This window comes from Bradyrhizobium sp. USDA 3364 (genome assembly GCF_054056355.1).
This window is the reverse complement of sequence record NZ_JBSRYG010000002.1, coordinates 675749-731790: the sequence shown is the minus strand read 5'-3', so window position 1 is coordinate 731790 and position 56042 is coordinate 675749. Positions and strand designations below refer to the sequence as shown.

Annotated in this window: 57 protein-coding genes, 1 tRNA gene and 2 pseudogenes (1 of these 60 cut by a window edge); 37 read left to right on the top strand and 23 right to left on the bottom strand. The window is 62.8% G+C overall.

What is annotated here, in order from left to right:
* Together ACVILL_RS03730 and ACVILL_RS03725 are read left to right on the top strand one after the other, a co-directional pair.
* On the top strand, positions 1–222 hold the 3' end of the coding sequence (locus tag ACVILL_RS03730) for a hypothetical protein (RefSeq protein WP_456727910.1). Its footprint begins 381 nt before the window's first position; 222 of the gene's 603 nt are visible here — the last part of the coding sequence; the start codon falls outside the window, past its left edge; it ends in the stop codon at positions 220–222.
* A gap of 113 nt (positions 223–335) precedes the next feature.
* A complete protein-coding gene (locus ACVILL_RS03725; RefSeq protein ID WP_456727909.1) occupies positions 336–1205 on the top strand; it encodes a hypothetical protein in 870 nt (289 codons plus the stop codon).
* 45 nt (positions 1206–1250) lie between these two features.
* On the opposite strand, the pseudogene ACVILL_RS03720 reads toward ACVILL_RS03725, so the two are convergent.
* The 3 genes and pseudogenes from ACVILL_RS03720 to ACVILL_RS03710 all read right to left on the bottom strand — a co-directional run bounded on the left by ACVILL_RS03720 (position 1251) and on the right by ACVILL_RS03710 (position 3207).
* Positions 1251–2485 (bottom strand): annotated as a pseudogene (locus ACVILL_RS03720) (type II toxin-antitoxin system HipA family toxin).
* Positions 2478–2813 (bottom strand): helix-turn-helix domain-containing protein, encoded by a 336-nt coding sequence (locus ACVILL_RS03715; RefSeq protein WP_456727908.1) that lies wholly within the window; start codon positions 2811–2813, stop codon positions 2478–2480. Before ACVILL_RS03715 ends, ACVILL_RS03720 begins: the two are co-directional and overlap by 8 nt.
* 166 nt (positions 2814–2979) lie before the next feature.
* A complete protein-coding gene (locus ACVILL_RS03710) occupies positions 2980–3207 on the bottom strand; it encodes a hypothetical protein (protein WP_456727907.1) in 228 nt (75 codons plus the stop codon).
* A 513-nt stretch (positions 3208–3720) separates the two neighbouring features.
* Here ACVILL_RS03710 and ACVILL_RS03705 point away from each other — a divergent pair.
* From ACVILL_RS03705 to ACVILL_RS03690, 4 genes are all read left to right on the top strand, one after another.
* On the top strand, positions 3721–3999 hold the full coding sequence (locus ACVILL_RS03705; RefSeq protein WP_083992262.1) for a helix-turn-helix transcriptional regulator: 279 nt from the start codon (positions 3721–3723) through the stop codon (positions 3997–3999).
* Positions 4000–4589: 590 nt separating this feature from the next.
* Positions 4590–5054 (top strand): DUF2840 domain-containing protein, encoded by a 465-nt coding sequence (locus ACVILL_RS03700; protein ID WP_456727906.1) that lies wholly within the window; start codon positions 4590–4592, stop codon positions 5052–5054.
* Positions 5051–5563, top strand: a complete 513-nt coding sequence (locus tag ACVILL_RS03695; RefSeq protein ID WP_456727905.1) for a S26 family signal peptidase — start codon at positions 5051–5053, stop codon at positions 5561–5563. Before ACVILL_RS03700 ends, ACVILL_RS03695 begins: the two co-directional genes overlap by 4 nt.
* 345 nt (positions 5564–5908) lie before the next feature.
* Positions 5909–6436 carry a lytic transglycosylase domain-containing protein gene (locus ACVILL_RS03690; RefSeq protein ID WP_456727904.1) on the top strand — a complete coding sequence of 176 codons (528 nt, stop codon included), beginning with the start codon at positions 5909–5911 and terminating at the stop codon, positions 6434–6436.
* Positions 6437–6580: 144 nt separating this feature from the next.
* On the opposite strand, the gene ACVILL_RS03685 is transcribed toward ACVILL_RS03690, so the two are convergent.
* A complete protein-coding gene (locus tag ACVILL_RS03685; protein WP_456727903.1) occupies positions 6581–6805 on the bottom strand; it encodes a hypothetical protein in 225 nt (74 codons plus the stop codon).
* Positions 6806–7013: 208 nt separating this feature from the next.
* Between ACVILL_RS03685 and ACVILL_RS03680 the strand changes: the two genes are divergently transcribed.
* From ACVILL_RS03680 to ACVILL_RS03605, 16 genes and pseudogenes are all read left to right on the top strand, one after another.
* Entirely contained in the window at positions 7014–7811 is a 798-nt protein-coding gene (locus ACVILL_RS03680) for an IS110 family transposase (protein ID WP_456727902.1), read from the top strand.
* 793 nt (positions 7812–8604) lie between these two features.
* Positions 8605–10369: pseudogene (locus ACVILL_RS03675) on the top strand (relaxase/mobilization nuclease domain-containing protein).
* Positions 10370–10406: 37 nt separating this feature from the next.
* Positions 10407–12395, top strand: coding sequence for a conjugal transfer protein TraG (locus ACVILL_RS03670; protein WP_456727901.1), 1989 nt, complete (start codon positions 10407–10409; stop codon positions 12393–12395).
* A 6-nt stretch (positions 12396–12401) separates the two neighbouring features.
* Entirely contained in the window at positions 12402–12827 is a 426-nt protein-coding gene (locus tag ACVILL_RS03665) for a CopG family transcriptional regulator (protein WP_456727900.1), read from the top strand.
* Positions 12828–12959: 132 nt separating this feature from the next.
* Complete coding sequence (locus tag ACVILL_RS03660; protein WP_456727899.1) at positions 12960–14288, top strand: MFS transporter; 1329 nt, start codon at positions 12960–12962, stop codon at positions 14286–14288.
* Positions 14289–14503: 215 nt separating this feature from the next.
* Positions 14504–15418, top strand: coding sequence for a P-type conjugative transfer ATPase TrbB (trbB, locus tag ACVILL_RS03655; protein WP_456734155.1), 915 nt, complete (start codon positions 14504–14506; stop codon positions 15416–15418).
* Positions 15419–15473: 55 nt separating this feature from the next.
* Positions 15474–15746, top strand: coding sequence for a TrbC/VirB2 family protein (locus ACVILL_RS03650; protein ID WP_244486413.1), 273 nt, complete (start codon positions 15474–15476; stop codon positions 15744–15746).
* On the top strand, positions 15746–16009 hold the full coding sequence (locus tag ACVILL_RS03645) for a VirB3 family type IV secretion system protein (protein ID WP_456727898.1): 264 nt from the start codon (positions 15746–15748) through the stop codon (positions 16007–16009). Before ACVILL_RS03650 ends, ACVILL_RS03645 begins: the two co-directional genes overlap by 1 nt.
* A 10-nt stretch (positions 16010–16019) precedes the next feature.
* A complete protein-coding gene (trbE, locus tag ACVILL_RS03640; protein WP_456727897.1) occupies positions 16020–18461 on the top strand; it encodes a conjugal transfer protein TrbE in 2442 nt (813 codons plus the stop codon).
* Positions 18458–19186 carry a P-type conjugative transfer protein TrbJ gene (trbJ, locus tag ACVILL_RS03635; protein WP_456727896.1) on the top strand — a complete coding sequence of 243 codons (729 nt, stop codon included), beginning with the start codon at positions 18458–18460 and terminating at the stop codon, positions 19184–19186. Before trbE ends, trbJ begins: the two co-directional genes overlap by 4 nt.
* Positions 19186–19554 (top strand): putative entry exclusion protein TrbK-alt, encoded by a 369-nt coding sequence (gene trbK-alt, locus ACVILL_RS03630; protein WP_456727895.1) that lies wholly within the window; start codon positions 19186–19188, stop codon positions 19552–19554. Before trbJ ends, trbK-alt begins: the two co-directional genes overlap by 1 nt.
* Complete coding sequence (gene trbL, locus ACVILL_RS03625; RefSeq protein WP_456727894.1) at positions 19551–20780, top strand: P-type conjugative transfer protein TrbL; 1230 nt, start codon at positions 19551–19553, stop codon at positions 20778–20780. Before trbK-alt ends, trbL begins: the two co-directional genes overlap by 4 nt.
* Before the next feature lie 92 nt (positions 20781–20872).
* Complete coding sequence (trbF, locus tag ACVILL_RS03620; protein ID WP_456727893.1) at positions 20873–21556, top strand: conjugal transfer protein TrbF; 684 nt, start codon at positions 20873–20875, stop codon at positions 21554–21556.
* Entirely contained in the window at positions 21553–22587 is a 1035-nt protein-coding gene (gene trbG, locus ACVILL_RS03615) for a P-type conjugative transfer protein TrbG (protein WP_456727892.1), read from the top strand. Before trbF ends, trbG begins: the two co-directional genes overlap by 4 nt.
* A complete protein-coding gene (locus ACVILL_RS03610) occupies positions 22584–23789 on the top strand; it encodes a TrbI/VirB10 family protein (protein ID WP_456727891.1) in 1206 nt (401 codons plus the stop codon). The genes trbG and ACVILL_RS03610 overlap by 4 nt, the downstream gene beginning before the upstream one ends.
* 4 nt (positions 23790–23793) lie before the next feature.
* On the top strand, positions 23794–24030 hold the full coding sequence (locus ACVILL_RS03605; protein ID WP_050421574.1) for a DUF2274 domain-containing protein: 237 nt from the start codon (positions 23794–23796) through the stop codon (positions 24028–24030).
* Between the two features lie 195 nt (positions 24031–24225).
* On the opposite strand, the gene ACVILL_RS03600 is transcribed toward ACVILL_RS03605, so the two are convergent.
* From ACVILL_RS03600 to ACVILL_RS03590, 3 genes are all read right to left on the bottom strand, one after another.
* Positions 24226–25134, bottom strand: a complete 909-nt coding sequence (locus ACVILL_RS03600; RefSeq protein ID WP_456724630.1) for a TauD/TfdA dioxygenase family protein — start codon at positions 25132–25134, stop codon at positions 24226–24228.
* Positions 25135–25380: 246 nt separating this feature from the next.
* Positions 25381–26061 (bottom strand): HAD family hydrolase, encoded by a 681-nt coding sequence (locus ACVILL_RS03595; protein WP_456727890.1) that lies wholly within the window; start codon positions 26059–26061, stop codon positions 25381–25383.
* A gap of 667 nt (positions 26062–26728) precedes the next feature.
* The gene (locus tag ACVILL_RS03590) at positions 26729–27358 is read right to left on the bottom strand and encodes an FMN-binding negative transcriptional regulator (RefSeq protein ID WP_456727889.1); all 630 of its coding nucleotides are present in this window, start codon (positions 27356–27358) and stop codon (positions 26729–26731) included.
* A 125-nt stretch (positions 27359–27483) separates the two neighbouring features.
* On the opposite strand from ACVILL_RS03590, the gene ACVILL_RS03585 reads away from it, so the two are divergent.
* Together ACVILL_RS03585 and ACVILL_RS03580 are read left to right on the top strand one after the other, a co-directional pair.
* The gene (locus ACVILL_RS03585; RefSeq protein WP_456727888.1) at positions 27484–27990 is read left to right on the top strand and encodes a hypothetical protein; all 507 of its coding nucleotides are present in this window, start codon (positions 27484–27486) and stop codon (positions 27988–27990) included.
* 468 nt (positions 27991–28458) lie between these two features.
* Positions 28459–28731, top strand: coding sequence for a hypothetical protein (locus tag ACVILL_RS03580; RefSeq protein WP_456727887.1), 273 nt, complete (start codon positions 28459–28461; stop codon positions 28729–28731).
* 783 nt (positions 28732–29514) lie between these two features.
* Here the strand turns inward: ACVILL_RS03580 and ACVILL_RS03575 are convergent.
* The 3 genes from ACVILL_RS03575 to ACVILL_RS03565 all read right to left on the bottom strand — a co-directional run bounded on the left by ACVILL_RS03575 (position 29515) and on the right by ACVILL_RS03565 (position 31794).
* A tRNA-Val gene (locus ACVILL_RS03575) sits at positions 29515–29589 on the bottom strand.
* Positions 29590–29747: 158 nt separating this feature from the next.
* Positions 29748–31043, bottom strand: a complete 1296-nt coding sequence (locus tag ACVILL_RS03570) for a hypothetical protein (protein ID WP_456727886.1) — start codon at positions 31041–31043, stop codon at positions 29748–29750.
* A gap of 145 nt (positions 31044–31188) precedes the next feature.
* Positions 31189–31794 carry a DUF1134 domain-containing protein gene (locus ACVILL_RS03565; protein WP_456727885.1) on the bottom strand — a complete coding sequence of 202 codons (606 nt, stop codon included), beginning with the start codon at positions 31792–31794 and terminating at the stop codon, positions 31189–31191.
* A gap of 153 nt (positions 31795–31947) precedes the next feature.
* Here ACVILL_RS03565 and ACVILL_RS03560 point away from each other — a divergent pair, with 153 nt between their 5' ends.
* The gene (locus ACVILL_RS03560; protein ID WP_456727884.1) at positions 31948–32412 is read left to right on the top strand and encodes a YHS domain-containing (seleno)protein; all 465 of its coding nucleotides are present in this window, start codon (positions 31948–31950) and stop codon (positions 32410–32412) included.
* Here ACVILL_RS03560 and cysQ read toward each other — a convergent pair whose 3' ends face one another.
* A complete protein-coding gene (gene cysQ / locus ACVILL_RS03555; protein WP_456727883.1) occupies positions 32413–33240 on the bottom strand; it encodes a 3'(2'),5'-bisphosphate nucleotidase CysQ in 828 nt (275 codons plus the stop codon).
* A 242-nt stretch (positions 33241–33482) separates the two neighbouring features.
* Here cysQ and chpT point away from each other — a divergent pair, with 242 nt between their 5' ends.
* From chpT to ACVILL_RS03525, 6 genes are all read left to right on the top strand, one after another.
* Positions 33483–34130, top strand: coding sequence for a histidine phosphotransferase ChpT (chpT, locus tag ACVILL_RS03550; RefSeq protein ID WP_456727882.1), 648 nt, complete (start codon positions 33483–33485; stop codon positions 34128–34130).
* A gap of 193 nt (positions 34131–34323) precedes the next feature.
* A complete protein-coding gene (locus ACVILL_RS03545; RefSeq protein WP_456727881.1) occupies positions 34324–37062 on the top strand; it encodes a hybrid sensor histidine kinase/response regulator in 2739 nt (912 codons plus the stop codon).
* A 23-nt stretch (positions 37063–37085) separates the two neighbouring features.
* Positions 37086–37556: a chemotaxis protein CheW gene (locus tag ACVILL_RS03540; RefSeq protein ID WP_456727880.1), complete on the top strand. Its 471-nt coding sequence runs from the start codon at positions 37086–37088 to the stop codon at positions 37554–37556.
* Between the two features lie 63 nt (positions 37557–37619).
* A complete protein-coding gene (locus ACVILL_RS03535; RefSeq protein WP_021081912.1) occupies positions 37620–37985 on the top strand; it encodes a response regulator in 366 nt (121 codons plus the stop codon).
* A gap of 75 nt (positions 37986–38060) precedes the next feature.
* Complete coding sequence (locus ACVILL_RS03530; protein WP_456727879.1) at positions 38061–39227, top strand: protein-glutamate methylesterase/protein-glutamine glutaminase; 1167 nt, start codon at positions 38061–38063, stop codon at positions 39225–39227.
* Positions 39224–40096, top strand: coding sequence for a CheR family methyltransferase (locus ACVILL_RS03525; protein ID WP_456727878.1), 873 nt, complete (start codon positions 39224–39226; stop codon positions 40094–40096). The genes ACVILL_RS03530 and ACVILL_RS03525 overlap by 4 nt, the downstream gene beginning before the upstream one ends.
* A 180-nt stretch (positions 40097–40276) precedes the next feature.
* Here ACVILL_RS03525 and ACVILL_RS03520 read toward each other — a convergent pair whose 3' ends face one another.
* The 5 genes from ACVILL_RS03520 to ctrA form a co-directional block, all read right to left on the bottom strand.
* Entirely contained in the window at positions 40277–41434 is a 1158-nt protein-coding gene (locus ACVILL_RS03520; protein ID WP_456727877.1) for a glutathionylspermidine synthase family protein, read from the bottom strand.
* 41 nt (positions 41435–41475) lie between these two features.
* On the bottom strand, positions 41476–41694 hold the full coding sequence (locus ACVILL_RS03515; protein ID WP_456727876.1) for a hypothetical protein: 219 nt from the start codon (positions 41692–41694) through the stop codon (positions 41476–41478).
* 111 nt (positions 41695–41805) lie between these two features.
* Positions 41806–42237 carry a hypothetical protein gene (locus ACVILL_RS03510; RefSeq protein WP_456727875.1) on the bottom strand — a complete coding sequence of 144 codons (432 nt, stop codon included), beginning with the start codon at positions 42235–42237 and terminating at the stop codon, positions 41806–41808.
* A 16-nt stretch (positions 42238–42253) separates the two neighbouring features.
* Entirely contained in the window at positions 42254–42658 is a 405-nt protein-coding gene (locus ACVILL_RS03505) for a DUF350 domain-containing protein (RefSeq protein WP_021081906.1), read from the bottom strand.
* Positions 42659–42803: 145 nt separating this feature from the next.
* On the bottom strand, positions 42804–43505 hold the full coding sequence (ctrA, locus tag ACVILL_RS03500) for a response regulator transcription factor CtrA (protein ID WP_016848562.1): 702 nt from the start codon (positions 43503–43505) through the stop codon (positions 42804–42806).
* Positions 43506–43872: 367 nt separating this feature from the next.
* On the opposite strand from ctrA, the gene fliI reads away from it, so the two are divergent.
* From fliI to ACVILL_RS03480, 4 genes are all read left to right on the top strand, one after another.
* Positions 43873–45198 (top strand): flagellar protein export ATPase FliI, encoded by a 1326-nt coding sequence (fliI, locus tag ACVILL_RS03495; RefSeq protein ID WP_456727874.1) that lies wholly within the window; start codon positions 43873–43875, stop codon positions 45196–45198.
* A gap of 108 nt (positions 45199–45306) precedes the next feature.
* Positions 45307–45726 carry a flagellar export protein FliJ gene (gene fliJ, locus ACVILL_RS03490; protein WP_016848565.1) on the top strand — a complete coding sequence of 140 codons (420 nt, stop codon included), beginning with the start codon at positions 45307–45309 and terminating at the stop codon, positions 45724–45726.
* A gap of 194 nt (positions 45727–45920) precedes the next feature.
* Entirely contained in the window at positions 45921–46466 is a 546-nt protein-coding gene (locus ACVILL_RS03485; protein ID WP_456727873.1) for a sigma-70 family RNA polymerase sigma factor, read from the top strand.
* A gap of 3 nt (positions 46467–46469) precedes the next feature.
* Positions 46470–47441 carry an anti-sigma factor gene (locus tag ACVILL_RS03480; RefSeq protein ID WP_456727872.1) on the top strand — a complete coding sequence of 324 codons (972 nt, stop codon included), beginning with the start codon at positions 46470–46472 and terminating at the stop codon, positions 47439–47441.
* Between the two features lie 308 nt (positions 47442–47749).
* On the opposite strand, the gene ACVILL_RS03475 is transcribed toward ACVILL_RS03480, so the two are convergent.
* The 4 genes from ACVILL_RS03475 to ACVILL_RS03460 all read right to left on the bottom strand — a co-directional run bounded on the left by ACVILL_RS03475 (position 47750) and on the right by ACVILL_RS03460 (position 51313).
* Positions 47750–47950, bottom strand: a complete 201-nt coding sequence (locus ACVILL_RS03475) for a hypothetical protein (protein WP_456727871.1) — start codon at positions 47948–47950, stop codon at positions 47750–47752.
* Positions 47951–48271: 321 nt separating this feature from the next.
* Positions 48272–50404, bottom strand: coding sequence for a flagellar biosynthesis protein FlhA (flhA, locus tag ACVILL_RS03470; RefSeq protein WP_456727870.1), 2133 nt, complete (start codon positions 50402–50404; stop codon positions 48272–48274).
* Positions 50405–50704: 300 nt separating this feature from the next.
* Positions 50705–51001 carry a hypothetical protein gene (locus ACVILL_RS03465; RefSeq protein WP_456727869.1) on the bottom strand — a complete coding sequence of 99 codons (297 nt, stop codon included), beginning with the start codon at positions 50999–51001 and terminating at the stop codon, positions 50705–50707.
* 102 nt (positions 51002–51103) lie between these two features.
* Entirely contained in the window at positions 51104–51313 is a 210-nt protein-coding gene (locus ACVILL_RS03460) for a hypothetical protein (RefSeq protein WP_456727868.1), read from the bottom strand.
* A gap of 244 nt (positions 51314–51557) precedes the next feature.
* Here ACVILL_RS03460 and ACVILL_RS03455 point away from each other — a divergent pair, with 244 nt between their 5' ends.
* Both ACVILL_RS03455 and ACVILL_RS03450 read left to right on the top strand, forming a co-directional pair.
* Positions 51558–52004 (top strand): hypothetical protein, encoded by a 447-nt coding sequence (locus tag ACVILL_RS03455; protein WP_456727867.1) that lies wholly within the window; start codon positions 51558–51560, stop codon positions 52002–52004.
* Positions 52005–52112: 108 nt separating this feature from the next.
* Complete coding sequence (locus tag ACVILL_RS03450) at positions 52113–53348, top strand: MFS transporter (protein ID WP_456727866.1); 1236 nt, start codon at positions 52113–52115, stop codon at positions 53346–53348.
* Positions 53349–53355: 7 nt separating this feature from the next.
* Here the strand turns inward: ACVILL_RS03450 and ACVILL_RS03445 are convergent, their stop codons facing one another.
* From ACVILL_RS03445 to ACVILL_RS03435, 3 genes are all read right to left on the bottom strand, one after another.
* The gene (locus ACVILL_RS03445) at positions 53356–53760 is read right to left on the bottom strand and encodes a DUF4864 domain-containing protein (RefSeq protein WP_456727865.1); all 405 of its coding nucleotides are present in this window, start codon (positions 53758–53760) and stop codon (positions 53356–53358) included.
* Positions 53761–53859: 99 nt separating this feature from the next.
* Positions 53860–55398, bottom strand: a complete 1539-nt coding sequence (locus tag ACVILL_RS03440) for a lysozyme inhibitor LprI family protein (protein ID WP_456727864.1) — start codon at positions 55396–55398, stop codon at positions 53860–53862.
* A gap of 66 nt (positions 55399–55464) precedes the next feature.
* Positions 55465–56013, bottom strand: coding sequence for a cupin domain-containing protein (locus ACVILL_RS03435; RefSeq protein WP_456727863.1), 549 nt, complete (start codon positions 56011–56013; stop codon positions 55465–55467).
* Positions 56014–56042: the final 29 nt, after the last annotated feature.

Sequence of the window (56042 nt, the reverse complement as noted above, 5' to 3'; positions counted from 1 at the left end):
GTGGTACTGAACATCAAGCGCCTCACGCCCGAACTATTCGTGGCGACAAAGTTGGAAGCATATCTCGGCCGCGGCAACGATGATCTCTTAGGCAGCCGTGACATCGAGGACATCCTTCTCGTCGTTGACGGTCGAGAGGAACTCGTGGCTGAAATCCAAAACGCAGACGATGATATTCGTTGCTACATTGCAGAGAAGGTTCAAAGCGCTCTTAGGTCATGAGGATTTTGATCATTTTCTCGATGGCAATATCAAGGGACCTGAAGGCCGGGTCGATATTGTGCGAGAGCGGTTTGTCGCCATAAGCCAGAGCGATGCTGGCGAGCGAGAGGGGAATGGAGATCAACTTGCGCAGTGAGCAAGGAAAGAGGACGCGCGATAACCGGGATTGCCGAGGAGTCGGAGTGCGCGCCGATGCCGTGTTATGTCTCCTTCTCGACAGTTCAACCTCTGGCCCAACAAGCGGTGACCTTGCTCGCCAGATTATCCGCGATGTCGTAGACTGGTACGTCGCAACAAACCAAGCCGCAACGGCAGAATGCCTCAACGCGCAATTGCACCGCACTCATCTCAGTTTATCTCGGCGATTTCCGCGGGACAGCGCGTGCTACGTGCTCGCCCATATACCGAACACAGGGACGGCGCTCGTTCTGCACGCTGACGATTGCTTGTTAGGAAGCCGCGAGCAAAACGGCGCGGTCCATTGGTTCACCAAGCCCCATACGCTGGCCAATCCGATAGGTGACGTTCCGTTTGACGAAATCGTCAGGAGTCCTGCCCGGAACCGACTGCCACGAAGCTTCCCAGGGAGGGAATTCATTCCGGCTGAGGTAAACAAAATCACAGCAGAGTCAGGCAAATCATTTGTTGCCGCAATCGACGGGTTTTGGGCGGAGTTGTCGGCGGGAGAGCAAGCCATGTTCTTGCAAGGGACGATGTGGCGATCGCAGCTGAAGGCGATGATCGAAGCACCCTTCAGATCGGATATACGAGCAGCCAGCGACTGCATTTGTCGAGAGGCGCTCACCCGGCGCCAGCACGTTGACATGAGACAGGCTGCGAAGGGCGCCGAGGCGAGGGATGGCGTGGCCGGCTTCCGGGTCCCTGACATGGCTCGCCTCGAACGAGGCGGTCGCCGCATCGCCCTTGCAGGTCGCGACGAGCGCTTGATGTCGGCTGCCTCGAGCTTTGTCTGCCGCCGGTGATGGGGCTCGCTGTCGCTGGCTCGAAGCTGTGAAGGAACGTTCTCGTCATTGCGCCAGCGCCCGTTTTAGATCCTCGCGCTCGAAGGCGCTGGCCATGCGGTTGATTTCGGCCGTGCGGGCGCCGACCGTCTTAGCGGTTTCGCGCCAGGTTGCTGTCACGACGGCGACGTCTTTGATAATCCCGCGGGCCTGCGGCAGCGTGAGCGCGAAGAACTCCGATGCGGCCTCCAGCAGATCGAGCGAGCAGGTGCCCTCGTCGAGATCGATGTTCGTCGATAACACCCGGGCCTTGAGATCAGTTGGAACGGGATTGAGGTCGTATGCCGGCGAGAGAGACCATCCTGCCTTTGCCAGCCACAAGAAACCGTGGTTGCGGAGGTGATCGTCGACATTGGAGATCAGCACGTTGAAGACGACACGCCGATAAAGGCCATGGGCATCCGTTTTCCCTTGTGCGCCGTGTTGAGCAAGGGCATCGACGATCTCCGGATAGCTGCCGCGCTCACCGTCCTTGGCGCTCATCATGGCCATCGCCGACAGGAACGGGATGCGGATCGCACCGTCGCGATCGAAGCGCCGCGACAGCATGACCGGCTTGCCGGCGACGTCGATCAGTTCGTGTTGCGGAGTGGCGATACCTGCCTGTCCAGCCAGCCGCAGTGCGATCTCTTCCCAGGTCTCCATGCTATAGTCGTCGGTCCCCTTCGGGAATTTGGCGATGGAGAGGCGACCATGTTGGTCAATGACTGAGGCCTTCGGGCGCCCGCCGCCGAGGGAAGAGCCGGGGGCAAAGATGAGTTGGAGATCCTCATCTGTTTCTTCATCCCGGAGAATCCGCTCGGTGATTTGGAGTAGCCGGCCGAGTTCGATCAGGGCAGGAACGCTGGCCCGGGTCGGTGCCCGGAAAACGTCGTCGCCGATCCAGCGGAAACGGAGCGCGCCTAGCCGGCTCTCGTCGGCGACGCCCAGCAGATAGTCGCTTTCCGCGAGGGTGCGAACAGCACGGCCCTCGTGTTCGGCGAGGCGGCGCTCGGCGCGCTGCATGAGACGGCGGCCCCAGGTGTCCGGCGCCGAGTCGCCGATGGAGCCAAAGATGGCCAATCGGGCAGAAGGAGCGAATGCGCCGCGTGTCAGCGCAAGCGCCGGCTCCAGCGAGAAGCGGTCCGGATCCTCAAGCCATGCAGCGTCGTACTCGAAGAGGATGGTCTCCGCGCCTCTGACGCGAACCCTATCGGGCGCGTGCGGCCGTCCAGATCGATGTGCACCTCGAACTCAGCCATCGTGGGATGGCCCGGTTAGCCGCTTGAGGTGGACGCGCTTGGGAAGATGCGCGCTGGCGAGGGCCTGGCCGACGCTGTCGTTGCTGACGTCGGCGACCTGACCCAGGCCGTCGAGCAGGCCGAGTGCCTGCAGCACGCCTGCGTAGATGCCGATGCTGACGCTGGTGTCACCGGCTTCGACCCTTTGCAGTGTCGACCGGGACGTGAATGCGCGCTCGGCCACGACCGCCATCGGCAGCCGTCGGCGTCGACGGGCGTCGTGGATGTCCGCCCCAAGCTTGCGTAGCGCGCGTCGTACCGCAGCGGGAGGATTGTGGGGAGTAGGCATTGTTGACGTCATCATGCTTCAAATTCGGGAAATATGTAGTACGAAGGCTCCAAATTTCCTATGCGGTAGGCCCACGAGCCGACGATAGATAGTATTATTTTACCCCCAATTCACGCCGGTGTCGGCCTGGAGTTTCGGACCTGGGCAGCCGCCCGCGCTCTGGCTTTCACACCGGCAGACTCGCTGAAGTGTCTGTCAATCTGAGTGAAGGGCCATCTGCTTCCGTCAGGATTCGATCGATTGGCAAGTCGATGCCAGGGCACGGGGGTCGATCCAGGCGGATCATTTCAATTTTGAGCAAGAAATAGCAGCCGAGCGTCACCGCACGCGGAGCCTCACTCTTGATTCCGAGCATGACCGTGCCACGGACCAGCGGAAGATATTGCTCGATCATCTCAGGCACCGCCGGAGCGCTTCTGTGGACCGCGAGAATTTCGCTCCAGCTTCTGCGCATCGCATCAAGGATGCTGCGGAACGCAAGCTTTCGGATATCCAGCGATTATGGAAGCGTGACCGACGTCTAGGCCCACTTCGCGACATAGCGTGTCAGATAGCCGACGCTCCCATAGCGGCAGCTCGCCCTCCGCAACGAGTTGCGGATGTCCGAGCGCCCGCCGCGCATTGCTGCCGATGGCGTCTATCGAATCATCGCCGGAGCGCTGCTCGGCAAAAAATGCATTCCGACCGCGCTTAGAAGACACCGGCCCTCGCAATTGAACGATCCGAGGGGACGGAGCGTCGCTCTGATAGATCGGCGGCTATTGTTCCGCGGCGAGCGCCTTCGATGGGGGTATCGAAAATCACCGCATCATCTTCGGCATCCCCCTTAGCACCTCTACTCCGCGATCGTGGCAGTCGACGCGCGGCGAACCTCGTACGCGCTCCAAAGGAGCTCGGAGCTTTTCAAATGTCCGATCCGAACACGGATAAGCCGCCGCGTTACTTACGCACGTCCGAAGCCGCGCGCTTCTTGAGTTTGTCCGGCCGCACGTTGGAGAAACACCGAACCTACGGAACCGGTCCCGAGTATCACAAGATTGGCGGGCGTGTGGTCTATTCAGTAGCTGACCTGACAGCATGGGCCAAACTCGGCAAGAAGAAGTCGACCTCGGATCCTGGTGTCGGCACCGTACTGCCCGCAAAGCGGCGTGCGCCAATTCCCTATGCGGGCAAAGAGCGGCGCTAGGCCATGTCCGTTAGCAAATCCTCAGCGTACCGCCGCCGGTGTCGCGGCGCACTTCAGACCCTTTTTCCCGGCGAGCTAAGGGCCCCCGAGACGCGGCTTGAAATTGTCGGGAATGCTCGACAGGATCGTGATGGCCGACTTGTGCGGCATCGCCCGCGTCAGTTCGTCGCCGCATTTGGTGGTGCTCCCGATGCGACCGGTTTGCCCGGATTTATGGCGCCGTGGCGCCAATCCGAAATCGGCCCGGACGTTGGTCGATTTCCCAGATCGTCTCGGATCCAGCGACACGTCGAACCCTGCGTGCAAGTCCATCCTTCGACTTCGTCGCCGACGGCTGGAATGCGCGGCGCGCCTCAGCCGCGAATCGTTGCGCGGCAACGTCGCCGTAGCGTGGCATGCAAGGGGGCACCACCCAGTACTGCTGCTAGCCATAAATACTTGGGCTTCTTCCTGGCGGACCAGGCCTCAATATTCATGGGAACTGACTGGCAACGTCAGGCCGCCAGGCCTGCTCACCTTCAGAAGAGGCACACGCGCTTCGCTCAGCCCAAAGCAAACCGTTCCCGATTCGAGCGTCAGGGGGCGGCGGCATGAACGATCTCACGGAAGTGGAAGTCTTGTGGCTCGAGAAGCGTATCGAAAACCGCATTCGGTTCGGTCGTATTGTCAAGGAACGAAAGCTTGATCGTCACCGGCGTGTCCTATCATTTGCACCGGGCAGCATCTTTGCCTTCGTCCGTTGGACATCCAACGACTTTGGCACGATCATCTCGCGGATTGACATCTTGCGCGCGGTCGCACCGGGACAGCGCTGCTCGACCGTCCCCTATGTGAGGCCCGGCGGAGAGATCGTGCTGCGGCTCTCTGGCTGGCCGAAGGTCGAGCGCGTGTTGCAGATAATCGATGCCGTCGAGGCGCTTGGAATCGATCCGGCTGACGTCGCACCAGATCATTGGCATCACGTTCATAACCGTCTGTCCGTCAACGAAAACCCGCGTCCATACACCAAAACACGCCACCAGGCCTGGCTCCATCGTCGCAGAGTGATGCGATGACGAGCCGCCTGATGACGCTGACCACGACGTTTGCGGTGGCTGCCGCGCTCATCGCGACGATCGTCCTTGAGCCGCTTCCACTCTACATTTGGAATGCATCGGCAAGCGTGCCAATCGGTCTCTACAGCTTACGACCCACGAAGCGCTTCCATGTCACCGAGCTGGTCGCCGTTCAACCGCCGGAGCCGCTTGCGACCTTCCTCGATTTGAACGGCTATCTGCCGGTCGGCGTCCCCATGCTTAAGCGGATCTTGGCACTGCCCGGGCAGACGGTCTGCAGAAGCGGGCGGACGATTTTGGTGGATGATGTTGCGGTGGGCGAGACGAAAGATCGCGACGGACGCCGCCGGCCGCTGCCCAAATGGCAGGGCTGCCGCGTCGTCGGCAACGGCGAGCTTTTTCTCATGAATTGGCAGTCGGACGACTCCATGGACGGCCGATATTTTGGATTTCTTCCGGCGTCGGCGGTGATTGGCTGTGCGCTCCCGGTCTGGACCTGGGAGGAGTGACCGTGCGTGTTCTACGTGTTCACCCCCGGCTGGATCGGTTGCGGGACCATTCCTCCGACCCAGCCAACACTCGCAAGCCTGGCGCACCCGGCGGTGGTCCAAATGGCCGGCGCGAAGCGGCTTTACCCTGGACGGGCGCGAGCACGACAGCAGACTTGGCTCGGTCAGGTGTGTCTGTTGTCGTGTCGCTGCTGCTTGCTCTGACCGCATCGGACACTACCGCTCTGGCCCAAAAACGGGTCCGCTGCGCTCCCAGCGATCTGTCGAACCACCCACACGCTTTCGGCCTCCATCGAAGAAGCCTCACAACGCTTTGCGATCCCGGCGCGGTGGATATGCTCGGTTTTGAGCATCGAAACTGCTGGAGATATGCACGCCAAGTCGCCCAAGGGCGCGATGGGACTGATGCAGATCATGCCGGCGACCTGGGCGGAACTGCGCCAACGCTATGATCTAGGGAATGATCCGTACGATCCGCGTGACAACATTCTGGCCGGCACGGCGTATCTCCGTGAATTGCTCGACCGCTACGGTTCGCGTGGCGCTTTTGCTGCGTACAACGCGGGACCAACTCGCTACGAAGAACATCTCGCGGGAGCACCTTTACCTGACGAGACGCGAGCATACGTGGCAAAGCTTGCAAATTTGCTTGGCATTCAACTGCCGCCGACGTGTACCGCGAGCTGGAGGTCATCAGCAGCCGCGACGCTGTTCGTTGAACGAGCTGAGCTGATGGAAATCCGCGGTAGGCCGACATCGTTCGCGCTCTCGCGCTGCGCGACGATTGCAATCTCGTCGCCCGATGTCTCGCAGTTGGCCCCCAGGCGTACTGGCGTTTTTGTAGCTCGATCGGGCTCGAGGGTGCTGCGATGATCTGCAATGGCGTGCTTCAGCAAGCAATCAGCGGAGGAGCGAGAGCAGTGGGCAGGCACGACGCATGCGTCCGGGGCTGCAGATGACGTCATGTCTTGACGAGACTAGCGGCCTCGGCCGGCATTGCATCGACTCGGCGAGCTCCTACTCTGTGCGGGGCCCTGCCATGGCAGATGCCGCTTTCGCGATCACTGCTTCGGCGCGCTCGATCGCGGCGCGGAAGTCCTCGCTCTTCCAAGTATCAACCGAATGGCCGTCATCGTACGACTCGTCTGCGGCGTCTCGCGCGCGTGAGACCATCTCGCGAAGCACCGCAATGGCTTCGGAGAGCAGGTTGGCATTCAACTCATCGCGGGAAGACCGCGTCACCTCTTTAGACTCACCGCATCGCAATTGTGAACCTTCAGGCAACGTCAGCGCAATAAATGACTATTGCGATTGCCTACGGAACTTGATGGCAGAGCGGCCCTTCAAATCGGGCTTCGATAAACCGGTGCACAGGGATAGCCGCTGCGTGGGCGAATCCGGTAGCCCGGTGCAACGACTTAGCTGGTCGTTGCCACATAGGAGAGCTCCGATGCGGCTTTTCGTTGGGTCTGGCATCGGTCTTGAGGAGACCAGTCTTTGCATCGTCGATGGCGAGGGTCTCGCCGTTCGCGAGGTCAACATTATGATCGAGGCAGCTGCGATCTCTTCCGCAGTAGAGGGTTGCGCGGATCGCCTAGAGAGAGCGGGGGGCGAGGCGTCATCGCTTGGCACCTGGCTGCATCGCGAACTGCAGACAGCGGGGCTCCCGATCATTGTCGTCGAAGCGCGTCACATGTGCGTTTCGCTGTCGACAATGCGTAACAAGACCGACCAGAATGACGCGCGTGGCATCGGGCGGATGATGCGGTTGGGCTGGTATCGCGCCGTTCATGTCAAGAACATCGACATGCAGAAGATGTGTACGCTGCTCACCAGCCGAAGGCTGCTCAAGCGCAAACTAATCGACCTCGAGAACCACATTCGTGGTGCGCTGCGGGCCTATGCTGTGCTCGTTCGAACGATCGCCCGTGGCGCCTTTGAGGCCCGCGTCAGCGAGCTTTTCGAGCGCAGCGATCCGATCTTCGTAATGGCCATCGGGACCATGTTGGATGTGCGTCGCGCCATCCTGGAGGGGGACGACTGGCTGCACCGTGTGCTGCTCCAGGTCGTCCAGTGTGATGATGTGTGGCGGCGCCTGATGACGGTTTCTGGCGTCGGTCCCGTCGCGGCCGCCCTGTCGTTCAAGGTCGGCGTCGATGATCCCTGGCGCTTTGCCAGATCGGGAACGGTAGGCGAGCATTTTTGGTTCGGCGCCGCGGCGGCAACGGTCCGGCATGTCGATCGATAACGAAGGGCGCATCAGCTCGCCGTGGGCGAGGCGGCCGCAAGCCTGCTGCTGCCGGTCAGGAAATGGTCGGTACCGCGAGCGTGGCGCCTGCGGATCGCCAAACGGTCGAGCATGCTGTGCGCGATCATTGCCGTCGCGTGCAAGCTCGCAAGCATTCTGTACCGAATGTGGGTCAGCGAGTCCGGTTTCCACGTTGGTTTTGGCGCCAAAGTCACCCAGCGGCTGCGGTGGAAACCTGCACGTTAACCGCGGTGCAGGCGACAATGGATTAGCGCTGAGTTTGCGCCCGGCATATTGAGGAGAAACGAAATTAGAGATCCGCGCGCGCGGTGAGCGTCGCCTGGCGGGGCCGCGAAACGGGGAATGTCCGCTATCTCTTGCCTGCTCGCGCCCTTAGGGGACGAGAGCGCAAAACTGCCTGGGCAGCCCTCTTTACGAACCTGGTGAAGAGCATGCGACGGCCGAGGTGCTGAACGCAAAGGAACGCATGGACCCGCCTGGTGAATGCCATTGCAACGCGGTGTGTGGTGACGTTTGCGTGTTGTCGATGCAGGGAGTCTGTCATGGCCGAAGTGCGAAGAGTCGAAGAAAAGCGTAGGAATGAGTTGACTTTGCCCGCCCGATTAGGAAGGCGAGATAAAAGGGGCTCGCCGGTCGAACCACAAGCCATTGACATGGCTTGGGTTCCGGCGTGCCGGTCGGTCGGGGCGCGTGCCGCGCCAAAGACTTTTCCCAGGACATTCAAACAAGTTTTCGGCACCGTAGGTTTCGCTGCGTTCTTCGAGGCCTGGTCATGACGGCAGGCGATAGCAACCTGCGAATTCGGCCTGGGCGCATCCGCGGTACACGCGCGCCGAAGCCCAAGAGCTTCATCAACCAGGTGCTGCGGGCGGCGAAGAAAGCCGGACACACCTCGGGTCACACCGTAGCCGGCAGGCGTTCGCCGGCCCATGGACGCTCGACGTTTGGCCGTGGTCGGTTCGCCTTTAGCCGCGCCAGATTGTTCAGCTCGACGAGGCGCGTTGTGCTGAAAGCGCGCGTGGTCCGGCACAAAGGGCGAGCCTTCCGTTCAGCACCACTGACCGCCCACCTCTCGTATCTGAAGCGCGACGGCGTGACCCGGAGTGGTGAGTGGGCCGAGATGTTTGATGCTGGCAGCGACCGTGCTGATGGCCTGGCTTTCGCAGAACGGTGCACGGACGACCGGCATCATTTCCGCTTCATCGTCTCGCCAGAGGATGCCGGCGACATGACCGACCTGAAGGCCTTTGTTCGCGATCTCGTTAGGCAGATGGAGACCGATCTCGGCACGCGGCTCGATTGGGTTGCTATCGATCATTGGAACACCGACAACCCTCACGTCCACCTTCTCGTTCGGGGAGTAGATGTGGAGGGGGCGGATCTCGTGATCTCCCGCGACTACATCAGCCAAGGCCTGCGCTCCCGCGCCGAGGAACTGGTCGCCTGCGAATTGGGTCCAAAATCGGAGCACGAGATCCGCAATTCGCTAGAGAGGGAAGTCACAGCGGAACGATGGACGCGGCTCGATCGGGAGATCCGGCTGGCGGCCGATGAGACCGGCACTATCGATCTTCGCCCGGAGAATTCCGGCAAGTCCGATCCCGAGATCCGGCGCCTGATGGTCGGTCGCCTTCAACACCTGGAGAAGATGGGTCTTGCTGCACCCGCCTCGCCGGGGGAGTGGATGGTCGGGCTCGAGGCCGAGCGCAATCTTCGCGACCTCGGCATGCGTGGTGATATCATCAAGACCATGCACCGCGCCTTTACCAACCGCGGGGAAGCGCGCGGCGTTGCCGACTACGTCATCGAAGGCGAACAGCCGACGTCCCAGCTTGTCGGACGCCTGGTCGACCGGGGACTGCATGACGAACTGACCGGCGAGGCCTATGCCCTGATCGATGGAATAGACGGACGCGCGCATCACGTGCGCTTCCGAGGACTCGAAGCTTTCGACCACGCACCCCCCGATCGGCGGAATCGTCGAAGTCCGACGCTTCGGTCAAGCCGACGACCCGCGTCCCACCCTGGTGCTCGCGACCCGTTCAGATCTCGATCTTGGTGAGCAGGTCACCGCGAAGGGGGCAACCTGGCTCGACTACCGGCTGGTCGAGCGCGACCCCATGCCGCTCGCCATGGGAGGATTTGGGCGTGAGACCCGCGACGCCATGGAAGCCCGTACCGAGCATCTGATCCAGGAGGGCCTAGCGCGGCGGCAGGGTCAACGCATTATCTTGCAGCGCGACCTCCTGAACACGTTGCGCCGGCGCGAACTGGACGAGGCTGCCGCAAAAGTCTCGGCCGACATCCGCCTACCACAAGTAAAGGCTGACTCCGGGGAGCATGTGGCGGGCACGTATCGCCAGCGGCTGACGCTAGCCTCGGGACGCTTCGCCATGATCGATAATGGGTTGGGCTTTCAGCTGGTGCCCTGGTCGCGCGAACTCGAAAAGAAGCTTGGCCAACACGTCACCGGCGTCGTGAAGGACGGTGGGGGCATCGAATGGGGCTTTGGTCGGAAGCGTGACCTCGGTCTCTAGCAATCTCTCCAATCAAGTTGCGGAAGGGACGTTCGGAATGTCCGGAACCAAAATCCTCTGGGGACAGGTGATCGTTGTCGGCCTGATCGTTCTGCTGGCCATCTGGGGAGCAACAGAGTGGACGGCTTGGCGGCTCGCCTATCAACCGGAGCTTGGCCGGCCCTGGTTCGAACTGTTGGGCCTCAAGATCTATTACCCACCGATCTTCTTTTGGTGGTGGTTCGTCTACGATGCTTATGCGCCTCAGGTCTTTGTCGAGGGAGCCTTCATCGCCGCGTCCGGGACCTTCGTTTCGATCGCGGCGGCGATCGGCATGTCCGTGTGGCGTGCGCGTGAAGCCAAGAACGTCGAGACCTATGGCTCGGCGCGCTGGGCTGATGCGGAAGAGGTTCGAGCGGCGGGACTTCTTGGTCCGGACGGTGTGGTGCTCGGCGAACTCGACCGCGACTACCTCCGTCATGACGGACCGGAGCACGTGCTATGTTTCGCGCCCACCCGGTCCGGCAAAGGCGTTGGTCTCGTCGTTCCCTCTCTTCTTGCATGGCCGGGTTCGGCCATCGTGCACGACATCAAGGGCGAGAACTGGCAACTGACCGCCGGCTTCCGCTCGCGGCATGGCCGCGTCCTGTTGTTCGACCCCACCAACCCAAAGTCATCAGCTTACAATCCGCTCCTCGAAGTCCGACGCGGGGAATGGGAGGTTCGAGACGTCCAGAATGTGGCCGACGTCCTGGTCGACCCCGAAGGCTCGCTCGACAAGCGGAACCACTGGGAGAAGACCAGTCATTCGCTCCTGGTCGGCGCCATACTCCATGTTCTCTATGCTGAGGCAGACAAGACCTTGGCCGGCGTCGCAGCTTTCCTATCCGATCCGAAGCGGCCGATCGAGGCCACGTTAAAGGCGATGATGACCAGCCGGCACCTTGGCGAGCATGGTGCCCATCCCGTGGTCGCCTCAACTGCGCGCGAACTCCTCAACAAATCCGAGAACGAACGTTCAGGCGTCCTGTCCACCGCGATGTCGTTCCTCGGCCTTTACCGCGATCCCGTCGTGGCCCAGGTGACCTGTCGCTGCGACTGGCGGATTGCCGATCTGATCGCAGATAGCCGACCGGCGACGCTTTACCTTGTGGTGCCACCTTCCGATATCTCGCGAACCAAACCATTGATTCGTCTGGTGCTGAATCAGATCGGCCGGCGCCTAACTGAGGACTTACACGCCCGCGATCGCCGGCATCGCGTTCTGATGATGCTCGACGAGTTCCCGGCACTCGGACGGCTTGATTTCTTCGAGTCCGCGCTGGCCTTCATGGCGGGATACGGCATCAAGAGTTTCTTGATCGCGCAATCGCTCAATCAGATCGAGAAGGCCTACGGCCCCAACAACGCCATTCTCGACAATTGTCACGTCCGCGTCAGCTTCGCGACCAACGACGAGCGGACGGCCAAAAGGGTGTCCGACGCGCTGGGTACGGCGACCGAGATGCGGGCGATGAAGAATTACGCCGGGCACAGGTTGAACCCATGGCTGGGGCACCTCATGGTCTCGCGCCAGGAGACGGCGAGGCCGCTATTGACCCCCGGCGAAGTCATGCAGCTTCCACCGATGGACGAGATCGTCATGGTGGCGGGCACGCCGCCGATCCGGGCGAAGAAGGTCCGCTACTACGAGGATCAGCGATTTACCGAGCGTGTCTTACCACCGCCCGATCCGGCGGCATCAGGTCAGTCATCGCGAATGGATGGATGGTCAACACTTGGAACTCTGAAGCCGACGCGAGGTCCAACTGACAAAGCCGCGGAGGCCGAGGAAGATGCAGCGAACAGCGGGCTCCGTCGTGAGCCCGAACTCCCCGATCACGTCGCGATCGCTAAGGAGACGACTGAACCGACGCCGGCAGAGGAATTTGCGGCCGTTCTTGACGACGACGAGGATGCCATCCGTCAGTCCCGGTTCATACGCCAGCAGATGCGCGGTGTCGCCCGTCAAGTCGCCATGGACCCGAATGACGGTATGGAGCTCTGAGGTAATATGCGCGACCGGATGAACGTCTACTTCCCACCGGAGATTCTGAAACAGATCTCGGAGCTCGCCGATCGCAAGAAGCTTTGCCGGTCTGCGATCGTAGAGGCGGCGGTTGCTTCGTTTCTATCGCCGGACGGCGCGGACAGGCGGGAGGCAGCATTTACCCGTCGGCTGGATCGACTGTCGCGTCAGATGCAGAGACTGGAGCGCGACGTTGGTTTGACAGCCGAGACCTTGGCCCTCTTCATTCGCTTCTGGCTGACGATCACGCCGCCGCTACCTAACGACGCGCAGGCGGCCGCGCAGGCAAAGGGTCGGGAGCGCTTTGAAGGATTTGTCGAGGCGCTCGGGCGCCGTTTGCAGAAGGGGCAAAACTTTCTGCGCGAGATTCCAGAAGATATTCGCCGACAGGAACCCGCCGAAGAAACCTGATTGAACCATGTAGAAAGATCATTTCGCCGGTCCTTCTTTTTCTACCCCAGCCTACGACCGCAGCGATTTAGCCGAACTGATAAAAGCTGGATGCGCTATCGGCTCGAGCGAGCGGAGAGCAGAGGGGCCAGCATGCAAATCTCAACAGCATGGCGTCGAATCGCGCGCGTTTTTCTCCCCTTTGCTGCTGGGTACTATCTCTCGTATCTGTTTCGAACGATCAACGCTCTGATCGCAAGCCCTCTCAGCTCGGATACCGGGGTTGGGGCTGCCGATCTCGGGTTGCTTACGTCAGTCTATTTTCTTGTTTTCGCAGCGGCTCAGATCCCCATCGGTATTCTATTGGACCGCTTTGGTCCGCGTCGCGTCCAGAGCGTTTTGCTGTTGCTCGCAGCAGTCGGCGCCGGACTATTCGCGGTATCGACCGGCTTCCTATCCCTTTTGATCGCGCGCGCAATGATCGGGCTTGGTGTCGCGGCGTCGCTCACGGCAGGACTGAAGTCGATCGTCCTTTGGTTCCCGAGGGAGCGAGTTGCCTTGCTTAACGGCTACATGGTCATGCTGGGCTCGCTAGGAGCGGTGACCGCTACGGCTCCCGTCGAATACCTGCTCGCCTGGATGGGCTGGCGGCAGCTCTTTGACATCATGGCCCTCGCGACCGGTGCGACAGCTATTCTCATCTACGTCGTGGTGCCTGAACGAGGAGTGGCCCCATCAACAGCGGCCGCTTCCCTGAGCTCCGTCTTCAGCGATCGGCGCTTTTGGCGAATGGCACCGTTGTCGGCGACTTGCGTTGGATCGTCCTGGTCCCTGCAGGGATTGTGGGCATCGCCGTGGCTGACAGACGTCGAGGGGTTTGACCGTTCAAGTCTTGTCAGGCAACTGTTCATAATGTCGATCATGCTTGGCGGCGGTGCCTGGTTGTTCGGCATGACGGTCCATCGCATCAAACGAAGGGGAATCGGGGCGGAAACGGTATTAACGATCGTTGCAGTCTTGCTTATCGCAGCCGAGCTGGCCTTGATCCTGCGAGCGCCTCTGCCGTCCATTTTTCCTTGGTCCGTTGTCGCAATTGCCGGAACGGCGACCGTGGTCAGTTTTGCGGTAATAGCGGATTACTTTCCGCCTGAGCTTGCTGGTCGTGCCAATGGCACTTTGAACGTCTTGCACTTTGGCTGGGCCTTTCTGGCACAATCTGCAACAGGCCTGATCCTAGAGCAATGGGCGAGGAACGATGGCCATAGGCCCGTCCAAGCCTATCAAGTCGCTTTTGGTCTCAACGTAGTACTCCAGATCGCGACGCTGGTCTGGTTCGCGCTGCCCTGGCGCCGATCCATCGCTTCGTGGATAAGTTCAATCCTCTTCTTCAGGCCGGCTGACATTCGCTGCACTGTCGAGTCAGTTGGGTTGTATGAGGACGCGGTCATCCTCTTGCCCGCGAATGACGATGTGGAGTGGTAAGCAAGCCACTCCCAGCGAACCGTCACCTTGAGTATCAATTCTCAGACTTTCTTTTTCTACGCTAGTCCACGATCGCTGAAGCTGCTTGTTGCGCCAAGTCCATCGGTGCCTTTTCTAATCATCCCATCTTAGGCGCCCCGTAGGCGCCTCGTTTAGTGGGGGCGGCGGTGGCAATTCATTCCATTCAATCGGAAGCGAATTCGCGCGGCGCGCGAATGCTGCGCAGCGCGCTTGGCTCTGCGATTGCCGGCTACCTCGAAGACAAGGCGATCATCGAGGTGATGCTCAATCCGGATGGGCGGTTGTGGGTCGACCGGTTGTCGAATGGCCTGATCGACACAGGCGAAACTTTGTCGGCGGCAGACGGCGAGCGCATTGTTCGCCTGGTAGCGCACCACGTAGGTGCGGAGGTGCATGCCGGCTCGCCGCGGGTCTCGGCCGAATTGCCTGGGACAGGCGAGCGCTTCGAAGGGCTGTTGCCTCCGGTCGTTGCGGCACCGGCCTTTGCTATCCGCAAGCCGGCCGTGGCGGTGTTCACGCTCGACGACTACGTCGCCAGGGGGATCATGACCTCGGAGCAGGCGAGGAATCTGAGGGACGCGGTCGCGGCACGGAAGAACATCCTCGTCGCCGGCGGGACATCGACCGGCAAGACAACCTTGACGAACGCGCTGCTGGCCGAGGTCGCGAAGAGCTCCGATCGGGTCGTGCTGATCGAAGATACGCGCGAGCTCCAATGTAAGGCGCCTAATCTCGTAGCCTTGCGGACCAAAGATGGGGTGGCCACGCTTTCCGACCTGGTTCGCTCATCGCTACGATTGCGCCCGGATCGCATTCCGGTTGGCGAGGTTCGCGGTGCCGAAGCGCTCGACCTGCTCAAGGCCTGGGGCACCGGTCACCCCGGTGGCATCGGGACTATCCATGCGGGCAGCGCGCTCGGCGCGCTGCGGCGACTCGAGCAACTCATCCAGGAAGCCGTCATCACGGTTCCGCGCGCCCTGATCGCGGAGACCATCAACCTCGTTGTCGTGCTTGCGGGGCGCGGCGGTGACCGTCGCCTCGCTGAACTCGCCATCGTCACCGGGCTCGGGGCCGCCGGTGACTACAACCTTTCATCAGCAGGAGACTGACATGCGCCCGCAATTTCGTTTTCTTCGAGATGTCGCTTCACTGACCACGTCCGGGATGGTTCTTTTGGCGTCAGCACCGGCGTGGGCTGCCGGCTCGAATATGCCGTGGGAGCAGCCACTCAATCAGATATTGCAGTCGGTGGAGGGGCCTGTCGCCAAGATCATCGCCGTCATCATCATCGTCGTGACCGGGCTCACGCTCGCGTTCGGCGACTCGTCGGGTGGTTTCCGCAGACTGATCCAGATCGTGTTTGGTCTGTCGATCGCGTTTGCCGCCTCGAGCTTCTTCCTGTCGTTCTTCTCCTTCGGCGGGGGCGTGGTGATCTGATGGATGAACAGGTCGCAGGCTTTGTCGTGCCCGTTCACCGTGCCCTGACCGATCCGATCCTGATGGGCGGCGCGCCGCGGTCGGTCGCGATTGTCAACGGCACGCTTGCGGCAGCCTTGGGGCTTGGACTGCGGCTCTGGATCGCGGGTCTCGTCCTCTGGTTCATCGGCCACATGGCCGCCGTCTGGGCCGCCAAGCGCGACCCCGCCTTCGTCGATGTCGTGCGCCGACATCTGCGAATTCCCGGCCATCTCAACACCTGAGCTCTCGGTCATGATGAACCTTGCCGAATATCGTCATTCCAACGCGCGTCTCGCCGACTTCCTGCCCTGGGCAGCCCTCGTCGACGAGGGAATCATCCTGAACAAGGACGGCTCGTTCCAGCGGACGGCAAAATTCCGGGGGCCTGACCTCGACAGCGCGGTGCCGGCCGAACTTGTCGGCGTCGCTGGTCGCCTGAATAGCGCCCTGCGCCGTCTGGGATCTGGTTGGGCGGTCTTCGTTGAAGCGCAACGCCATTTTGCGGGTGCTTACCCGCCGAACACCTTTCCGGATGTTGCGTCCGCGTTGGTCGACGCCGAGCGCAGAGCTCAGTTCGAAGAGGCGGGCGCCCATTATGAGTCCAGCTATTTCCTGACCGTCCTCTACCTGCCCCCGGAAGAGGGCGCTGCCCGGGCAGAGCGACTGCTCTATGAGGGCCGGGATCGGACCGTCGGAGCAGACGCGCGCGAGGTGCTCCGCCGGTTTGTCGATCAAACCAACCGCGTGCTGCAGCTCTTTGAAGGATTTATGCCGGAATGCGCCTGGCTCGATGATCAGGACACGTTGACCTACCTGCACTCGACGATCTCGACCAAGCGTCACCGCGTTCGCGTGCCCGAAATTCCGATGTACATCGATGCGCTGTTGGCCGACCAGCCGCTGACCGGTGGGCTAGAGCCGATGTTGGGCTCAGCCAAAATTCGGGTCCTGACGATTGTCGGCTTTCCGGGCGCCACGACCCCGGGAATCCTGGACGACCTGAATCGCCTGCCATTCTCGTATCGTTGGTCGACCCGCGCGATCATGCTCGACAAGACCGACGCCACCAGGCTGCTGACCAAGATTCGGCGGCAGTGGTTCGCCAAGCGAAAGTCCATCGGCGCCATCCTCAAGGAGGTCATGACCAACGAGGCGTCGACGCTGCTCGATACCGACGCGCACAACAAGGCGCTTGATGCCGACGCGGCCTTGCAGGAACTGGGGTCGGATCAGATCGGACAAGCCTTTGTCACGGCGACCATCACTGTCTGGGACGGAGATGCCGGTGCTGCCGATGAGAAGTTGCGGCTGGTCGAGAAGGTCATTCAGGGGCGTGATTTCACCTGCATGATCGAGACGGTGAACGCCGTCGAAGCCTGGCTCGGCAGTCTGCCGGGACATGTCTACGCCAATGTGCGGCAGCCACCGATTTCGACTCTCAACCTCGCCCATATGATTCCGATGTCGGCCGTGTGGGCCGGCGAGACGAGGGATCTGCACTTTAAGGGTCCGCCTCTGTTGTTCGGCAAGACGGAGGGATCAACGCCGTTCCGCTTCTCCCTCCACGTCGGCGACGTCGGTCATACCCTTGTGGTGGGCCCGACCGGTGCCGGCAAATCCGTGTTGCTAGCTCTGATGGCGTTGCAATTCCGCCGTTATCCGAATTCTCAGGTCTTTGCGTTCGATTTCGGCGGCTCAATTCGGGCGGCCGCGCTCGCCATGGGCGGTGACTGGCATGATTTGGGCGGCGCCTTGTCTGACGGAGGCGGTCAACCCGTTGCGCTGCAGCCGCTGGCCTGGATTGATGATCCTTCCGAGCGCGGATGGGCGACGGAATGGATCGGCGCGATCCTGGCACGGGAAAAGGTCGAGATCACCCCGGAGGTCAAGGATCATCTGTGGTCGGCGCTGACATCTCTCGCTTCGGCGCCGAGGCAGGAGCGGACCTTGACGGGCCTGTCAGTCCTTCTTCAATTGAACTCCCTGAAGCGCGCCCTGCAACCATATTGCCTGGGCGGACCTTCCGGGCGCTTGCTTGATGCCGAATTCGAGCGTCTCGGCGAGGCGTCGGTCCAGGCGTTTGAGACCGAAGGCTTGATCGGAACGAGTGCGGCGCCGGCCGTGCTGGCGTACCTCTTCCATCGTATTGGTGATCGTCTCGATGGCCGGCCGACACTCCTGATTGTCGACGAGGGGTGGCTTGCCCTCGATGACGAGGATTTTGCGGGGCAACTCCGGGAATGGCTGAAGACGCTTCGGAAGAAGAACGCGTCCGTCATCTTCGCCACCCAGTCGCTTTCGGACATTGATGGCTCTGCGATCGCGCCGGCCATCATCGAAAGCTGCCCAACGCGCCTGTTGCTGCCGAACGAACGGGCGATCGAACCGCAGATCGCTGCCATCTATCGCCGTTTCGGCCTCAATGACCGCCAGATCGAACTTCTGAGCCGGGCAACGTCAAAGCGCGACTACTATTGCCAGTCTCGTCGCGGCAACCGGATGTTCGAACTTGGCCTTGGTGAGATTGCGCTCGCATTCACCGCAGCCTCTTCCAGGACAGACCAGGTCGCGATTACGCAGCTCATCGCCGAACGTGGACCCGACGGCTTCGTGCCTGCCTGGCTCGAGCAACGTGGCGTCGCCTGGGCGAACGATCTGATCCCCAATCTCGTCAATCTGGAGAAATCGCTATGAGAGCTCTTGGCCTATTGGCGACCACGACCGCCTTCGCTCTGGTATTTGGTGTTGCGGTGCCCGCGAAGGCGCTGATTGTCTTTGATCCCAACAACTACGTCCAGAATGTCCTGACGGCCGCGCGAGAACTCCAGCAGATCAATAATCAGATCACCTCGTTGCAGAACGAGGCGCAGATGCTGATCAATCAGGCAAAGAACCTTGCAAATTTGCCGTATTCGTCGCTGCAGCAACTGCAAGCCTCGATCCAGCGGACTCAGCAATTGCTGGCACAGGCCCAGCGCATCACCTACGACGTCCAGCAGATCGACCGCGCCTTCTCGACGAGCTACGCGCCAGCGACCGGCAGCCAGTCGAACCAGCTACTGATCTCCAACGCTCAATCGCGCTGGCAAAATACTTACTCGGCAACTCAGGACGCGCTTCGCGTCCAGGCCGGCATCGTCGGCAACCTCGACACCAATCGTATCCAGACATCCACACTCGTAACATCAAGCCAGGGTGCCAGCGGCGCGCTGCAGGCAACGCAGGCTGGCAATCAGATCCTTGCGCTGAATGTACAGCAGCTCGCCGATCTTACAGCTGTCGTGACGGCGCAGGGCAGGGCGCAGAGCCTAGAAGCTGCTCAGCGCGCCTCGGCTCAAGATCAAGGACGAGAACAGCTTCGGCGGTTCCTGACACCGGGGCAGGGCTATCAATCCTCCAACGTGCAGATGTTTCACTGATGACCGACGTAAAGGCATTCAAGGCGCTATCGCTGCTTACGACAATCGGCCTGGTGGCCGTCGCTGCCTGCACGATTCAACTGCGTGGCGGAGACGATTCTCCGCCGGCATCGAAGGCGGAGCAGACGACCGATGCAACCGCCTCCGATCTCGCACGCTGCCGCGGCGTCACTCGGGAGGAAGCAGCGGGCTATCGGCATTGTAGGCGCGTTTGGGACGAAAATCGGCGCCGTTTCTTTGGCAAAAAGGACAGCGCCGCAGCTTCCGGCCACGATGAGCCAACCAGTTCGATAGCTGTCTTAAAGGATCAAAGTCGGATTCCTCAGGGATATCCCAACCTTGCGACACCTGAGGTGAGCAAGCCATGACTGGTACCGGGATCATTGACCAGTTTCTGGAAACATTCACGCGTTATATCGATACCGGATTCGGGTTGCTGGGAAGTGACGTCGGTTATCTCGCGACGACTCTTGCCGCGATCGACGTCACACTCGCCGCCTTGTTCTGGAGTTGGGGAACGGACGAGGACATCATCGCACGTCTCGTCAAGAAGACGCTTTTCGTCGGCGTCTTTGCTTACCTCATCGGCAACTGGAATGGCTTGGCGCGCATTGTTTTCGAGAGTTTTGCGGGTCTTGGGCTGAAAGCATCGGGCGCAAGCCTGTCCGCATCCGACTTTCTGAGACCGGGAAAGATCGCTCAAGTCGGACTCGATGCCGGCCGACCGTTGCTCGATTCGATCTCCAACCTGATGGGCTACATCAGTTTCTTCGAGAATTTCGTCCAGATCATCATCCTCCTGTTCGCCTGGGTCGCAGTGTTGCTCGCCTTCTTCATTTTGGCGATTCAGCTCTTTGTCACCCTGATTGAGTTCAAGCTTACGACACTGGCCGGCTTCGTGCTCATTCCATTTGGTCTGTTTGGCAAGACCGCCTTTGCGGCGGAGCGGGTTTTGGGCAATGTCATATCTTCAGGGATCAAGGTTCTGGTCCTGGCCGTCATCGTAGGCATCGGCTCGACCCTGTTCTCTCAGTTCACCTCTGGTTTCGGCGGCGCACAGCCGACCATTGAAGACGCGATGACACTGGTGCTCGCGGCGCTCTCCTTGCTGGGGCTCGGTATCTTCGGTCCGGGTATCGCAAACGGCCTGGTGTCGGGCGGACCTCAGCTCGGCGCGGGTGCCGCGATTGGAACAGGCCTTGCTGCCGGCGGCATTGTTGCGGCAGGCGCAGGTGTTGTTGCCGGTGGCGCTGGCCTCGCTGGTGGGGCGATTGCAGGCGCCGCGCGCGGTGGCGGCGCTGTCATAAGCGGAGTATCAGCCGCCTATCGCAGCGGCGGCCTTGCCGGCGTCGCGGAGGCTGGCACTTCGGCTGCCATGAGTCCGTTACGTCGTGCGGCGGCTGCGCTCGGCGGAAGTGGGGAAGCCGGCGCACAGGCCGCGAGCACCTCGGCCGAAGGTCAGCCCGATTGGGCGCGGCGCATGAAGCGTGCCGAGACTATTCGGCACGGCGCATCGGCCGCCGGCCACGCGGTTCGCTCAGGCGATCACGGCGGCAGCGGCTCCTCCGTCGATTTGTCTGAAGGAGAGCGCTGAGACGCACCACTGCACCCCAACGCAGAGCAGCACCTCAAACCCTTCCCTCGCACGACTTGAAACCGATCACTTGATCGCAGGGGCAAACATCGATGTTCAAACGACCATCAGTTCACTACGGGCGCATGCCCGAACCGATCACGCCTTATCAAAAGGCAGCCCAAGTTTGGGACGAACGCATTGGATCTGCCCGCGTGCAGGCCAAGAACTGGCGCTTGATGGCGTTCGGTTGCTTGACGTTATCAGCCGGTCTCGCAGGTAGCCTTGTTTGGCAATCGAGCCAAGGCTCGATCACGCCCTGGGTGGTCGAAGTCGATCAACTCGGCCGGACACAAAGGGTTGCGCCGGCCAACATCGACTATCAACCCAACGACGCTCAGATAGCCTACCATCTGGCGCGCTTTATCGAGGATGTTAGAGGCCTGCCCGCCGACGGCATCGTTCTGCGCCAAAACTGGCTCCGGGCCTATGATTTTACGACGGATCGTGGCGCCGCTGCGCTGAACGACTATGCGCGCAACAATGACCCCTTTGCCAAGCTGGGTAAGGCGCAAATTTCTGTCGACGTCTCGAGCGTCATTCGTGCGTCGTCGGAAAGCTTCCGGGTCGCATGGACTCAGCGCACCTACGACAACGGATCGTTGAGCTCGACGGAGCGTTGGACCGCGATTCTTACGATCGTGATCGAAACGCCGCGCGATGCCGAACGCCTGCGCAAGAATCCCCTTGGCGTCTACGTCCGCGCCATCAACTGGTCAAAGGAGTTGAGTCAGTGACCAAGACGCCGTCTGACGTTCATTCGAAGCGTTTCCTCCTGCACAGCAAGCTCAATGTGCCTCGGCCCGAGTTTGTGACCTCAAAGCAAGCGCTCCTGTCGGCGCTCTTGCTTTGTTTGTCGGCGCTCGGCGGGTGCGCGACCTACGTACCGCCGGAGATCAGCTATGACGCGGAGGTCCCGCCGCTGCCGGCAGCTCCAGTGGCACTGGACGACAGCTCGCGGCCGCTTCACGTTCCACCGCTCTGGAAGCCAACTCTCGGCGGCAAATCGGCCGAGAAGGAAAAGCCCGAACCCGTGAGCCGGGTTGAGACGGCAAACAGCGCAGCGAGGGTCGAACCGCGCAAACGTGGGTATTTCAACGCGGCGCAAATCTACGCTTACAGTCCTGGCGCACTCTATCAGGTTTACGCCGCGCCCGGGCAGATCACGGATATCGCGCTCGAGGAAGGAGAACAGTTGACTGGAGCAGGGCCGATCGCGGCCGGAGATACCGTACGCTGGGTCGTGGGCGATACCGAGAGCGGGAGCGGCGACACACGGCGCGTCCATATCCTGGTCAAGCCGACCCGAGCTTCGATTGAGACCAACCTGGTGGTCAATACTGACCGGCGCACTTACCTGATCGAACTCCGCTCCCGCGAGCGACCATACATGCCGTCTGTTGCCTGGTACTATCCAGAGGCGGTACGCGAACGGTCGCGTTCAGCTGCGCTGAAGCCCGTTCTTCCGGGTCCGGCGCAGCGCATCTCCCGCTATGCCATCGAGGGGGACAGTCCTCCCTGGCGGCCGCTCGCCGCATATGACGATGGCCGCAAGGTCTATGTCGAATTCCCGCAAGGCATCGTGCAAGGCGAGATGCCTCCGCTCTTTGTCATCGGTCCAGATGGCAAGACCGAACTCGTCAACTATCGCGCTTACGGCAACGTATTGATTGTCGATCGACTCTTTGCAGCCGCCGAACTGCGGCTCGGCGGCGAGCACCAGCAGAAGGTCCGTATTGTCAGGACCGACGGGAGGCCGTCGTCATGAACAATGGAAACGATCACGAGCAAGCAGTTCCGCCGGCGACACAAGGCGAGCCGTCCGAAAGCTTCCGCTTGAGAGCTGACCATCCACGCGTCACGCGGTTGTCGCGGAAGGTCTTGGCCGGCGGAAGCGCCGTTGCATTGCTCGTCATCGGCGGAACTGTGTTGTGGTCGCTACAGAGCAATCGCTCCCGTAATCAAGCGGCCGATGAGCTTTACAGTACCGACCACCACAATGTTGCGGACGGCATTACGACGCTGCCGAAGGACTATGCTGGCGTTCCGCGCCAACCCGTCCCACAGCTTGGTCCGCCGCTCCCCGGGGATCTCGGTCGACCGATCCTTGCCGCCCAAGGCCAGCCACCGGCGATCGGCGCTGATCCGGACCAGCAGCGCCGAGATCAAGAGTCCGAGGCAGCCCGCATCAGTCATCTATTCGCTTCGTCCAATGGAGGAGGAGTGCGTGCGCCCACCGCTGCGACGGTTGGAAGCGACCGCGCCGTGCTACCGAACGCAACGAGCACTGGCGACGATGGATCTGCGCAGAACGGCCAGGACCGCAAGCTTGCCTTCGTGAACGCCTCTGTGGATCGTCGCACGGTAAGCCCTGACCGCATTACTCGGCCGGCTTCACCCTACATCGTACAGGCTGGAACTGTGATTCCGGGAGCTCTGATTACGGGGATTAGATCGGATCTTCCAGGCCAAATCACCGCGCAGGTGACAGAAAACGTGTACGACACACCCACCGGTCGATTCTTGTTAGTGCCGCAGGGCGCGCGTCTGATCGGGGTCTACGACAGCCAGGTCACTTTCGGCCAGTCACGCGTCCTACTCGTCTGGACCCGGCTGATCATGCCGAATGGACGTTCCATCGTTCTCGAGCGACAATCTGGCGCTGACGCTGCCGGATATGCAGGCCTCGAAGATCAGGTCGATAATCACTGGGGCGAGCTGTTCAAGGCTGCGGCACTATCGACGTTTCTGGCGGTCGGGACTGAACTGGGGGCCGGCTCGGACACCAACAGCAACGACAGCGCCATCATCCAGGCATTACGACACGGTGCCTCCGACTCACTAAACGAAACCGGACAGCAGGTGGTTCGACGCAGTCTCAACATCCAGCCTACTTTGACCGTACGACCTGGTTTCCCGGTTCGTGTTCTTGTCAATCGTGACCTCATACTTACGCCGTATAGAGGGTGACAACATGCCAAAGCTCAAAATAGGAGAGCTTCCAGATGACAAGCCGGTCAAAGTGAGCGCGGAGCTGCCGGCGGCCGTGCATCGCGATCTCATTGCATATGCAGAAGCCCTTACGCGTCAAGGTGGTCAAGTGGTCGAACCGACTAAGCTCATCGCTCCCATGTTGGCGCGCTTTATGGCCACGGATCGAGGATTTTCTAAATTGAAACGTGGCGGCCGCGTACCGGTCGCCGGCGAATGACAGTGATGCTCAAGGCTTCTCGAAGTTGCCAGTCAAAGCTAACAGTACGATGCATCAACCGAGACGCTGCCGGGTTTGGCCCGTGAGCTAAGATATCGTGTCGGAAAGCGTGTTCCTGCGTCTGCCCCGAAATAACTCTGATTGCCCCGGCTTTCTCTGTCTTCAGACGCAAGAGCGCCTGGCGTCGATCGGCATTTATTCGGTGACCTTCAAGCGCGGTACACTGCTCCGGCCATCGACGCTGATAGGCACGTCGCCCTCGATTGTCGCCCGACGTACGACGCGATGCCCGTCCCCGTAATCGTTGACGGCGTAATGCTGCGTTGCGCGGTTATCCCATATCGCGATATCGCCCACTAACCAGTTCCAGCGCACAGTGTTTTCGGGCGCGGTGATATGAGACTGGAACAGATCGAAGAGCTTTTGTCCGTCGTATTTGGAGATCCCAACAAAGTGCTTCACCAAAGCTCCGAGCACTAGCGTCCGCTCGCCTGTTTCGGGGTGGACGCGCACGACGGGATGCTCGGTCTCAAAAACCGTTCTGGTGAATACCTCGTCGAAGTGTTTCTTGTCCACCTCGCGGACACGCGCGATCCCGGCGTAATCGAAAACGTTGCTGTGAACGGCCCATAGCTCCTCGGCAAGCCGTTGTAGCGGCGGCGGCAGATCGAGATACGCGGAAGCTGTGTTCGACCACACGGTGTCGCCTCCGAAAGCTGGCATTACTACGGCCCGCAGGACTAAAATCTTGGGATAGGCATCGGCGAAGGTCCCATCCGCATGCCAAACATCGGCGCGACCGCCGCCGCGAGTGGAGTCCAGTTCGAGGAGCGAGGCCGTCCCCCTGGCGGCGCCGAGCATCGGATGCGGCGTTAGCTTTCCAAGACGAGCAGCAAAGCGCTCCTGTTCAACGTCATTGAGATGTCGTTGGTTGCGGAAGAAGATCACCTTGTGCTCGAGCAGCAAGCTGTTGATCGCAGCGATCGTGCGGTCCGGTAGATCGCCCGATAGCTCGATATTTTTGACTTCGGCACCGATGCGCGCTGCACGTTTCAGAACATCGGCGCCCGGAATGACGTCACCGATCAAAGCCGTTGTGCTCATGTTGTTTTTCCAAGCCCTTGAAGTTTCTGCTTTTCGAGGCGGATGATCTTCAGCAAGCAACGTGCCAGGCGAAAGAAGAACATGTAGCCCCCATGGCAACGAATTGCGCTATTTGGCGCGAGTTCTCGGACCAACCGATGATTCGACCGAGCGACAAAGAAGCTCGATCGTCGACCTCACCCACCGAATATGGTGCAAAGAGAGCGGCAGCCGACGGAAGACGTTCAGTTATGTTATTGCAATCACTCAACTGCCCTCAAAAAGGCAATGCTTCCGTAAGATTGGTAATAATTCATGATGATCATAAATCATGTAGTCGGGCCCTGCCGCGCGTAAGCGCCCTTCGGAAACATATCCACCCACGATTGATACGTTGATAAGGCCAAGATTGCGGGCAATCTCGGTCTCAACTGGCATATCGCCCACGATGACAGTTCTTTCTGGGGATAGATCATTAGCCTGCATATACAAGCGCAGCCGTTCTTGCTTGCTCATGCTCATAAACTGAGTTGCGCGGCTCTCAAATGCCAAGATGTCGGTGACGTGAGTCTTGATCCCAAGTCTTCGCAATTGCGTGCGAATTGGTCCAACAATGTGGTTGCTGACAATGACGGTTTGGATGGCTCGCTGATCAGCGGCGAGCAAAACATTTCGAGCCCCTTTACGTAAGGCCGCGTTGCGCGCCAGGAACTCATAAGTGTCGTGAAAAATGGCGTTGTCGTTGCTCTGTACGACTTCGATTTCATCTTTCGACATGCCCAGGTTGCGGAAAAGAACCGAAGGAGGAAGTTCGAACTTCTCTCGAAGCTTGTGCATATCCACAGCTGCGCGACCGAAGCGGCTCAAAATTGCATTGATGGTTTGCAGCACCGCGTTGGCATCATCGAGCAGCGTGCCATTCCAGTCGAAAATAATCGCGGATTTCATGCATAAACCTAAGGCAAATGTGGTCGTGCGATAGAATGTGTTCGAGACTTAGATATTTACTGGTCTACATGTCTGGGGCGATCGTCGCGGTTCGAACAGAGTCGTCACGGATGCAACGTGCACCAGGGAGCTGAACGGGCGGACTGTTCTTCCGAGGCGAGAGGGCGGGTGGAGAGCGTGAGCATTGCTGCTTCTTTAGCTCTGTTTCTGGATCGATTTAGTTGAAGCAATGGCCGTGCCAGCCAGCGTTGGCATGCAATAAGGCCGGGAGGACTTTGGAAGGTCTCAACGCTTACTATGCGCGCTGCACTGGACCTGACACGACATTGCATCTCTGTCAGAATACGGACAAGAGTCTACACGGTGCGGTAAATTCGAGCTGACCGTTCCGTAAGTGAATTCTGCGAGTCAATCGATGGGCCAGGTTGATCTCTCCGAGACCGGTTCATTCTAGTGAGGCAAATTGGGTTCTCAGTACTCGGAATACTAAGTCGAAGCTCCGGGGTGTTGAACAACTTTCGACTGAGAGGACGCCGCTGCAGCCAATCCGCAATGCCTCGACCGGCGTCACGGCAAGACTAATGCCGCTGGAGCCCGTGAGAGCTGCAGATGTAGGCTCGCTCTCTGTCGACCGGCCCTGTTGGCGCCAGTCCTGCGCATTGTAGCCTCAGCCCTGAATCAGGATAAGAGCTGCAACTTCCTGATCCCGTGGCAGTTTGCTCGCCGCCAAGCCGGTGGCGACACCAAGGCGGTCAGGAGCGGGGCGGTTTTGACTCATCTTGCGCTTGCCTTCGACCCTGGTGATGGGGATGCGCACGCCGACGATCTCACGCAACTGGGCGGCGATGAAATCCGCGGGAGCATCGCTGACGGCCCAAGGCGTCGCACGTGACGTCTCATGGATATTCGTCAGACGCGTCACGATTTCAAGCAGGCGATCGGGATCCTCGAAGAACTCGGTCGGCCCATGGGCGTGGACCGCGATGTAATTCCATGTCGGCACCACACGTTCAGATTGTCGTTTGCTGGGATACCAAGATGGCGTCACATAAGCCTCTGCGCCAGCGAAGATCGCGAGAGCTTCTCCGATCGGGGGCGTGCGCCATTGCGGATTGCCCTTCGCTAGGTGGCCGTACAGCGCGCCGTGTTCGCCTTCGCTCTCATCGAGAAAGAGCGGAAGAGGCGTCGCAAGGGGCCCGTCTGATGTGGCCGTGATCAGGTTAGCCAATCGGGCGCAGCGGATTGTCGCTCGAATGTTCTCCAGGTCGTCATCTCGAAAGTGGGGTGGTATGTACATGAAGGTTCTCCGTTGGAGGTCGTCGAGATAAACCCAGGTCAGTATGCTAGAAAACTGCCAGTTTCAGTCGCTCCGTAGAGGTTCCACATTGGATCGAGCCGCCTTGCTCGTCGCCCGGCCGGCTGATGATCGCACCCCCTCACGCACTTCAGGCTGAGCAAGGCAATTGTGATGGACCAAGCGGCAAGTCCGGGTGTACCGGTAGCTCGGTTTTATTCGTCGCTCTGAACGTCTGGGTTTCCTTGAACTGCTGCCCGTTGCCCGAGCCATATTCTCAACTTGGCATCTACAACAGCGGCTTGCTGAGAGCAGAGAATACGGCGGTGCCTCACGGGCATGATTGCGAGCCGGGGCGACGCGAGCGTGCACTGAGAGGGGCCGCTGGACGCAAGAGCCGTTGGCTCGACCGCCGCTGGAGGATCTCGTCGCTTGGCAACAGCTTCGTCAATACCGATGAACACAACATCACCATCTTCCAGAACGGGGATGGTTCATGGGGCGGCAGGCTCACCGAAAAAGCCGCAGGACGCTTCGTTACGGCGAGACGGCGATATGAGTCCGAAGCGAAGGCCAAACTGGCCGCGTTCGACGGGATGATCTTCCTGAAAGATAGACGTGGCTGGGATGGATAGGGCGCCGCCTGTCGGTCTGTTACGTTTCGTCCGGTGGGTTTGTCGAATCGCTTTCCCCGCAATTCACCGATCCGATCCAAGAGTCGCTGCCCCGTCCCAACAAATATCTTTCTACCAATATCCGCATGAACATAGCTGGTTCGCGAGAGCCACCGGGGCTTAGGACTCCACACGATTTGAACTGTCTGTCCACAGGCGAACGACTATGGCATCCAACCCGGAATGGCGGGCTGCGGTGCGCCAATTGCGCGACATGTGGGAACACAAGGCTTGGCCCGACGAGCCGCTCGGTCCGGGTTGGGCCAATGCATTCTCCGATTGGATCGAGAAATTCGGTTTCTGGCGCGTCTCGGACGCGGTTCAGATGGCGTCGGCTCCCCGTCTGAGGACGGCGAGCGGTTGCCTCCGGACATTCGGGACATTCCAAGATACGCCGTGGTAGAGCGCGGCGAGGATCGGGAGCCCGGGATGAAGGGCTGTTATCTCGTCCGCGGCAGGATGCGCTTGAAATTTTACTGCTCGGAAGGCGATGACGAAGTCCTCAAGCTGCTAAGGCACGCAATGCGCGCGGGAGTTTCAGAGTCCGCAATGCACCATGCCGTCGATGATAACACTACGCTTGAGGACTGCTTTGCGGCGATGGGTGTACACCGCACGACATTCCGCATTGCCATGGGGCATCCGATGTTCGACGTGCGTCCCAAAGGACAGCAGGTCTTCGTCCGGCAAGATCCAGAGTGACGAGTTTGGGAGGCCTATCTGCGGAGGACGAGTGGCCGGGGCGCGCCGATCAGCAGGCTGGGTGGCTGGTATTTTCCGAGTCGTTTTCCACCGGTTGATCCCCGCCCAAGAAGGCGAGGCGGTGAGACCGCGCCAGCGAACGATCAGCTCGCGACACGTGCTATTCAATCCTCGTGGTCAGCGTCCTTTCCGCTAGATTTCTCGGCTGCTTCGACAATCGCCTGCGTTCCTCACGATCTCCTTGCGAAGACGCTGTTTGGCGCACATGCGCCGATTCCTGACCGGCGCGCCGGGCGTCGGAGGCGCCTTGTCGGCCGGCCGGAATCTTTGGTTCGGCGTCGGCGCGAAGCCATCCTCGGAACCCGCATTCCAAGGATTGGAAATCGGAGCGGATCCGGAACCGGACCGCCGGCGGGACCGCTCGCACCCGGTTTCCGGCTTCCTGTCGCCCGTGGAATCGAATCCTTCGAACGCCGGGCGGGCTCTTCCCGTCGCCCCGGCGTCAGTTCGCCTGTCGCGCGAAAACCCAGTTCGTCGCGCGTGGCACCTGAGCAACAGCAGCGAAGACGCTGCTGGCAGGCTCGTAGGTGCAGCCAAGGGGTCCGCCTACGATGGTATTCGGATCAGCCAAGCGCATTGATCAGCCTCGAAATCGCAGCGGCCGGACAGGAAGCGATTCTTTGCTAGCCGTGCCGCAAGCGATGTGCCCCCGTTGTGCCCCGACTCCTCTGGGGCACACGCTAAGGGAATCAATCTATTAAATCTTTGAAATCTGGAGCTAAATGGTGGACGCACAAGGGATCGAACCTTGGACCTCTCCCGTGTGAAGGGAACGCTCTCCCGCTGAGCTATGCGTCCGGGACGTGACGTGCCAACGGCCGCTGGCGGCCGGTCGAATAGTGGCGCTTCGTCAGAGCGTGCGATTTACGAAGTGCGGGGTAGGGGTGTCAAGCCAAACCCTGCAGGAATCGAGGCCTGCAAGAATCGAGACCTGCAAGAATCGAGACCTGCCGGAATCAGACTCCCTGCTGGCGGGCACGGGAGGCGTGTGACTGCAGCGCCCGGATGCGCTCGGCGAGCGTGCCGCCGCCTTCGGGCATGCCGCTTGCCTGCGAGACGCCGCTTGCGGCGCCGTTGGCGGGCTTGGCGGCCGCCTTGGCCGGCACGGTCGGCTCCGCCGCCAGCATGGCCTCGATCGCCGAATTCGGCCCCTCGAGCTGGATCGCGAGCTTGGCCACCTCGGCCGCGATGTCGTTGATGCGCTCGCGCAGCAGCGCGTTCTCCATCCGCTCGGTCGCCCACGAACTCTCGGCCTGCTGCTGGATCGCGTTGATGTCGCGCTGCAGCTTGCCGCGCTCGTCGCTGATGATGCGCAGCTGCTCCTCGACCGCGGCCTTCTCCTGGCGCAGCTTCTCGAGCGCCGACGATTTGCCGCCGCCTGCCGCGGCGATCTCCTCGCGCAGCTCCTGCACCGTGCGCTCGGCGGCGGCGTTGGCCTGCTTCAACTGACCGTTCTCGAACTCGCGCTCGGCAAGCAGCTTGCCCTGGGTCGCGAGCCGGGTCTCGAGGTCGGTGACGCGGTTGCCGAGCATCTCGGCTTCCTTGACCTGGACGATCAGCTGGCGGTCGAGATCGGTGACGCGCTGGCTCAGATTCTCGACCCGGCCGCGCGCGTCGGTGAGATCGCGCGTCGCGGTTTCCGACTGGCTGCGCTCCTGCGCGAGACGGGCCTCGGTCGCCGCGAACTCCCGCGCGGCATCGTCGACCCGGTTCTTCAATTCCTCGACCTGGGTCCTGACCGCGACCAGCTCGATCTGGCGGCTGTCTGCCGTCATCGAGCGGTCGCTGAGCTCGGCGTTGATCTTGCCGAGTTCGCTCTGCTTGTCGGTCAGCGCCTGCTCGGCGTTGCGCAACAGATCGGTCTTGGCCGAGAACTCTTCCTCGGTGGCGCGAAGCTGCTCCTTCATGGCCTTCTCGCGCGCTTCCATCGCGAAGATCGCGGCGTTCTTCTCGCCGAGCTCGATCTTCATGCGGTTGATCGCATCGGTCTTCTTGCCGAGCTCGGCGAGCTGGCTCGTGGTCTTGCTCTTGAGCTGGTCGACACTCATCTCGAGCCGGCGGGCCGACATGGCGAATTCGGCGCGGAGCTGGTCCTTGTCGGCCTGGATCTCGGCCATCGACAGCGGGGTGGCCGCCTCCATCCGGCGCGTGGTCAGCCGCACCGCCCGGTTATGCACCAGCGGCAGGATCATCAGGCCGCACAGCATCGAGATCAGGAAACCGATCGCCGCGTACATGATCGGCTCGATCATGAAGGGTCACTCCAAGGAAAGAGGGAATTTGTTAATCACAATGCCACGGCGGGCCAGCCAAAGGCCAGCCCGATCGCCGCGTTAACCTGAATAGCTAACCGTAGCGGAGCGCCCCGGCGCACTCATCCCCCTCGGGGCTTGCGATCTAGAACGGGTTCCAGGTCGCGCGCGGGGTGTATTTGAGATAGCCGACGCTGGCGCCGAGCCGCAAGCCGATGCCCGAGCGAATCGGGACCAGCACGATGTTGTTGGCGGTGAGCGCCGTCATGCCGAAGCCGCCGACGATATAGGCCGAGCCGTCGATGCCGACGAAGCGCTGGTAGATCGCCTGCGTCGAGGGCAGGTTGTAGACCAGCGTCATGGTGCGGGCGCCGTCGCCACCCCAGTCGAAGCCGACCGAGGGACCCTGCCAATAGACCCGGAGGTCGCCGGCGTTCTTGGTGTAGAGGGTGCCTTCGCCATAGCGCAGCCCGGCCACGAACGCGCCGGAGCCTTCCTCGCCGAGCACATAACCGTTGGGCAGACCCCATTGGCTGACGGCGCGTTCGATCACCGAGGCGAGCCCGCGCGAAACGTTGCCGAAGAACTTGTGTCCGGCGCCAACCAGTTCGTCGGGCCCGTAAGTATACGGGGTCGGTTCACGTTGTGGCGATGGATATTGCGGCGGTGGGGGCTGCTGCGCGGACGCCCCTGCGCTCCAGCACATCAGCGCGGCAAACGCGACCGCGGCAAGGCGTGATGCGAAAGTCATAAAGAACCCCTGCTATCGAAATCTGGGCGTTGCCCCTTAACCCGATGCCAACAGGCACGGCTCTAGGTTGCGCCCAGTGTCCCCTCGACTCGGATGTTATCGGTACCAACTATGACGGCACAACGGCAGGAAAGATATGGATGGTGCCGAGGGATGGCGTTTTTCGGCCTGTTGGCGGGCATTTTGGCGGCCGTCGCGCCCGGTCTGCCTGTTCGGGCCACCACGACCGAGCGCGTGGTGACGAACCGCTACTCGGGACTTGCGATCGAGGGATTCGATCCCGTCGCCTATTTCACCGACGCCGCCGCCACCCCGGGGCGGCCGGAATTCGAGGCCGCCGAGAGCGGCGTGGTCTGGCGTTTCCGCAACGAGGGCAACCGCGCCTCGTTCGTGGCGCATCCCGAAATCTATGGACCGCAGTTCGGCGGCTACGATCCGACCGATCTGGTGCGAGGCGTGACCTGCGCGGGCAATCCGCGATTCTGGGCCGTCGTCGGGAACAGGCTTTATCTGTTCAACCGGGAACACAGCCGCGATGCCTTCGCCGCCGATCCCGCGCGCTATCTGAAGGAAGCCGCGGCGCGCTGGCCGGAGCTGGAAGAGAGGCTCGCGCAGTAATCACGGCGCCGCGGCGGGGTCGCCCCAGGCCATGAATTCGGGCACCAGGAAGTCCTCGCGGCCCAGTCCGAAATGCAACGGGTGCCCGTGCGAATCGGTGACCTTGCCGCCGGCTGCCACGACGACCGCGTGGCCGGCCGCCACATCCCATTCGGATGTCGGCGACAGACGCGGATAGACATCGACCTGGCCTTCGGCGACGCGGCCGAATTTGACCGCCGATCCCAGCACCGCGCGGACGGCGCCGCCGCGCTGGTCGATGAAGGCTTCGGTGCGCGCATCGCCATGCGAGCGGCTCACCGCAACGGTCCAAGGCGCGCCGCGCGGCGGACAGGGACGGGTCTTGATCGGCACGGCCTGCGCAACCGCGCCGTTCTGCAGCGTCAACCGCTCCGCGCCCTTGCCGACGATGCCGCGCCAGATCAGGCCGAGCGCGGGCGCGCCGACGATGCCGAGCAGCGGCACGCCCTGCGTGACCAGCGCCACATTGACGGTGAATTCATTGCGGCCGGCGACGAACTCCTTGGTGCCGTCGAGCGGATCGATCAGGAAGAAACTGCCCTTGTAGGGCGGCGTCGCCAGATGGACGCGCTCCTCCGACAGCAGCGACACATGCGGCGCGAGCCGCGTCAGTCCCTCGACGATGATGCGATCGGCGGCGAGGTCGGCCTCGGTGACCGGTGAGCCGTCACTCTTGCCGGTCACATTCATGACGGACCGGTTGACCGCAAGAATCGCCTCGCCGGCGCGGATTACCAGTTCAGTCAGCGATTCGAGCAGCGTGGCGGCGGCCTCGCAGCCGATCAGGGACGGCTGTGCCTTATTCATGGGCGGGGTCTCATATCCTGTTTGTGTTCCCTGAGATCGTGATGCGATGACAAGGCATCGCGTCATGATCGCATCTCCTTGTTTGAGCATGATCTTTTCGGAAAGCCGGTTTCCACTTTTCCGGATCATGCTTTATCAGTCCTGCCGCAAGCTGGCAGCATCCGTCTGCCCGGTGTATCAAGCCGACAGGCATGCGTGATTCGCACTCCTCGGTCGGCGTGCGGCTTTCCAGGAAACAATTGATGTCTGGCACTTCGTCTCCCGGTCCCGCTCCCGATGCGCTCGAACTCGCAGCGCTGCTGTGCTCGCGGGTCTGTCACGATCTCATCAGTCCGGTCGGTGCGATCGTCAATGGGCTCGAGGTCCTTGACGACAATCCCAAGCCCGAAGATCGCGACTTCGCGCTCGACCTGATCCGCAAGAGCGCCAAGACCGCTTCGGCGCGGCTGCAGTTCTGCCGGCTGGCGTTCGGTGCCGCCGGTTCCTCCGGCGCGCAGATCGACCTCGGCGATGCCCAGAACATGGCGAGGGGGCATATCGAGGACGGCAAGGTGACGCTGACCTGGAATCTGCCGCGGCTGCTGCTGCCCAAAAATCGCGTCAAGCTGCTGTTGAACATGCTGGTGATCGCGCAGCAGACGATCCCGCGCGGCGGCACGCTCACGATCGATCCGGCCGGCGAGGGCGAGGCGATGAGCTTCCGCATCACGGCCGCGGGTCTCAACGCGCGCGTGCCGCAGAACATCGTCGACCTGCTCAATGCAAGCTCGTCGAACACGGTCGATGCGCATGCGGTGCAGCCGCATTACACGCGCCTGCTGGCGGAAGCCTGCGGGCTGAAGGTGACGCTGATGCTCGACGGCGACAAGGTCATCATCGCAGCGTCCTGAACGCCGCCGCGGGAACATCATTAATCAAAGGTTACGACGGGCCGCGCGATTCAATCGCGCGGCCTTATCTCTTTGTTGATCCCGTTCTTTTCCATTTGCTCAACCAAACTTAAACGCTTTGCGGAGAAGCTGACCCAAGTTCCGTCAGGCGCGTCGATGCCGCGTGCCGCTGCGTATTTGAAGGTTGGTTTTCATGGACGATCTGTTGCGCGAGTTCCTGACGGAGAGCAGCGAGAGCCTGGATACGGTCGACAACCAGCTGGTGCAGTTCGAGCAGGATCCGAACAACGCCAAGATCCTGGATAACATTTTCCGCCTGGTGCACACCATCAAGGGGACCTGCGGCTTCCTCGGGCTGCCGCGGCTGGAAGCGCTGGCGCATGCCGGCGAGACGTTGATGGGCAAATTCCGCGACGGTATGCCGGTGAAGGCGGAAGCCGTAACGCTGATCCTGTCCTCGATCGACCGCATCAAGGAGATCCTGGGCGGGCTGGAGGCGACCGAGGCCGAGCCCGAGGGCAACGACCGCGACCTGATCGATCAGTTAGAGGCCATGGTCGAGCATGGCATGGCGGCGATGTCCGATTCGACGCAGTCGATGCCGGCAGCCGCTGAAGACGACGTGCCCGTCGTCGAAGCGCCGTCGGTGCAGGCGGCGATGAGCGAAGGCACGCTGGTGGCGCAGACGCTGGAGCGTCCGCTGCGTCCGGGTGAGGTCTCGCTCGACGAGCTCGAGCGCGCCTTCCGCGAGACCGAGACCGAAGTGACGGCACCCGCGCCGGTCGCGAAGCCCGCCGCCGCAGCACCTGCAGCCGAGCCGGCCGAGACCGCGAAGAAGCCGGCCCGCAAGACCGCAGCCGAGACCGACGTCCAGGAAGGCGACAAGATCGCCAACCAGTCGATCCGCGTCAACGTCGACACCCTCGAACATCTCATGACCATGGTCTCCGAGCTGGTGCTGACCCGCAACCAGCTGCTCGAGATCAGCAGACGCAACGAGGACACCGAGTTCAAGGTGCCGCTGCAGCGGCTCTCCAACGTCACCGCCGAGCTGCAGGAAGGCGTCATGAAGACGCGGATGCAGCCGATCGGCAATGCCTGGCAGAAGCTGCCGCGCATCGTCCGCGACCTCTCCGGCGAACTCGGCAAGCAGATCGAACTGGAGATGCACGGCGCCGACACCGAGCTCGACCGCCAGGTGCTCGACCTGATCAAGGATCCGTTGACGCACATGGTGCGCAACTCCGCCGATCATGGCCTGGAGACCACCGCCGAGCGGGTTGCGGCCGGCAAGGGAGAGCAGGGCACCATCCGCCTGTCCGCCTATCACGAGGGCGGCCACATCATCATCTGCATCGCCGACAATGGCCGCGGGCTCAACACCGAGCGGATCAAGGCCAAGGCACTCCAGAACGGTCTCGTCACCGAGGCCGAGCTGGAGAAGATGACCGAGGCCCAGATCCACAAGTTCATCTTCGCGCCGGGCTTCTCGACCGCGGCGCAAGTGACCTCGGTGTCCGGCCGCGGCGTCGGCATGGACGTGGTGCGCACCAATATCGACCAGATCGGCGGCACCATCGACATCAAGAGCGTGGCCGGCGAGGGCGCTTCCGTCACCATCAAGATCCCGCTGACCCTGGCGATCGTCTCCGCGCTGATCGTGGAAGCCGGCGGCGACCGTTTTGCGATCCCTCAATTGTCCGTGGTCGAGCTGGTGCGGGCCCGCGCCAACTCCGAGCACCGCATCGAGCGGATCAAGGACACCGCAGTGCTGCGCCTGCGCAACAAGCTGCTGCCGCTGATCCATCTCAAGAAGCTCCTGAAGATCGACGACGGCGCGACCACCAGCGATGCCGAGAACGGTTTCATCGTGGTCACCCAGGTCGGCAGCCAGACGTTCGGCATCGTGGTCGACGGCGTGTTCCACACCGAGGAGATCGTGGTCAAGCCGATGTCCACCAAACTGCGGCACATCGACATGTTCTCCGGCAACACCATTTTGGGCGATGGCGCCGTGATCATGATCATCGACCCCAACGGCATCGCCAAGGCACTCGGCGCCGCCGGCTCCTCGGCCCATGACATGGCCGACGACAACGCCAGTGCGCACGCCGCGAGCGGCGAGCAGCTCACCTCGCTGCTGGTGTTCCGCGCCGGCTCCTCGCAGCCCAAGGCGGTGCCGCTCGGCCTCGTCACCCGCCTGGAGGAGATCGCAACCGACAAGATCGAGCTCTCGAACGGCCGCTACATGGTGCAGTACCGCGAGCAGCTGATGCCGCTGGTGCAGATGGCCGGCGTCGAGGTGCAGAGCCAGGGGTCGCAGCCGATCCTGGTGTTCGCCGACGACGGCCGCTCGATGGGGCTCGTGGTCGACGAGATCATCGACATCGTCGAGGAGCGGCTCAACATCGAGGTCGCGGGCTCGCAGGACGGCATTTTGGGCTCGGCCGTGATCAAGGGCCAGGCCACCGAGGTGATCGACGTCGGCCACTTCCTGCCGATGGCGTTCGCCGACTGGTTCTCGCGCAAGGAGATGCGTCCCTCGGCCTCGGCGCAATCGGTGCTCTTGGTCGACGACTCCGCGTTCTTCCGCAACATGCTGGCGCCGGTCTTGAAGGCCGCCGGGTACAAGGTCAGGACCGCGGGCGGCGCACAGGAAGGGCTCGCCGCGCTGCGCTCGGGGCAAAGCTTCGACGTCGTGCTGACCGACATCGAGATGCCCGAGATGAACGGGTTTGAGTTCGCCGAGAACATCCGATCCGACCACAATCTCAACCAGCTGCCGATCATCGCGCTGTCGGCAATGGTGTCGCCGGCGGCGATCGAGCGCGGCCGGCAGGCCGGCTTCCACGACTACGTCGCAAAATTTGATCGTCCGGGACTGATCGCGGCGCTGAAAGAACAGACCGCTGAACTGCGCCGGGCGGCTTGATCGGGCTTGAAGGGGTAACAGTGATGACCAGCAAGACCGAGACGGCTGAAGGCGCCATGGCCGAATACGTCACCGCCGTGATCGGCGGGCAGCTGTTCGGCCTGCCGATCTCGCGGGTGCAGGACGTGTTCATGCCGGAGCGGCTGACGCGGGTGCCGCTGGCCTCCAGCGAGATCGCCGGCGTGCTCAATCTGCGCGGCCGCATCGTCACCGTGGTCGACATGCGCGCCCGGCTCGGGCTGCCGAAGGCCGATGACGGCAAGCCGCCGATGGCGGTCGGCGTCGACCAGCGCGGCGAATCCTACGGCCTGCTGATCGACCAGATCGGCGAGGTGCTGCGGCTGCCCGACGACAGCCGCGAGGACAATCCCGTCAACCTCGATCCCCGCATGGCCAAGCTCGCCGGCGGCGTCCACCGCCTCGACGGCCAGCTCATGGTCGTCCTCGATGTCGATCGCGTGCTCGAACTGGTGCCCGACGCCAAAGCGGCGTGAACAGGGCCGATAGAACTGAAGAACTGAAACATCCCACCGGGGATGAGGAAGGTGAGGTCGCAGATGAGAACCTGTCTTGTTGTCGATGACTCCAGCGTCATTCGCAAGGTCGCCCGCCGCATCCTGGAAGGGCTCGATTTCACGATCGTCGAGGCCGAGGACGGCGCCAAGGCGCTTGAAGCCTGCAAGCGCGCGATGCCTGAAGCCGTGCTGCTCGACTGGAACATGCCTGTCATGGACGGCTACGAGTTTCTCGGCAATCTCCGCCGCATGCCCGGCGGTGATCAGCCCAAGGTCGTGTTCTGCACCACCGAGAATGACGTCGCGCATATCGCACGCGCGCTGCATGCCGGTGCCAACGAATACATCATGAAGCCGTTCGACCGGGATATCGTCACCGCGAAGTTCCAGGAAGTCGGCCTCATCTAGGTCCCCGTTCGATCCGGCGGCAGAAGCCTTCGGCTCAACGGTTGTTGTGCGTCGTGTTGCGTCGCTGGTGAAGTCATGAGTGTTGCGTTGACAAGTACTGCGGTTCCGACATCGACCCGTTCCGACAAGGTGCGGGTGATGGTGGTCGACGATTCCGTGGTCATCCGCGGGATGATCTCACGCTGGATCGGCGCAGAGTCCGACATGGAGGTGGTGGCCTCGCTGCGTACCGGCCTCGATGCCGTCAACCAGCTCGAGCGCATCAACCCCGACGTCGCGGTGCTCGATATCGAGATGCCCGACCTCGACGGCATCTCCGCGCTGCCGCAGCTGCTGGCGAAGAAGCGCGACCTCGTCATCATCATGGCTTCGACGCTGACCCGCCGCAACGCGGAGATCAGCCTGAAGGCGCTGTCGCTCGGCGCGGCCGATTACATTCCGAAGCCGGAGAGCACCCGCGAGGCAACCGCCGCGGAGACTTTCCGCCACGACCTGATCCAGAAGATCCGTCATCTCGGCGCCAAGGCGCGGCGCAGCACCGTGCACACGACCGCAAGCCCGCCGCTTGCGCCTGGCCACGACAGGCCGCGTCCGGCGGCTCCCGCAGCCGCGCACACGGCGCCGGCTCAAATCGCGCGCCGTTCGTTCGGCCTGCTGCCGCCGAAGGTGCTGCTGATCGGCTCCTCCACCGGCGGCCCGCAGGCGCTGATGGCGCTGGTCGCGGAGATCGGCGCGGTGATCGATCGCTTCCCGGTGCTGATCACCCAGCACATGCCGCCGACCTTCACCACCATTCTCGCCGAGCATCTGGCGCGCACCAGCAAGCGGCCCGCGCATGAGGGGATCGACGGCGAGACCATCAAGCCGGGCCAGATCTATCTGGCGCCGGGCGGACGCCACATGCGCATTGCCCGTCACGGCATCGATCCGGTGATCGCGCTCGACGACGGGCCGCCGGTCAATTTCTGCAAGCCCGCAGTGGATCCGATGTTCACCTCCGCGATCGACGTCTGGCAGGGCAGCATCCTGTCGGTGATCCTGACCGGCATGGGCTCCGACGGTATGCGCGGCGGCAAGGACATCGTCGCTGCCGGCGGCAGCGTGATCGCCCAGGACGAAGCGACCAGCGTGGTGTGGGGCATGCCCGGCGCCGCGGTCCACGCCGGCATCTGCGCCGCCGTGCTGCCGCTCAATCAGATCGCACCGAAGCTTGTTCGCGTGTTTGCGGGAGACCGTTCGTGACGCCGCTGGACTACGAGTATCTGCGTAAGCTGTTGAAGGAACGCTCCGGCCTCGATCTGTCGAGCGACAAGCAATATCTCGTCGAGAGCCGCCTGGTGCCGTTGGCGCGCCGGTCGAATCTTGCCGGCATTCCCGGGCTGGTGCAGCGGATGAAGGGCGGCGCCGAGATGCTGACGTCGGAGGTGGTCGAAGCGATGACCACCAACGAGACCTTCTTCTTTCGCGACAAGATTCCGTTCGACCATTTGAAGGAAGCGGTGCTGCCGGCGCTCGCGCAGGCGCGTGCGGCGCGCCGCAGCCTGCGGATCTGGTGCGCGGCGTCGTCGACCGGGCAGGAGCCGTATTCGATCGCGATGCTGCTGAAGGAAATGACCGCGCTGTTCTCCGGCTGGCGGTTCGAGATCATCGCCACCGACCTGTCGCAGGCGGTGCTGGAAAAGGCCAAGGCCGGCCTGTTCAGCCAGTTCGAGGTGCAGCGCGGCCTGCCGATCCAGCTCCTCGTCAAGCACTTCACGCAGAAGGGCGAGCTCTGGCAGCTCAATGCCGATATCCGCGGCATGGTGCAGCATCGCCAACTCAATCTGCTGCAGGACATTTCGCATCTCGGCACTTTCGACGTGATCTTCTGCCGCAACGTGCTGATCTATTTCGATCAGACGACCAAGGCCGCGATCTTCGGCAAGATCGCCCGGATGCTCGAGCCCGACGGCGTGCTGGCGCTCGGCGCCGCCGAATCCGTGGTCGGCATCACCAATCTGTTCCGGCCCTATCCCGACCGCCGCGGGCTCTACCAGCCGAGCACCGCTCCGGTCGCGCGCGCCGGTGCCGCGCTGCATGTGCTGAAGGCCGTCGCGTCCGCTGCGCGGTGAGTGCAGCTCCAGCGAGCACAAAGCCTGGCTAAGCTTTTCCCCGTCATCCTGAGGAGCGCGCTTTTGCGCGCGTCTCGAAGGATCGACGGCCACCAGCCGGGCCGTGCATCCTTCGAGACGCCGCTTCGCGGCTCCTCAGGATGACGGAGAAAGAATTAGGCTCGCTTCAACTTTTCCCAGCTACAGAATCGCGTGCGGCAGGAAGCGCGAGGTGTTGCCGGTGATCGGATTCTCGTCCTCGCGGATCGAGAGCCCGCACGGCTTCTGGTCGACCAGCCAGCTGCCGAGCACGGGATACTGCCCGGAAAAATTCGGCAGCGGCGCCAGCGCCTGCCGGATGAAGCCCTCTGCGCCGTAGGGGCCTTGCTCCGCGACCAGCGTGAGGCCGGCGCTGACCATTTCGACGTTGGCGCCTTCGCGCGAATAGATCGGCTTGCGCACGAAGGAGCTGCCGAGCTGGGCGGCCTGCGGATCATCCTCGAAATAGGCCGGCAGCAGATTGGGGTGGCGCGGAAACATCTCCCACAGCAGCGGCAGGATGCCCTTGTTGGACAGGATCGCCTTCCACGGCGGCTCGATCCATTGCGTCGGCGCGGTCGCGAGGTTCTTGCCGAACGCGTCGTGAAACATCCACTCCCATGGATAGAGCTTGAACGCGAGCCTGATCGGGCGCTCGTCGAGGTCGACGAACTGGCCGTCGTCGCGCAGCCCGATCTGCTCGATGTCGAGCACAGTGGTCTTCAGCCCGGCCTGCGCCGCGGTGTCCTCGAGATAGGCGAGCGTGCCGGCGTCCTCGGCATTTCCGGTCAGCCCGGTGAGATGCAGCGGCTGGGTCGCGCCGATGGTCTTCCAGGCCGCGATCAGCCGGTCGTGGATCGAGTTGAACTGGTCGGCGCGCTTCGGGATGAGGTTGCGTTGGATCGCCTGTTCGAGCCAGGTCCATTGAAACACCGCGGCCTCGAAGATCGAGGTCGGGGTGTCGGCATTGTATTCGAGCAGCTTGGCCGGGCCGCTGCCGCTGAACTTGAGGTCGAGCCGGCCGTAGAGACTGGGCTCCTTGCGGCGCCAGCTTGCCGCGATCAGATCCCAATGTGCCTCCGGTATCTTCAGTCGGCGCAGATAGCGTTCGTCCTTGACGGCGCGTCCGGCGAGCTCGAGGCACATCGCGTCGATCTCGCCGGTCGGGCCCTCGATATCGCGCTCGATCTCGTCGAGCGTGAAGGCGTAATAGGCGCGCTCGTCCCAGTAACGCTCGCCGTCAATGCTGTGGAAGGTGAAGCCGGCGTTCTCGGCGGTCGCCTGCCAGTCGTCGCGCTCGGGACATGTGATGCGTTGCATGAAGGGGACCGTGATCCTCGGGCGGGCGCGTCAGCCTGGCGTCAGCTGCCACCGTGCGAGACGTCGTCAGCGCCGTAGCGGGCGATGCTGCGCGGCGTGCCGCCGAAGCCGCCGGCGGGCGACACCTGCTGGGGCTTCTTCTTCGTTGCCTGCCCTGCATGGTGACGACTGCGGGCGTGGCCTGGCGTCAGGCCGATCGAGGCTGCGCCGATCGCGACGCTTCCCATCAGTTTCAGCCATATGCGGCGCGAGCGTTTCATGGACGCAACCCTTGCTTCTTGCCATCTGCGGAGCCGCGCCGAGTGTCCATCAGCCGCGATCGCCGGGCAAGCGAAAGCGCGATGACGCGCCGATGACACGGCAAATGCCTGTCAGCCGCCGCCGAAGCCGAACGCATGTGCGAACGAGCCGAAGCCGCCCCGGCTCACCGACGAGCTTGACGATGAACTCGACGACGACGAAGAGCCGCCCGACGAGGAGCTGCTGCTGTAGAAGCTGCTGCGCGACGAGCCGCCACCGCCGCCGCCCGATCCGGACGACGAGCTGCGCGGCGCGCAATCGGCGCCGGGTTGCAGGGGGGCCGGCGCGGGCGCGCCCGGTGCGGTGATGCCCGCAGGCGGCGGCGGGATCGGCTGGCAATTCTGTCGCGGCATCAGCGCATAGGCGCCGCCGCCGACCGCGAGCGTGCCCATCACCAGCAGCGCGACATGGTTGGAGCGCTTGGAAGGTGGATCCGGCGGCAGCGGCACCGCCGGCACCACCGGTCGCCTTTTGCCGAATTCCGGGTTCGGTTTGCGCGCCATGACTTGGCTCACCGGCTCAGTAGATCATGCAGGCCGCGTTCAGCGCGCCTGCGGCCAGCGAGGACAGCCCGAGCCAGATCGCGGCGGCCATTTCGCCGGAGGCGATCCGCGCCGACAGGTTCGGCACCGGGATCTTCACGATGTAATAGACGATGATCTGCACGATCAGCGCGATGATGCTCCAGATCAGGCAGTCGATCACATTGGCGGAGTGGGCGATGGCGCTGACTACCGGCAGCACGAAGCCGAGCAGGCTGAGGCCCAGCGCGATCGCCGCCGCCGGATCATTGTCGCGGATCAGCTGGAATTCGTCGTGCGGCGTGACGCGGGTGTAGACGAAGAGGTAGGCGACCACGGCGATCAGCGCCGTGCAGAAATAGACCAGGAACGCCGGCAGGCCGGCGAGGGATTGCAGGATCATGTCGGGGCGGTCCGGAAGTTCGTCGGGATTCGCGCGACGCAGGATTGCACGTTCCCTTGGTCGGCGCATGCCGGGCGGGGGTTCAATCCCAAACAAAAACCCCGCCATTTGCGGCGGGGTTCGAGTCGTAGCCAAGTAGAGAAGGTCAGGCGGGAATGCGTTCGTCGGCCTCGTGCGGCTCGCGCAGCACGTAGCCGCGGCCCCACACGGTCTCGATGAAGTTGCGGCCCTCGGAGGCGTTGGCGAGCTTCTTGCGGAGCTTGCAGATGAAGACGTCGATGATCTTCAGCTCCGGCTCGTCCATGCCGCCGTAGAGATGGTTGAGGAACATTTCCTTGGTGAGCGTGGTGCCTTTGCGGAGCGAGAGCAGCTCCAGCATCTGGTATTCCTTGCCGGTCAGGTGCACGCGCTGACCGCCGACCTCGACCGTCTTGGTGTCGAGATTGACGACGAGATCGCCGGTCTGGATGACCGACTGGGCGTGACCCTTGGAGCGGCGCACGATCGCGTGGATGCGGGCAACCAGTTCGTCCTTGTGGAAGGGCTTGGTCATGTAGTCGTCGGCGCCGACGCCGAGACCCTTAACCTTGTCCTCGATGCCGGCGAGGCCGGACAGGATCAGAATGGGAGTTTTGATCTTCGACACCCGGAGCTGCTTGAGCACGTCGTAACCGGACATGTCGGGCAGGTTGAGGTCGAGAAGAATGATGTCGTAGTCGTAAAGCTTGCCGAGATCGACGCCTTCTTCGCCGAGGTCCGTCGTGTAGACGTTGAAACTCTCGGACTTGAGCATCAATTCGATCGACTGCGCGACGGCGCTGTCATCTTCAATCAGCAAAACGCGCATGCCAGTCCCCTTTAGTCGCCGCTCCGGGCGTCAGGTCGGCCGCACTTGCGGCACTCACAAAACGCCTTTGAACAACTGATTCGGATCCTGACAAGCTATGGTTAACAAAAACTGATTCCTCCGCGCAAGCTCTAACCGTGCAATTTTTGTCGAATCGCCCTAAGATATTGCGTAGAAGAAGCTTTTCCTATCCGCGCTCGTTCAAGTTCCACATTAAGAGGCGGGCCTAACCGACTCTCGCGACTCGCCCTTCTTCTGATGGGCAAGCGACCTCAGTCACCAAAGACAGTGACGCAATGATTAATGATGCGGGTAAACACGAAGTTAAGCGGCCGGAGCAAAATCGTGGAAACTTAAGGTTTTCGCAATGAAGGCGCTCGCGGAGCAGATCGGCGACATCGACGGCGTCAATATTTATGGCCGCGTTGTCGGCGTCCGCGGACTGATGGTCGAGATCGCAGGGCCCATTCACGCGATGTCGGTCGGCGCCCGCATCGTGATCGATGTCGGTGCTGGCCGTTTCATCCCCGCCGAGGTGATCGGCTTCTCCGGTGAGAACGCAGTGGTGATGCCGTTCGGTGGACTCGAAGGCGTCAGGCGCGGCTGCCGCGCCGTCATCGCCAACGCGGCGAGCCAAGTGCGGCCGTCGCCGGCATGGCTCGGCCGCGTCGTCAACGCGATGGGCGAACCGATCGACGGCAAGGGCCCGTTGCAGCAGGGCGCGTCGCCGATGTCCTACCGCAACTCGCCGCCGCCGGCGCATTCGCGCAAGCGGGTCGGTCCGCCGCTCGATCTCGGCGTGCGCGGCCTCAATACCTTCTTAACCTGCTGCCGCGGCCAGCGGCTCGGCATCTTCGCCGGCTCCGGCGTCGGCAAGTCGGTGCTGCTGTCGATGCTGGCGCGCAACGTCGATGCCGCGATCTCGGTGATCGGGCTGATCGGCGAACGCGGCCGCGAGGTGCAGGAATTCCTCCAGGAGGATCTCGGCGAGGAGGGGTTGGCGCGCTCGGTCGTGGTGGTCGCGACGTCAGACGAGCCGGCGCTGATGCGGCGCCAGGCGGCGTACCTCACGCTGGCCATCGCGGAGTACTTCCGCGACGAGGAGCAGGACGTGCTGTGCCTGATGGACTCGGTGACGCGCTTTGCGATGGCACAGCGCGAGATCGGCCTGTCGGCGGGCGAGCCGCCGACCGCCAAGGGCTATACGCCGACCGTGTTCACCGAACTGCCGAAGCTCCTGGAGCGGGCAGGGCCGGGTACCGGCGACGGCACCATCACCGCGATCTTCACGGTGCTGGTCGACGGCGACGATCACAATGAGCCGATCGCGGACGCGGTGCGCGGCATCCTCGACGGCCATATCGTGATGCAGCGGGCGATCGCCGAGCGCGGCCGCTATCCCGCGGTCAACATCCTGAAGTCGGTCTCGCGCACCATGCCGCGATCGGCCGACCCCGACTTCCTGCCCTTCATCAACAAGGCACGGCAGGTGATGGCCACCTATGCCGACATGGAGGAACTGATCCGGCTCGGCGCCTACCGGCCGGGTTCCAGTCCCGAGGTCGACGAGGCGATCCGGCTGCACGAGCCGCTGGAGAGTTTCCTGCGCCAGGCCAAGGACGAGGCCACCAGCCTGGGCGATGGCTACCGGCAGCTCGCTCAAATCCTGTCGGGTTTGGAAACGGAACGCTAACTTTGTCAGGCCATCATCTCCGGCAGACCGTAGCTATGCCGGCGGGGCCCAGCGGGGAGCCGGCTCTGTCCCGCGTTCAGATTTGGGACTTCTGGGGAGTATGAGTCGATGAAGTCACGTGAAACGCTGATCCGCCTGAAGAAATTTCAGGTTGATGAAAAGCGCCGTCGGGTTACCCAGATCGAAGGCATGATCGCCGACTTCCAGCGCATGTCCGTCGAACTCGAGCGCGAGATCCAGACCGAGCAGGAGCGCGCCGGGATCAACGATCCCACGCACTTCGCCTATCCCACCTATGCCAAGGCCGCGATCCAGCGCCGCGAGAACCTGACCCGCTCGGCCGACGAACTGCGCGCCCAGCTCGACGACGCCAAGGCGCTGCTGTCGGAGGCCTTCGAGGAGCTGAAGAAGGTCGAGCTGCTCGACGAGCGCGACCAGGCGCGCGAACGCGCGGAGGAGAGCGCTCGCGAGCAGGCCGACATGGATTCGATCGGGCTGATGCGAGCCCGTCTCGGCGTCATCGCCTGATATCTCGCTCCCTCCGCTGACCAGATTGAGAGCCCGGGCCGGTCGCCCGGGCTTTTTGCTGGGCGCTGTCCACAGCCGGCCGCTTGGCAGGCCCCTTGGCGGATCGTGCTGGCCCAAAATATGCTACCACCGGTCCAGACGAAGATCGGCGGCACAGTGGCAATGATGGGGGATGCAGGCTTGGAGGGCGCAAAATGCTGACGCCGGCTGAGCTGGTCTGGCTGATCGCCGCCGTCGCCAAGGGGGACGAGGCCGCCTTCGAGCGGCTGTACGCCGCGACCCGGGCGAAACTCTTTGGCGTCGTGGTCCGTATCTTGCGGCGACAGGACCTCGCCGAGGAGGTCATTCAGGAGGCTTACGTCAAGATCTGGAACAGCGCCGGGCAGTTCAACCCAGCCCTGTCGTCCCCGATCACGTGGATGACGTCGATCGCGCGCAACCGCGCCATCGACGTGGTGCGCAAGCGCGGCGAGACCTCGCTTGAAGAAGAGCCGGCCGCGATGGAAGTCGCCGCCGACCAGCCCGATCCACTGGCGCGACGGGAAATGACGGAAGAGTTGAAGCGGTTGCTGGAGTGCGTCGGTCGTCTGGAGCCGGATCGTCAGAAGCTCGTGCTGCTCGCCTATTACAACGGCTGGAGCCGCGAACAGCTTGCCGCAAAGTTCGAGACGCCGGTGAACACGGTGAAGACCTGGCTGCGCCGCAGCCTGATGGATATCCGAGAGTGTCTTGGACTCTGATTGATGGCCTATAGCGAAGACCATATCGCGCTCGCCGCGGAATATGCGCTCGGTACACTCGATGCCGACGAGCGCGCGCAGGTCGAGACCATGATGGCCGTCGACACCGAATTCGCCGCGCTCGTGCAGGCCTGGGAGTTCAGGCTCGGGCCGCTGAACCAGATGGTCGGCCTGGTCGAGCCGCGTCCGGTGGTCTGGGAGAACATCAAGGCGGCGGTCGGCCATGCCGGCGCGCCGCAGGCGCCGCTGGTGCTGCCCGAGACGCCGGCCGCGACGGTGACGCCGCCACCACCGACGCCGATCGCAGACGATGTTGAATTCGGCTCGGCGTTCGATCCGGAGCCTTCGCTGCCACCACAGGGCCCGCAGTCGGCCGAGGCCCGGCGCGCGTCGGTCCGGGCACGCTTTGGCATCGACGACAGCCAGGTAGTCGCGCTCACGAGCCGCGTGAAGCGCTGGCGCGGCGTCGCATCGGCGGCGACCGCGATCGCGGCCGCGCTGCTGGCGACGCTCGGCCTGCAGATCTACAAGCCCGACGCATTGCCGGATGCGATCCGGCCGAAGCCGCGCATCCAGACCGTCGAAGTGAAGACGCCGGCGCCGGCCTTGACGCCGTCGGCGCAATATGTCGCGCTGCTGCAGGGGCCGAATGGCGGGCCGGCCTTCATCATGACCATCGACGGTGCGACCAAGAATTTCACCGTCCGCAAGGTCGAGGCCGCGTCCGAGCCCGGCAAGAGCTTTGAGCTCTGGCTGATCTCCGACAAGCTGCCGCAGCCGCGCTCGCTCGGCGTGATCGGTGCCGATGATTTCACCGCGCGTCCGGTGCTGTCGGGCTACGACCCCGATGTGATCAACGGCGCGACATACGCCGTGACCGTCGAGCAGGCCGGCGGCTCGCCGACCGGCCAGCCGTCGGCGGCGCCGATCTTCACCGGCAAGTTGATCGAGACCGTGCCGCCTGCGTCACGATAGCGACCGCACCTCATCGTGAGAGACTGTCGGCAGTGATAGCTCCGTCATTGCGAGCGCAGCGACGCAATCCATCGTTCCGCGTGCCCGGTGACAATGGATTGCTTCGCTTCGCTCGCAATGACGTGGATGGAGTTTGCGCGCTTCAAAGTAAGTGACTTGGCTCAGTCACTCGCACAAAAAAAGAAAACGCCCGTGGGGAGCGGGCGTTTTCGATAGTCAACTTGGGGGTAGTTGGGGGTCTTAAATATCCACGTAGCGACTTTGGGGGGCTGTAAAGAACACCACGTGAATTCCGTGAAACTCTCCTGTTAGCGGACCAGCGAGTTGTTTGAGCTGGTGATCGCGACCGGCTTGCCGGCCTTTTCGATGCGCACGGTCTGGGTAAAGCCGTCGCCCGACGAATTGTGCGCCGAGATGCCGAAACCAGCGACCAGGATACCGGCGACCAAGGCCACGACCACAATCTTCAGGTGCGTCGTCCGATCGGCGCTGTAGATCGAGTGGTTCATGGAAGTCTCCTGCCGCCTTCCTGCTCTCTGTCAATCTGTCGGTTTGCTCTGTTGCCCGGTTCAACGTCTCGTGCCTCGCTAACGTAGGATTTGTCGATTCCGTTCCGTAGGGGTCATCACAAGGCCGTGATGAGACGTGATCGGCCGCGATCAAAAATGACCCTTTTGTAACCTGGAACCCTACTAAAACTAAGTAATATCAGTGCTTTGATCTGGGATTGGAGCGCTGCATCCCGGATAGGGCCGTTCCGGGCTTGTTCCACATAAATCAGTTGCCTGTGGCGAGAAAACACAGGCGAAAATGCAAGTGATTTGCGGCCGCTAGACGCTGCCGACCGTCTTCAGCCGGGCCCTCGGATGGATCTCGGCCTGCGACAAAACGGTCGTTTGCGAACGGAACCGTTCCACCAGTGAGCGAACGAACGGCCGGATCGCGGCCGACGTCACCAGCACCGGCGCCTCGCCTTCGCGCGCCGCCTGCTCGAAGCCGTTGCGCACGGCGGTCATGAATTCCGAGAGTTTCGAGGGCTGCATCGCCAGGCTGCGGTCGTCGCCGTTGCCGACGATCGACTCGGCAAAGGCCTGCTCCCAGCGCGCCGACAGCGCGATCAGCGGCAGGTAGCCGTTCGGCGAGGTGTTCTGGGCGCAGATCTGCCGCGCCAGCCGGGCACGGACGTGCTCGACCATGGTGGCCGGGTTGCGCGAGAACGCCAGCGCATCGGCGATGCCCTCCAGGATGGTCGAGAGATCGCGGATCGAGATGCGCTCGGCGAGCAGCAATTGCAGCACGCGCTGGATGCCCGACACCGTGACCTGGCTCGGCACGATGTCCTTGATCAGCTCGCCTTGCTCCTTCGGCAGGTCCTTCAGGAGCTTCTGCACTTCGCCGTAGGACAGCAAGTCCGCCATGTTGGTCTTGAGCAGCTCGGTCAGATGGGTCGACAGCACGGTGGCGGCATCAACCACGGTGTAGCCCTTCAGCGCGGCCTCTTCCTTCAAGCCGGCATCGACCCAGGTCGCGGGCAGGCCGAAGGTCGGCTCGATGGTGTGGATGCCGGGCAGTTGCACTTGGTTGCCGGCGGGGTCCATGACCATGAACTGGCTCGGCCAGATCTTGCCGGTGCCGGCGTCGACTTCCTTGATCTTGATGACGTAGCTGTTGGCCTCGAGCTGGACGTTGTCGAGGATGCGCACCGCCGGCATCACAAACCCCATCTCGATCGCGAGCGAGCGGCGCAGCGCCTTGATCTGCTCGGTGAGGCGGTCGGTGCCGTCAGGTCCGTTGACCAGCGGCAGCAGTGCGTAGCCGAGCTCGATCTTGAGGTCGTCGATCTTCAGCGCAGCGGCGATCGGCTCCTCCGCGGCGGCAGCAGCGGCGGCCGCGGCTGCGGCAGGGGCGGCGGCTGCCGCCGTTTCGGCCGCCTTCGCTGCCCGCTTCTGCTTGCGCGCGCTCCAGGCCAGCGCCGCGGCGCCGGAGCCGAGCGCCAGGAACGGCAGCGTCGGAATGCCCGGCAGCAGCGCCAGCACCAGCATGACGCCGGCCGACATGCCGAGCGCCTGCGGATAGCCGGACAGCTGGCGCATCAGCGCCTTGTCGGCGGCGCCGGTGATGCCGGCCTTGGAGACCAGCAGGCCGGCGGCGGTCGAGACGATCAGCGCGGGCACCTGGGTGACGAGGCCGTCGCCGACCGTCAGCACGGTGTAGGTGCGGGCGGCTTCGCCGAAGGAGAGGCCTTGCTGGGCGACGCCGATGATGATGCCGCCGACGATGTTGATGCCGACGATCAGGAGGCCGGCGATGGCGTCGCCGCGGACGAATTTCGAGGCACCGTCCATGGCGCCGAAGAAGCCGCTTTCGTCTTCCAGCGCTTTGCGGCGCTCCTTGGCAGCCTTCTCGTCGATCAGACCGGCCGACAGGTCGGCGTCGATCGCCATCTGCTTGCCGGGCATCGAATCCAGTTGGAAGCGCGCAGCGACTTCGGCGATGCGGCCCGAACCCTTGGTGATGACTACGAAGTTCACGATCACCAGGATCGCGAACACGATGATGCCGATCACGAAATTGCCGCCCATCACGAAGTTGCCGAACGCCTCGATGACGTGGCCGGCGGCGGCCGTGCCCTCGTGACCATGGCTCAGGATCAGCCGGGTCGAGGCCATGTTCAGCGACAGTCGCAGCATGGTCGAGATCAGGAGGATGGTCGGGAACGACGAGAATTCCAGCGGCGCCTGGATGAACAGCGAGGTCATCAGGATCAGGATCGAGACCGTGATCGAGACCGCCAGAAAGAGGTCGAGCACGATTGAGGGCAGCGGCAGGATCAGCACCACCAGGATGGTGAGAACGCCGATTGCCAGCGCGATATCGCCGCGCTTCAAAACATCGGCGATCTCGCCGAGGCTCGGCAATCCGCTCTTGCCCGCCGTGCCCTGACCCGCCGTGACGTCGACCATGGTAGCCGCTCTCCCCCGCGACTGGCGGCTGCGGCCGCCAAGCGTCTGCGCGACGGCCGTAGGGCCGCCGTTCCGAAAGTGAGGCACCGCGCTGGCGTTCACGGGGATCTCCGCCCGTTAGACGCGTTCGACGACACTCGACTTCACTCGGCAATTCTTGCCGGGTGTATGGTTAGCAAAGGGTTAATATGTGCTGTCGGAAGGGCGCGCCGGACGTCGCAAGCGTCCGGGCAGGGCAATTCCGGGCCGGAAAGGGCGAGGACGGACCGTCCGGCCGTTCCGGGGGCGGGGTCGCGGCCCCTATCTCAGCACACCGAGCACGGCGCCCGATGCGGCGATGAGGCCGAGCGTGATGACGCTGGCCCGCCACAACAATTGCTGCCGGGCGGCGCGCCGGTCGTGGAACGCCAACCAGTCGTGGACAAAGCCCGCAGGGATGTCGAACACCACTGTCGACTTGTTGCGACGGTGCGTTTCATGCTCGCAATACATCGTCCGAACGACCGGCACGCCCAGCCGCTCGAGCTCGCAATGCCACTCCCAGGCATGCTTGCCGTTGGTCCAGCGATTTTCGAACGGGATCACGTGTGATTCCATGACGAGCCTCCTGGCTCACCCTGAACCCGCGTGGCCATCCTAGCTCAATATGTGCATCGGCGCGAGAACGGCGTCGGCTGCCTCGGACCGATCCTGACGGCGCTAGTTGGCGGACGGCATCCAGTTGCGCCAATGCGTCGGCTGGATATCGAGGTGCCTGCTGGTGGCGTGATCGACCCATTCGGCGCCGTCCCGGTGGCACGGGAACATCAGCGCGTGGACCATGCCATCATAGTCGATAACACAGACCTCGACTTCCCGGCCCGACGGCGCGGTTGCAACCGGTAACCACATTGCTGACGACGAATGCATGATGATCCTCCGCAGTGTGCGCTTCGATCCTTTGCGAGCTGTGCGCCATCCGGCGGGATGATAGGTCCGGTCGGCGACGTGCCAGTGTGAACCGGCTCGCATTGTATCGTTTTTCCTCCTCAGCATGGATCACGTTTCAACGGCCGGTATTCCCGCGTTCGCCGGGAGCCGGCCGCAGGTTGAACTTGCCGGGCTCCGCGTTCGACCAAATGCTGCGTGAACGTGGTCAGGGATGCCAGAACCGATGCGCCGCACCATTGGAGTGATCGACGGATATGCGTTCGTGTGGCGCGGCCTGGTCGCGGTCATCTCCATTTGCGTTGCGACCGTCGCGGCCGCAAAGCCGCCCGGCGCCGATGCCGCGATGATCCGCATGATCGCTTGCGACGGCGAGGGCGTGCGGATGGAGGTCTATCTGCCGCTATCGGTCGATCGCCATATGAAGGGCGGACAATCGGTGATCGGCTACTACACGCTCGACCTGACTGACGTGAACAAGGGCAAGCCGCTCGAGCCGGTGCGTGTCACCCTGAGCACCGACGAGAGGACGGTGACCGTCGATCAGTACCTGCGCGGCCTGCCGCCGACCCGTATTCCCGCCGCAGGCGGCACGGTGGACTTCGACCAGCGGTTCGCCAAGCACGCGAAGTGCGGCCCGTTCCAGTCGCAGGATCCGAACTTCGGCAATTGAGATGCCTCACGCGCCCGTGACAACGGTGCGTTCCCTCGCTGCTGCATGCCTAATCTCTCGGCAATGTGGCTTGACCTTGAGCCGATTGCCGACGAAGTTCCGCCTGCCGTGGCAATTTCTTCTGAATTTTCCCCTGAAGTCGCAACGTTCATTCCCGACTCGCGCCGGGCGTGGCTGCGCCTTGCCGTGGCCGTGGTGATCGGCTCTCTCGGCAGCGTCGGCATGTGGTCCGTCGTGGTGGCGTTGCCGGTGGTGCAGACCGACTTCGGCGCGACCCGCGGCACGGCCTCGCTCGCCTTCACCATGGTGATGCTCGGATTCGGCATCGGCCAGGTCGTAACCGGCAAGATCAGCGATCGCTACGGCATCGTCACCGCGATCGGCGCCGGGATCGGCATCCTCGGCCTCGGCTATATCGGCGCAGGCTACGCGCCGTCGATCTGGGCCTTCATCCTGCTGCATTTCGCCATCGGCCTGTCGTCGGCCGCGACCTTCGGCCCGCTGATGGCGGAGGCGTCGCACTGGTTCGAGCGCTACCGGGGACTTGCGGTCGCGATCGCCGCGAGCGGCAATTACATCGGCGGCACGGTGTGGCCGCCGCTGGTCAATTTCGGCATGCAGAGTGCCGGCTGGCGCACCACCCACGTTGCGATCGGCATCTTCACCGCGATCGCGATGGCGCTCGCGCTTGTGGTGCTGCGGATGTTGATGGGCGCGGCCACCCGGCGCAGCCATGTCAACGCGGCGCCGCCGCGGGTCGACCTCAGGCTTTCCACCAACGCGCTGACCGCGATCCTGTCGCTGGCGTCGATCGCCTGCTGCGTGGCGATGTCGATGCCGCAGGTCCATATCGTCGCCTATTGCGGCGATCTCGGCTACGGCGTGGCGCGCGGCGCCGAGATGCTCTCGCTGATGCTCGGCTTCGGCATCATCAGCCGGATCGGCTCCGGCTTCCTCGCCGACAGGATCGGCGGTATCCGCACGCTCCTGATCGGCTCGATCGCGCAGGGCGCGGCGCTCTTGTTCTATCTGTTCTTCGACAGCCTGACCTCGCTCTACGTCATCTCGGCGATGTTCGGCCTGTTCCAGGGCGGCATCGTGCCGAGCTACGCCATCATCGTGCGCGAGGCGATGCCGGCCTCGGAGGCGGCGACCCGGATCGGCATCGTGATCTTCGCCTCGGTGTTCGGCATGTCCTTTGGCGGCTGGATCTCCGGCGTGATCTTCGACGCCACCGGCTCCTATGCCGCGGCCTTCGCCAATGGCCTGGCCTGGAACCTGCTCAATGTCAGCATCATCCTGCTGCTCCTGATGCGCTCGCGGCAGCGGCTGGCACTGGCCTGATCTGCGCTCACACCGCCTGGCCGGCCTTGAGCAGCGAGCAGCCGGTGATCTTCAAACTGCCGTCGGCCTGCCGCTCCAGCGTGTAGAGCGCCTCCCACGACTCGCCATTGGCGTCGACGATGTGGACGCGCTGCGCGATCCGGTCGCCCGCGCTCTGCGCGTCGCCGAATTCAAAGCTCCGGTGGCGATAGACCGGCGCGTACTGGTTCTGCACCATCGACATGAAGATATCGGCCTGCGGAAAGATCTGCCGGATCGCGGGGGCGGCGTAGGAATAGGCCGCCGCGGCGTCATCGCGGCCGAATGCCTGCTCCTGGGCGCGGATCACGTCCTGTGCGGCGCCGACGTCGTCGGCCGCAGCGGGCGAGGCGAGGGCGAACAGGATGGCGGCGATGAGGGCGATCGCGCGCATGCGGGGCTCCATCTCGGCTACCAGCTGTTACGGATGACACCCCAAGCGGGTTTCGACTGCAAGCTGCGAACAACGCGTGGCGGAGAATCGACGTGTCGCTCAGCGGATCGAGCCCTTGAAATTGTCGATGTCAGGCGAAGGACGGGCCGGAAACAGCCGCGCGGTCGAGGAATTGTCGAGCCGGCGTTTGCATTTGGCCTCGTCGGCGGTCTCATCCTCGCCGCCGTCCGTCTTCCGGTAGCGCTTCTTGGCAAAGGCGTCGTCCAGCCGGTTGACGATCAGCATGGCGTGGTCGCGCTCCAGCGTGTCGGGATTCTTGCGCTGCTCGTCGGAGCGGAACGCGCCGCCGGTGATCTTGCCCGTCATCTCGTAGTCGCAGCCGGCCTTCCAGTCGCCCTGGTCCCACTTCCATCCGACAGCCTTCAGCGTGCCGTCCTTCTCAGCGGTGACCTTGATGATGGCGTTATAGGCGAGCCAGACGCCGGCCAGCCCGCTGCGCTTGTCGTCAAAGCCTTCGAGCAGCGCCAGGCGTTCGCGCTGCAATCCATTGACGTGATCGCGCGCATCGACCGTGAAGTGGACCTGTGAGCTCTGCTTGTTCCAGGCCGGATGCAGGAATTCCGGGTACTGCTCGGTCTGGCTCTTCACCCAGTTGCGCTGGTCGTCGATCAGTGCGCGCCGGGTCGCCTCGTCGAGCCGCGGCTGCAACGCCTTCCAGGCGCGGTTCAGTCGCTGGTCGTTGTCGGCGAGATCAGGATCGGCGCAGATTTCCTCGTCGGTCGCGGTCTCGGGTTTCGTGCAGTCGAAGGTCGGCGCGACGAAGGCGGTGTCCGTTTTGTCGGATGCCGCATCCTTGCCGGCGGCGAAATAGCTGCCGGTGATTTGCTCCATTGAGGAGCAGTCGGTCAGGCCATCCCATTCGTCGTCGGGCACGGTCGCGACGATGCGCAGGCTCTCGCCCTGGCGGCGGAGCTGCAGCGACGGCGGCCTGGCGGGCTCGGACGCTGTGGCTGTTGTCGTCTTGTCGGCGGGCTTGCCGGCATCAGCCAGCACCTGACCGGAGAGCCAGACAATGCCCGACGGCTTCCGATTCGCCGCGAACTTGCAGCTCCGCCGCCGGTCGCCGCCATAGTCACCGCGCAGGTCGGCGGTGAGGCAGTAGGCGCCGTTGTCGGCCGGGGTCAGGGTGATATTGCCGAATGCGTTGGTCCATTTTCCGGCGATGCCGGGGCGGCCTGCCGCCTCCGCGATGCCGTCGAGTGCGACCGCGCGGCGCCACAAGGTCTCGGCAAAGCCCTGCTTCAGTTCGTCCGCGTCGGACTCGGACAATACATCGGCGGCGTCGAGGATCATCTCGTTGAACCAGGCCTGGTCGCGCTTCAGCAGCGGCTTGACGTTCGCCGGCATCTTGCCGAGCGCCACGTCAAAGGCCTTGTCGATCCGGGTCACCAGCGTGTCGTAACCGGCCTTCCTGCAATCGGCAGTCTTGATGTGGTCGTCGCCGCCATCGCCGCACAATTTGATCGCGGTCGGCGCGCTGCTCGATGCGCGCAGGTAATCGTCCAGCGCCAGCGATGGTTGGGGTATGAGTGCTGAAATGGCCGCAACGGCGGCTGCAAACCGCAGGGAAATGAGCATCGATAAAATCCGCAGGCCGCGCCACGCGGCCCTTGCGGCTTGGGTCGCCGGCCGCGCACCGCCGGTTCAAAATGTCGGCGGCGTGCAGGCCGAGATCACCTCGCACGGCTTGGCGCCGATGCAGCGGAAGCGGTGCGGGCGGCGGCTTTCGAAGTAATAGGCGTCGCCGGCATTGAGCACCCGCCGCTCGTCGTCGACCGTGACCTCGAGCCGGCCCGAGACCACGATGCCGCCTTCCTCGCCCTCGTGTACCAGCGGCACCCGGCCGGTGTCGCTGCCGGGCTCGTAGCGCTCTTTCAGGATCTGCAACGCCCGCCCGAATAGGCTGTCGCCGACCTGGAGGTAGGAGATCGGCTTCTTGCCGATCTCGGTCAGCTCGTCGGCGCGGTAGAACGCCTTGCGCGGCCGCTCCGGCTCGATCGCGAAGAACTCCGCGAGCCCCATCGGGATGCCGTCGAGGATCCGCTTCAGCGCGCCGACGGACGGGTTCATCTGGTTGGATTCGATCAGCGAAATCGTCGAATTGGTCACCCCGGACCGCTTGGCGAGCTCGCGCTGCGACAGCTTGTGCCGCGCGCGGATGAATCGAAGCCGACCGCCGATGTCGACGCTCATGGAAAATCCCTGTTGCAGGTGTTGCGGAT

Coding starts and splice junctions, on each gene's coding strand:
- ACVILL_RS03480 (WP_456727872.1), top strand. CDS start 46,470: ATGGCCTATAGCGAAGACCATATCGCGCTCGCCGCGGAATATGCGCTC.
- ACVILL_RS03590 (WP_456727889.1), bottom strand. CDS start 27,358: ATGTACATACCACCCCACTTTCGAGATGACGACCTGGAGAACATTCGA.
- ACVILL_RS03595 (WP_456727890.1), bottom strand. CDS start 26,061: ATGAAATCCGCGATTATTTTCGACTGGAATGGCACGCTGCTCGATGAT.
- ACVILL_RS03580 (WP_456727887.1), top strand. CDS start 28,459: ATGAAGGGCTGTTATCTCGTCCGCGGCAGGATGCGCTTGAAATTTTAC.
- ACVILL_RS03715 (WP_456727908.1), bottom strand. CDS start 2,813: ATGCCTACTCCCCACAATCCTCCCGCTGCGGTACGACGCGCGCTACGC.
- trbB (WP_456734155.1), top strand. CDS start 14,504: ATGCTGCGCAGCGCGCTTGGCTCTGCGATTGCCGGCTACCTCGAAGAC.
- ACVILL_RS03445 (WP_456727865.1), bottom strand. CDS start 53,760: ATGCGCGCGATCGCCCTCATCGCCGCCATCCTGTTCGCCCTCGCCTCG.
- ACVILL_RS03540 (WP_456727880.1), top strand. CDS start 37,086: ATGACCAGCAAGACCGAGACGGCTGAAGGCGCCATGGCCGAATACGTC.
- ACVILL_RS03515 (WP_456727876.1), bottom strand. CDS start 41,694: ATGAAACGCTCGCGCCGCATATGGCTGAAACTGATGGGAAGCGTCGCG.
- trbE (WP_456727897.1), top strand. CDS start 16,020: ATGATGAACCTTGCCGAATATCGTCATTCCAACGCGCGTCTCGCCGAC.
- trbJ (WP_456727896.1), top strand. CDS start 18,458: ATGAGAGCTCTTGGCCTATTGGCGACCACGACCGCCTTCGCTCTGGTA.
- ACVILL_RS03460 (WP_456727868.1), bottom strand. CDS start 51,313: ATGCATTCGTCGTCAGCAATGTGGTTACCGGTTGCAACCGCGCCGTCG.
- ACVILL_RS03570 (WP_456727886.1), bottom strand. CDS start 31,043: ATGATCGAGCCGATCATGTACGCGGCGATCGGTTTCCTGATCTCGATG.
- fliJ (WP_016848565.1), top strand. CDS start 45,307: ATGAAGTCACGTGAAACGCTGATCCGCCTGAAGAAATTTCAGGTTGAT.
- ACVILL_RS03725 (WP_456727909.1), top strand. CDS start 336: ATGGAGATCAACTTGCGCAGTGAGCAAGGAAAGAGGACGCGCGATAAC.
- ACVILL_RS03435 (WP_456727863.1), bottom strand. CDS start 56,013: ATGAGCGTCGACATCGGCGGTCGGCTTCGATTCATCCGCGCGCGGCAC.
- ACVILL_RS03465 (WP_456727869.1), bottom strand. CDS start 51,001: ATGGAATCACACGTGATCCCGTTCGAAAATCGCTGGACCAACGGCAAG.
- ACVILL_RS03710 (WP_456727907.1), bottom strand. CDS start 3,207: ATGATCGAGCAATATCTTCCGCTGGTCCGTGGCACGGTCATGCTCGGA.
- ACVILL_RS03560 (WP_456727884.1), top strand. CDS start 31,948: ATGGCGTTTTTCGGCCTGTTGGCGGGCATTTTGGCGGCCGTCGCGCCC.
- ACVILL_RS03530 (WP_456727879.1), top strand. CDS start 38,061: ATGAGTGTTGCGTTGACAAGTACTGCGGTTCCGACATCGACCCGTTCC.
- ACVILL_RS03455 (WP_456727867.1), top strand. CDS start 51,558: ATGCGCCGCACCATTGGAGTGATCGACGGATATGCGTTCGTGTGGCGC.
- ACVILL_RS03665 (WP_456727900.1), top strand. CDS start 12,402: ATGCGCGACCGGATGAACGTCTACTTCCCACCGGAGATTCTGAAACAG.
- ACVILL_RS03505 (WP_021081906.1), bottom strand. CDS start 42,658: ATGATCCTGCAATCCCTCGCCGGCCTGCCGGCGTTCCTGGTCTATTTC.
- flhA (WP_456727870.1), bottom strand. CDS start 50,404: ATGGTCGACGTCACGGCGGGTCAGGGCACGGCGGGCAAGAGCGGATTG.
- ACVILL_RS03660 (WP_456727899.1), top strand. CDS start 12,960: ATGCAAATCTCAACAGCATGGCGTCGAATCGCGCGCGTTTTTCTCCCC.
- ACVILL_RS03600 (WP_456724630.1), bottom strand. CDS start 25,134: ATGAGCACAACGGCTTTGATCGGTGACGTCATTCCGGGCGCCGATGTT.
- trbK-alt (WP_456727895.1), top strand. CDS start 19,186: ATGACCGACGTAAAGGCATTCAAGGCGCTATCGCTGCTTACGACAATC.
- ACVILL_RS03535 (WP_021081912.1), top strand. CDS start 37,620: ATGAGAACCTGTCTTGTTGTCGATGACTCCAGCGTCATTCGCAAGGTC.
- cysQ (WP_456727883.1), bottom strand. CDS start 33,240: ATGAATAAGGCACAGCCGTCCCTGATCGGCTGCGAGGCCGCCGCCACG.
- ACVILL_RS03695 (WP_456727905.1), top strand. CDS start 5,051: ATGACGAGCCGCCTGATGACGCTGACCACGACGTTTGCGGTGGCTGCC.
- ACVILL_RS03565 (WP_456727885.1), bottom strand. CDS start 31,794: ATGACTTTCGCATCACGCCTTGCCGCGGTCGCGTTTGCCGCGCTGATG.
- ACVILL_RS03585 (WP_456727888.1), top strand. CDS start 27,484: ATGATCGCACCCCCTCACGCACTTCAGGCTGAGCAAGGCAATTGTGAT.
- ACVILL_RS03545 (WP_456727881.1), top strand. CDS start 34,324: ATGGACGATCTGTTGCGCGAGTTCCTGACGGAGAGCAGCGAGAGCCTG.
- ACVILL_RS03680 (WP_456727902.1), top strand. CDS start 7,014: ATGCGGCTTTTCGTTGGGTCTGGCATCGGTCTTGAGGAGACCAGTCTT.
- ACVILL_RS03485 (WP_456727873.1), top strand. CDS start 45,921: ATGCTGACGCCGGCTGAGCTGGTCTGGCTGATCGCCGCCGTCGCCAAG.
- ACVILL_RS03670 (WP_456727901.1), top strand. CDS start 10,407: ATGTCCGGAACCAAAATCCTCTGGGGACAGGTGATCGTTGTCGGCCTG.
- ACVILL_RS03510 (WP_456727875.1), bottom strand. CDS start 42,237: ATGGCGCGCAAACCGAACCCGGAATTCGGCAAAAGGCGACCGGTGGTG.
- ACVILL_RS03645 (WP_456727898.1), top strand. CDS start 15,746: ATGGATGAACAGGTCGCAGGCTTTGTCGTGCCCGTTCACCGTGCCCTG.
- trbL (WP_456727894.1), top strand. CDS start 19,551: ATGACTGGTACCGGGATCATTGACCAGTTTCTGGAAACATTCACGCGT.
- ACVILL_RS03705 (WP_083992262.1), top strand. CDS start 3,721: ATGTCCGATCCGAACACGGATAAGCCGCCGCGTTACTTACGCACGTCC.
- ctrA (WP_016848562.1), bottom strand. CDS start 43,505: ATGCGCGTTTTGCTGATTGAAGATGACAGCGCCGTCGCGCAGTCGATC.
- ACVILL_RS03440 (WP_456727864.1), bottom strand. CDS start 55,398: ATGCTCATTTCCCTGCGGTTTGCAGCCGCCGTTGCGGCCATTTCAGCA.
- ACVILL_RS03520 (WP_456727877.1), bottom strand. CDS start 41,434: ATGCAACGCATCACATGTCCCGAGCGCGACGACTGGCAGGCGACCGCC.
- fliI (WP_456727874.1), top strand. CDS start 43,873: ATGAAGGCGCTCGCGGAGCAGATCGGCGACATCGACGGCGTCAATATT.
- trbF (WP_456727893.1), top strand. CDS start 20,873: ATGTTCAAACGACCATCAGTTCACTACGGGCGCATGCCCGAACCGATC.
- ACVILL_RS03605 (WP_050421574.1), top strand. CDS start 23,794: ATGCCAAAGCTCAAAATAGGAGAGCTTCCAGATGACAAGCCGGTCAAA.
- ACVILL_RS03700 (WP_456727906.1), top strand. CDS start 4,590: ATGAACGATCTCACGGAAGTGGAAGTCTTGTGGCTCGAGAAGCGTATC.
- ACVILL_RS03650 (WP_244486413.1), top strand. CDS start 15,474: ATGGTTCTTTTGGCGTCAGCACCGGCGTGGGCTGCCGGCTCGAATATG.
- ACVILL_RS03610 (WP_456727891.1), top strand. CDS start 22,584: ATGAACAATGGAAACGATCACGAGCAAGCAGTTCCGCCGGCGACACAA.
- ACVILL_RS03475 (WP_456727871.1), bottom strand. CDS start 47,950: ATGAACCACTCGATCTACAGCGCCGATCGGACGACGCACCTGAAGATT.
- chpT (WP_456727882.1), top strand. CDS start 33,483: ATGTCTGGCACTTCGTCTCCCGGTCCCGCTCCCGATGCGCTCGAACTC.